The 57,671-nt window shown below is 65.7% G+C and carries 46 protein-coding genes and 1 pseudogene (2 of these 47 running past the window's edge); 24 read left to right on the top strand and 23 right to left on the bottom strand.

Going from position 1 to position 57,671, the window contains the following annotated elements; translation table 11 throughout:
* The 12 genes from ACYVGK_RS10555 to ACYVGK_RS10500 form a co-directional block, all read left to right on the top strand.
* Window positions 1–578 carry the 3' portion of a heme NO-binding domain-containing protein gene (locus tag ACYVGK_RS10555; protein ID WP_460733402.1) on the top strand. 37 nt of this gene lie to the left of the window's left edge, so 578 of the gene's 615 nt are visible here — the last part of the coding sequence; its start codon lies off the left edge, out of view; its stop codon occupies window positions 576–578.
* 258 nt (window positions 579–836) lie between these two features.
* Window positions 837–3,605, top strand: coding sequence for a leucine--tRNA ligase (gene leuS / locus ACYVGK_RS10550; RefSeq protein WP_460733400.1), 2,769 nt, complete (start codon window positions 837–839; stop codon window positions 3,603–3,605).
* A gap of 272 nt (window positions 3,606–3,877) precedes the next feature.
* Window positions 3,878–4,546, top strand: a complete 669-nt coding sequence (locus ACYVGK_RS10545) for a glutathione S-transferase family protein (protein WP_460733398.1) — start codon at window positions 3,878–3,880, stop codon at window positions 4,544–4,546.
* Between the two features lie 104 nt (window positions 4,547–4,650).
* On the top strand, window positions 4,651–5,208 hold the full coding sequence (locus ACYVGK_RS10540) for a hypothetical protein (protein ID WP_460733396.1): 558 nt from the start codon (window positions 4,651–4,653) through the stop codon (window positions 5,206–5,208).
* Between the two features lie 131 nt (window positions 5,209–5,339).
* A complete protein-coding gene (locus ACYVGK_RS10535; protein WP_460733394.1) occupies window positions 5,340–5,984 on the top strand; it encodes an LPS-assembly lipoprotein LptE in 645 nt (214 codons plus the stop codon).
* Window positions 5,985–5,988: 4 nt separating this feature from the next.
* Complete coding sequence (gene holA / locus ACYVGK_RS10530) at window positions 5,989–7,038, top strand: DNA polymerase III subunit delta (RefSeq protein ID WP_460733392.1); 1,050 nt, start codon at window positions 5,989–5,991, stop codon at window positions 7,036–7,038.
* Window positions 7,039–7,135: 97 nt separating this feature from the next.
* Window positions 7,136–7,819, top strand: a complete 684-nt coding sequence (gene nadD / locus ACYVGK_RS10525; RefSeq protein WP_460733390.1) for a nicotinate-nucleotide adenylyltransferase — start codon at window positions 7,136–7,138, stop codon at window positions 7,817–7,819.
* 30 nt (window positions 7,820–7,849) lie between these two features.
* Window positions 7,850–8,290 (top strand): ribosome silencing factor, encoded by a 441-nt coding sequence (gene rsfS, locus ACYVGK_RS10520; protein ID WP_460733389.1) that lies wholly within the window; start codon window positions 7,850–7,852, stop codon window positions 8,288–8,290.
* 196 nt (window positions 8,291–8,486) lie between these two features.
* Window positions 8,487–10,070, top strand: a complete 1,584-nt coding sequence (locus ACYVGK_RS10515) for an alkaline phosphatase (RefSeq protein WP_460733387.1) — start codon at window positions 8,487–8,489, stop codon at window positions 10,068–10,070.
* Complete coding sequence (locus ACYVGK_RS10510; protein WP_460733385.1) at window positions 10,070–10,732, top strand: hypothetical protein; 663 nt, start codon at window positions 10,070–10,072, stop codon at window positions 10,730–10,732. The genes ACYVGK_RS10515 and ACYVGK_RS10510 overlap by 1 nt, the downstream gene beginning before the upstream one ends.
* 110 nt (window positions 10,733–10,842) lie before the next feature.
* The gene (gene rlmH / locus ACYVGK_RS10505; RefSeq protein WP_460733383.1) at window positions 10,843–11,313 is read left to right on the top strand and encodes a 23S rRNA (pseudouridine(1915)-N(3))-methyltransferase RlmH; all 471 of its coding nucleotides are present in this window, start codon (window positions 10,843–10,845) and stop codon (window positions 11,311–11,313) included.
* 163 nt (window positions 11,314–11,476) lie between these two features.
* The gene (locus tag ACYVGK_RS10500; RefSeq protein WP_460733381.1) at window positions 11,477–13,765 is read left to right on the top strand and encodes a PAS domain-containing sensor histidine kinase; all 2,289 of its coding nucleotides are present in this window, start codon (window positions 11,477–11,479) and stop codon (window positions 13,763–13,765) included.
* A 57-nt stretch (window positions 13,766–13,822) separates the two neighbouring features.
* Here ACYVGK_RS10500 and ACYVGK_RS10495 read toward each other — a convergent pair whose 3' ends face one another.
* Complete coding sequence (locus tag ACYVGK_RS10495) at window positions 13,823–14,497, bottom strand: energy transducer TonB (protein ID WP_460733379.1); 675 nt, start codon at window positions 14,495–14,497, stop codon at window positions 13,823–13,825.
* A gap of 366 nt (window positions 14,498–14,863) precedes the next feature.
* Window positions 14,864–15,607 (bottom strand): SIMPL domain-containing protein, encoded by a 744-nt coding sequence (locus ACYVGK_RS10490; protein WP_460733377.1) that lies wholly within the window; start codon window positions 15,605–15,607, stop codon window positions 14,864–14,866.
* A 200-nt stretch (window positions 15,608–15,807) separates the two neighbouring features.
* Here ACYVGK_RS10490 and ACYVGK_RS10485 point away from each other — a divergent pair, with 200 nt between their 5' ends.
* The 4 genes and pseudogenes from ACYVGK_RS10485 (at window position 15,808) to tldD (ending at window position 23,479) form a co-directional block, all read left to right on the top strand.
* Window positions 15,808–16,395 carry a Maf family protein gene (locus ACYVGK_RS10485; protein ID WP_460733375.1) on the top strand — a complete coding sequence of 196 codons (588 nt, stop codon included), beginning with the start codon at window positions 15,808–15,810 and terminating at the stop codon, window positions 16,393–16,395.
* On the top strand, window positions 16,392–17,888 hold the full coding sequence (rng, locus tag ACYVGK_RS10480; protein ID WP_460733373.1) for a ribonuclease G: 1,497 nt from the start codon (window positions 16,392–16,394) through the stop codon (window positions 17,886–17,888). The genes ACYVGK_RS10485 and rng overlap by 4 nt, the downstream gene beginning before the upstream one ends.
* A 160-nt stretch (window positions 17,889–18,048) precedes the next feature.
* Window positions 18,049–21,884 (top strand): annotated as a pseudogene (locus tag ACYVGK_RS10475) (YhdP family protein).
* 137 nt (window positions 21,885–22,021) lie between these two features.
* Entirely contained in the window at window positions 22,022–23,479 is a 1,458-nt protein-coding gene (tldD, locus tag ACYVGK_RS10470) for a metalloprotease TldD (RefSeq protein WP_460733371.1), read from the top strand.
* Between the two features lie 110 nt (window positions 23,480–23,589).
* Here tldD and yjgA read toward each other — a convergent pair whose 3' ends face one another.
* Complete coding sequence (gene yjgA, locus ACYVGK_RS10465; protein ID WP_460733369.1) at window positions 23,590–24,138, bottom strand: ribosome biogenesis factor YjgA; 549 nt, start codon at window positions 24,136–24,138, stop codon at window positions 23,590–23,592.
* A 95-nt stretch (window positions 24,139–24,233) separates the two neighbouring features.
* Between yjgA and pmbA the strand changes: the two genes are divergently transcribed.
* Complete coding sequence (pmbA, locus tag ACYVGK_RS10460) at window positions 24,234–25,595, top strand: metalloprotease PmbA (RefSeq protein ID WP_460733367.1); 1,362 nt, start codon at window positions 24,234–24,236, stop codon at window positions 25,593–25,595.
* A gap of 141 nt (window positions 25,596–25,736) precedes the next feature.
* Window positions 25,737–26,048, top strand: a complete 312-nt coding sequence (locus ACYVGK_RS10455; protein ID WP_460733489.1) for a DUF4870 domain-containing protein — start codon at window positions 25,737–25,739, stop codon at window positions 26,046–26,048.
* A gap of 254 nt (window positions 26,049–26,302) precedes the next feature.
* Here the strand turns inward: ACYVGK_RS10455 and ispA are convergent, their stop codons facing one another.
* The 3 genes from ispA to tilS are packed head-to-tail and all read right to left on the bottom strand — an operon-like array spanning window position 26,303 to window position 28,770.
* Window positions 26,303–27,178, bottom strand: a complete 876-nt coding sequence (ispA, locus tag ACYVGK_RS10450; protein WP_460733365.1) for a (2E,6E)-farnesyl diphosphate synthase — start codon at window positions 27,176–27,178, stop codon at window positions 26,303–26,305.
* A complete protein-coding gene (locus ACYVGK_RS10445; protein ID WP_460733363.1) occupies window positions 27,171–27,437 on the bottom strand; it encodes an exodeoxyribonuclease VII small subunit in 267 nt (88 codons plus the stop codon). Before ACYVGK_RS10445 ends, ispA begins: the two co-directional genes overlap by 8 nt.
* Before the next feature lie 31 nt (window positions 27,438–27,468).
* Window positions 27,469–28,770, bottom strand: a complete 1,302-nt coding sequence (gene tilS / locus ACYVGK_RS10440; protein ID WP_460733361.1) for a tRNA lysidine(34) synthetase TilS — start codon at window positions 28,768–28,770, stop codon at window positions 27,469–27,471.
* Between the two features lie 131 nt (window positions 28,771–28,901).
* On the opposite strand from tilS, the gene ACYVGK_RS10435 reads away from it, so the two are divergent.
* A complete protein-coding gene (locus tag ACYVGK_RS10435; RefSeq protein WP_460733359.1) occupies window positions 28,902–30,059 on the top strand; it encodes an alpha/beta hydrolase in 1,158 nt (385 codons plus the stop codon).
* Window positions 30,060–30,128: 69 nt separating this feature from the next.
* On the opposite strand, the gene ACYVGK_RS10430 is transcribed toward ACYVGK_RS10435, so the two are convergent.
* The 4 genes from ACYVGK_RS10430 to ACYVGK_RS10415 all read right to left on the bottom strand — a co-directional run bounded on the left by ACYVGK_RS10430 (window position 30,129) and on the right by ACYVGK_RS10415 (window position 36,197).
* Complete coding sequence (locus ACYVGK_RS10430) at window positions 30,129–31,088, bottom strand: acetyl-CoA carboxylase carboxyltransferase subunit alpha (protein ID WP_460733357.1); 960 nt, start codon at window positions 31,086–31,088, stop codon at window positions 30,129–30,131.
* 326 nt (window positions 31,089–31,414) lie between these two features.
* Complete coding sequence (dnaE, locus tag ACYVGK_RS10425; RefSeq protein WP_460733355.1) at window positions 31,415–34,930, bottom strand: DNA polymerase III subunit alpha; 3,516 nt, start codon at window positions 34,928–34,930, stop codon at window positions 31,415–31,417.
* A gap of 154 nt (window positions 34,931–35,084) precedes the next feature.
* Window positions 35,085–35,744 (bottom strand): hypothetical protein, encoded by a 660-nt coding sequence (locus ACYVGK_RS10420; protein ID WP_460733353.1) that lies wholly within the window; start codon window positions 35,742–35,744, stop codon window positions 35,085–35,087.
* Window positions 35,745–35,978: 234 nt separating this feature from the next.
* On the bottom strand, window positions 35,979–36,197 hold the full coding sequence (locus tag ACYVGK_RS10415; protein WP_460733351.1) for a hypothetical protein: 219 nt from the start codon (window positions 36,195–36,197) through the stop codon (window positions 35,979–35,981).
* A 128-nt stretch (window positions 36,198–36,325) separates the two neighbouring features.
* Here ACYVGK_RS10415 and ACYVGK_RS10410 point away from each other — a divergent pair, with 128 nt between their 5' ends.
* A complete protein-coding gene (locus ACYVGK_RS10410) occupies window positions 36,326–36,739 on the top strand; it encodes a hypothetical protein (RefSeq protein ID WP_460733349.1) in 414 nt (137 codons plus the stop codon).
* Window positions 36,740–36,766: 27 nt separating this feature from the next.
* Here the strand turns inward: ACYVGK_RS10410 and ACYVGK_RS10405 are convergent, their stop codons facing one another.
* The 13 genes from ACYVGK_RS10405 to pyrH form a co-directional block, all read right to left on the bottom strand.
* Window positions 36,767–37,408, bottom strand: a complete 642-nt coding sequence (locus ACYVGK_RS10405; protein ID WP_460733347.1) for a ribonuclease HII — start codon at window positions 37,406–37,408, stop codon at window positions 36,767–36,769.
* Between the two features lie 46 nt (window positions 37,409–37,454).
* Window positions 37,455–38,624, bottom strand: a complete 1,170-nt coding sequence (gene lpxB, locus ACYVGK_RS10400; RefSeq protein ID WP_460733345.1) for a lipid-A-disaccharide synthase — start codon at window positions 38,622–38,624, stop codon at window positions 37,455–37,457.
* A 19-nt stretch (window positions 38,625–38,643) separates the two neighbouring features.
* A complete protein-coding gene (lpxA, locus tag ACYVGK_RS10395; RefSeq protein ID WP_460733343.1) occupies window positions 38,644–39,435 on the bottom strand; it encodes an acyl-ACP--UDP-N-acetylglucosamine O-acyltransferase in 792 nt (263 codons plus the stop codon).
* A gap of 1 nt (window position 39,436) precedes the next feature.
* Entirely contained in the window at window positions 39,437–39,889 is a 453-nt protein-coding gene (gene fabZ / locus ACYVGK_RS10390) for a 3-hydroxyacyl-ACP dehydratase FabZ (protein ID WP_460733341.1), read from the bottom strand.
* 98 nt (window positions 39,890–39,987) lie between these two features.
* Window positions 39,988–41,010, bottom strand: coding sequence for a UDP-3-O-(3-hydroxymyristoyl)glucosamine N-acyltransferase (gene lpxD / locus ACYVGK_RS10385; protein ID WP_460733339.1), 1,023 nt, complete (start codon window positions 41,008–41,010; stop codon window positions 39,988–39,990).
* Window positions 41,011–41,022: 12 nt separating this feature from the next.
* Window positions 41,023–43,554 (bottom strand): outer membrane protein assembly factor BamA, encoded by a 2,532-nt coding sequence (gene bamA / locus ACYVGK_RS10380; RefSeq protein WP_460733337.1) that lies wholly within the window; start codon window positions 43,552–43,554, stop codon window positions 41,023–41,025.
* Window positions 43,555–43,684: 130 nt separating this feature from the next.
* Entirely contained in the window at window positions 43,685–45,064 is a 1,380-nt protein-coding gene (rseP, locus tag ACYVGK_RS10375; RefSeq protein WP_460733335.1) for an RIP metalloprotease RseP, read from the bottom strand.
* 42 nt (window positions 45,065–45,106) lie between these two features.
* Entirely contained in the window at window positions 45,107–46,279 is a 1,173-nt protein-coding gene (locus tag ACYVGK_RS10370) for a 1-deoxy-D-xylulose-5-phosphate reductoisomerase (protein ID WP_460733333.1), read from the bottom strand.
* A 65-nt stretch (window positions 46,280–46,344) separates the two neighbouring features.
* Window positions 46,345–47,214, bottom strand: coding sequence for a phosphatidate cytidylyltransferase (locus ACYVGK_RS10365; RefSeq protein WP_460733331.1), 870 nt, complete (start codon window positions 47,212–47,214; stop codon window positions 46,345–46,347).
* Entirely contained in the window at window positions 47,211–47,966 is a 756-nt protein-coding gene (uppS, locus tag ACYVGK_RS10360; protein ID WP_460733329.1) for a polyprenyl diphosphate synthase, read from the bottom strand. The genes ACYVGK_RS10365 and uppS overlap by 4 nt, the downstream gene beginning before the upstream one ends.
* A 10-nt stretch (window positions 47,967–47,976) precedes the next feature.
* Window positions 47,977–48,534, bottom strand: a complete 558-nt coding sequence (frr, locus tag ACYVGK_RS10355; RefSeq protein WP_460733327.1) for a ribosome recycling factor — start codon at window positions 48,532–48,534, stop codon at window positions 47,977–47,979.
* Window positions 48,535–48,646: 112 nt separating this feature from the next.
* The gene (locus ACYVGK_RS10350) at window positions 48,647–49,576 is read right to left on the bottom strand and encodes a cation diffusion facilitator family transporter (RefSeq protein WP_460733325.1); all 930 of its coding nucleotides are present in this window, start codon (window positions 49,574–49,576) and stop codon (window positions 48,647–48,649) included.
* Between the two features lie 64 nt (window positions 49,577–49,640).
* Window positions 49,641–50,372: a UMP kinase gene (pyrH, locus tag ACYVGK_RS10345; protein WP_460733323.1), complete on the bottom strand. Its 732-nt coding sequence runs from the start codon at window positions 50,370–50,372 to the stop codon at window positions 49,641–49,643.
* Between the two features lie 489 nt (window positions 50,373–50,861).
* Between pyrH and ACYVGK_RS10340 the strand changes: the two genes are divergently transcribed.
* The 4 genes from ACYVGK_RS10340 to ACYVGK_RS10325 form a co-directional block, all read left to right on the top strand.
* Window positions 50,862–51,443, top strand: a complete 582-nt coding sequence (locus tag ACYVGK_RS10340; protein ID WP_460733487.1) for an RNA polymerase sigma factor — start codon at window positions 50,862–50,864, stop codon at window positions 51,441–51,443.
* Window positions 51,440–52,438: a FecR family protein gene (locus ACYVGK_RS10335; RefSeq protein ID WP_460733321.1), complete on the top strand. Its 999-nt coding sequence runs from the start codon at window positions 51,440–51,442 to the stop codon at window positions 52,436–52,438. Before ACYVGK_RS10340 ends, ACYVGK_RS10335 begins: the two co-directional genes overlap by 4 nt.
* Window positions 52,439–52,541: 103 nt before the next feature.
* A complete protein-coding gene (locus tag ACYVGK_RS10330; protein WP_460733319.1) occupies window positions 52,542–55,349 on the top strand; it encodes a TonB-dependent receptor domain-containing protein in 2,808 nt (935 codons plus the stop codon).
* A gap of 243 nt (window positions 55,350–55,592) precedes the next feature.
* A protein-coding gene (locus ACYVGK_RS10325) for an autotransporter domain-containing protein (protein WP_460733317.1) crosses the window boundary here: on the top strand, window positions 55,593–57,671 show its 5' portion. Its footprint extends 1,089 nt past the window's final position; the window shows 2,079 of its 3,168 coding nt (coding positions 1–2,079); its start codon is at window positions 55,593–55,595; its stop codon lies beyond the right edge, outside the window.

Genomic DNA, 57,671 nt, shown 5'->3' with positions numbered 1-57,671 from the left:
TGATCGAGCGTCACGGCGGCCGCGATACCTGGGATGCACTGCTCAACGAAGCGGGCATCGGCTACAAGGTCTACTTCCCGGTGGCCCAGTATCCGGACGAGGAGATCGTCAATCTCGCCACTACGGCGGCGCGCATGCTCAAGGTGCCGTTGCCCGCAGTGCTCGAGGACTTTGGCCATTACACCGGTCCGAAGCTCATTACCTACTACGACATGTTCGTGCGGCCGGAATGGCGCACGTTCGATGTGCTGGAAAACGCCAGTGCGCGCATCCACGACGCGATCCATCGCTACAACCCCAAGCGCCTGCCGCCGCGACTCGTCGCCAATCGCGTGGATGCCAATCGGATGGAGCTCACCTATCAGTCCGAGCGCAAGCTGTGCATGGTCGCCAAGGGCATCGTGCGCGGCTTGAAGGACCACTTCGGCGAAGCGATCGAGATCCGCGAGACCCAGTGCATGCACACGGGGGCGGAGTGTTGTCGCTTCGACCTCGTACGGACGGTGCCAGACGGGTTGCCGAAGCTCGAGCGCAAGGCGCAACCCGTGGAAGTGGCCGAGCTGGTGACTTGGGAATAGCGGCGATCGGCCAGCGCCGGCGAACCGGACTCTCCCGGCGCAATTCGGACCGAGGCAGCCCTGGCTGACCGCATCGGACTTGCGAAACAGTCCCCGCTCGCGGGGCCTGTCCGTACGAATTCGCCCGAAAGTTTGTAGTCGCGCCTGAAAAATGGCCGCATTTGTCGCTCCGCCCAACTTCCGGCCCACGCGGATTGGCGGGTATTTGTGCGCTGCGGTAGGCTTTCAGGTTCTTTCCCAGCCTCATCGCCGTCTACCGTGTCCAGCGAAGCCGTCCAGACCGAATCCGCCGCCATCGACCCGCGGGCCTACGACCCGCAAGCCGTCGAGGCGTCCGCCCAGCGCTTCTGGACCGATCGCAAGGCGTTCGAAGTCGACGAGAGCTCGAGCAAGCCCAAGTACTACTGCCTGTCGATGCTGCCGTACCCGTCGGGCGCGTTGCACATGGGGCACGTGCGCAACTACACCATCGGCGACGTCATCAGCCGCTACAAGCGCATGACCGGCCACAACGTGCTGCAGCCGATGGGCTGGGACGCGTTCGGCCTGCCGGCGGAAAACGCCGCGATCAAGAACAACACCGCGCCGGCCAAGTGGACCTACGCCAACATCGCGCACATGAAGGCGCAGCTGCAGCAGATGGGCTACGCGATCGACTGGTCGCGCGAGTTCGCCACCTGCCAGCCGTCGTACTACGTGCACGAGCAGCGCATGTTCGTGCGCCTGATGAAGCAGGGCCTGGCCTACCGCAAGAATTCGGTGGTGAACTGGGACCCGGTCGACCAGACGGTGCTGGCCAACGAGCAGGTAATCGACGGCCGCGGCTGGCGCACCGGTGCGCTGGTGGAAAAGCGCGAGATCCCGCAATGGTTCCTCAAGATCACAGATTACGCGCAGGAGCTGCTCGACGGTCTGGACACGCTCCCGGGCTGGCCGGATGCGGTCAAGACCATGCAGCGCAACTGGATCGGCCGCAGCGAAGGCCTGGAGATCCGCTTCGACGTGGTCGACGGCAACGGCAATGCGGTTGAGCCGCTGACCGTGTTCACCACGCGCCCGGACACGCTGATGGGCGTGACCTTCGTGTCGATTGCCGCCGAGCATCCGCTCGCGCAGCACGCCGCTTCGAGCGATGCCGACCTCGCCGCGTTCATCGCCGATCTGCGCCAGGGCGGCGTGTCCGAAGCCGAACTGGAAACCCAGGTGAAGCGCGGCCGCGACACCGGCCTGCGCGCGATCCATCCGATCACCGGCGAACAGGTGCCGGTATTCGTCGCCAACTTCGTCCTGATGAACTACGGCACCGGTGCGGTGATGGCCGTTCCGGGGCACGACGAGCGCGACTGGGAATTCGCCAAGGCCTACCAGCTGCCGATCAAGATGGTGATCGTGCCGGCCGACGTGCGCGATGCGCTCACGGAAATCGGCCGTGACGTCGCCCGCCACAACGACCCCATGCGCAGCGCGCTGGGCGAGGGCGGCGCGATCGACGCCTACGACACCGGCGCCGCCGTGCAGGTGGTGCAGGAATTCGAAGGCCGCATTGCCGAGGCCGGCGCGTATACCGAGCGCGGCTACCTGGTGAACTCCGGCGAGCTCGATGGCATGGAATACCAGCAGGCCTTCGACGCGCTGGCCGCCCGCTTCGAACAGCAGAGCCGCGGCCAGCGCCGCGTGAACTACCGCCTGCGCGACTGGGGCGTGAGCCGCCAGCGCTACTGGGGCTGCCCGATCCCGGTGATCCTGTGTGCCAAGTGCGGCGACGTGCCGGTGCCGGAAGAGCAACTGCCGGTGGTGCTGCCGGAAGACGTGGCCTTCAGCGGCGTGACCTCGCCGATCAAGGCCGATCCGGAATGGCGCAAGACCAGCTGCCCGCAGTGCGGCGGCGCGGCCGAGCGCGAGACCGACACCTTCGACACCTTCATGGAGTCGAGCTGGTACTACGCGCGTTACACCTCGCCGGGCGCCACCCAGCAGGTCGACGAACGCGCCAAGTACTGGACGCCGGTCGACCAGTACATCGGCGGCATCGAGCACGCGATCCTGCATCTGCTGTATTTCCGCTTCTATCACAAGCTGTTGCGCGACCAGGGCCTGGTCGCCAGTGATGAGCCTGCGATCAACCTGCTCTGCCAGGGCATGGTGATCGCCGATACCTTCTATCGCGAGAAGGCCGACGGTTCGAAGGACTGGTTCAATCCGGCCGATGTCGAAGTCGAGAAGGATGCTCGCGGTCATGCCATCGGCGCGAAGCTCAAGGCCGACGGCAAGCCGGTGCATATCGGCGGCACCGAGAAGATGTCGAAGTCGAAGAACAACGGCGTCGATCCGCAGCTGATGGTCGGCAAGTTCGGCGCGGATACGGTGCGCCTGTTTTCGATGTTCGCGGCGCCGCCGGAACAGTCGCTGGAATGGAACGAAGCCGGCGTGGAAGGCATGGCGCGCTTCCTGCGCCGCTTCTGGCGCGAGGTGCTGACGCACGTGTCGCAGCCGGATCATCCGGAGGTCGACGCATCGCAGCTCAATGCCGCGCAGAAGACCCTGCGTCGCCAGCTGCACGAGACCATCCAGAAGGTCGGCGACGACTACGGTCGCCGCCACAGCTTCAACACTGCGATCGCGGCGTTGATGGAGTTGCTCAATCATGTCGGCAAGTTTGACGACATGAGCGACATGGGCCGCGCGGTGCGCCACGAGGCGCTGCAGGCAATGGTGCTGCTGCTCAATCCGGTCACGCCGCACGTATGCCACGCGCTGTGGCAGGCGTTGGGTCACAACGAATCGCTGCTGGAGGATGTGGCGTTCCCGTCCGCCGATCCGGCCGCGTTGACGCGCGACAGCATCACGCTGGCAGTGCAGGTCAACGGCAAGTTGCGCGGCACTATCGAGGTGCCGGTGAATGTCGCGAAGGAAGACGCCGAACGCCTCGCACTGGCCGAGCCGGGCGTCGCCCAGTTCGTTGCCGGACAGACGGTGAAGAAGGTGATCGTGGTGCCGGGGAAGATCGTCAATATCGTGGTGGGTTGATCTCCTTCCCGTCACGTCCCTCCATCTGCTTGCCCTTCGCCCCACGCAGTGGGGAGAAGGTGCCCGAAGGGCGGATGAGGGGCGAGCGGAGTGGTGATGCATGCGCGATCGATGCGCTTGGCGCCGCCACTTCCCCTCACCCTGCGTCGCTGCGCGACGCGGTCCCTCTCCCGGCAAGCGGGGCGAGGGAGGACCTAGGCGGTGCGAGGGAGTGGATTCCGGTCGCCAATCCCGGCCTGGCAACGCCAACCGCACTGCCGCGACAATCCGGCATGCTCCCCGTCCTCTACTGCCACGCCGACTCCGGCTACAGCTACAAAGTCGCCCTCGCGCTATCGCTGCTCGGCATCGACTTCGAACAACGCCACATCGCCATCTGGAAGCCGCGCGAGGAACGCTCGCCGGAATTCCGCGACGTAGCCGCGCACGGTGAAGTGCCGGTGCTGCTGATCGATGGTCACGTGCTGTGCCAGTCGAACGCTATCCTCGATTACCTGGCGCGCCGCGAGCAGTGCCTGGACGGCAGCAACGAATCACAACGCCTGCGCGTGCGCGAATGGCTATCGTGGGAAGCCAATCGCATCAGTCTCAACTTGGCGCATTCCCGCTTCGGACGGCGCTGGGGTGATTACCACCCGGAAGTGCTGGCCTGGTACGACCGCCGCTCGCGCGATGATCTCGACCGCATGGAGCAGGCGTTCGCGCAGTCGCCATTTCTGGCCGGAGATCTGCCCACCATCGCCGACGTGGCCTGCTGCGGCTACCTGTTCTTCCTCGACGAAGGCATCGATGGCCAGGGCGGTGGCGTGCGCTGGGCCGGAGCCGCCGACATCGATCTCCTGCACTGGCCGCGGGTGCGCGAATGGCGCGAGCGCATGACGGCGTTGCCGGGTTTCGCCACGCCGCAGGCCCTGTTTGCCGGTCACGGGGAGCATTGGTAGCCGGCTTCCGCAGCGCAACACCGATCTATGATCGCTCGCGCCGGCCCGTCGCCGGTCACATGCAGAACCAGTTTTCATTCGGCCAGAAAAGGGGAGTCAGGCAGATGAGAGTGATCCTTGCCGGCATCGTCGGTGGTGTGCTGTTGTTCTTCTGGGGCTTCGTGGCGCACATGCTGCTGCCGTTCTCGGAACAGGCGTTGAAGCCGGTCCCGAACGAGGCCGCCATGCTCGATGCAGTACGCGCCAATATCACCGAGAACGGCGTCTACGCCCTTCCACACCTGAACTACAAGACCGCAAGCGAGGCCGACAAGCAGGCCTACGCGGACAAGGTCGCGAACGGACACAGCGGCCTGCTGGTCATCCGCACCGGTGGCGTGAGCATGGACATGAAAAAGGAACTCTCGATGGAGTTCCTCAGCAATGTCCTGGCCGCACTGGTGGCCGCATTGGCGGTCGCGGGTATCGGCGTGCGCGGTTATGGCGGGCGCGTCGGCACGATCTTCGCCTTCGGCGTGGTCGCCTGGCTGTCGGTTTCGGTGTCGCAATGGACCTGGTATGGCTTCAGCACCGATTTCCTGATCAGCGACCTGGTGGACCAGTGGGGCGGCTGGCTGCTGGCCGGGCTGGGCATGGCCGCGATCCTCAAGCCGCGCAGGTAAGCGGCCTGTAGTCCATGCAAGGCGCAGGCGAGTTCCTGCGCCTTGTCCTGTCGACGCGCCGCGACGGGCTTCGTGAACGACGCGGCCGGACGCGGCTTGCCGCCTGCGCCGCCCTCGTCCAGACTTCGCGCATGATCCGTCGCAGCCTGCCTCTCGTCCTCGCACTGGCCCTCTCGGCCTGCGGCTTCCACCTGCGCGATGCCCTCGTGCTGCCCGCCGACATCGGTACGGTGCGAGTCGCATCGGTCGATCGTTACAGCCCGTTGGCGGATTCGCTCACGCAATCCATCCAGCGTGCGGGGGCGCAAATGGCCAGCGTGGACGACCAGAACGCCACCGTGGTGGACCTGCTCTCCGAGCGTTGGGCCGATACGCCGATCAGCGTCGACCAGCTCGGTCGTGCGCAGGAGTACAGCCTGCGCTATGCGGTGGTGTTCGAAGTGCGCAAGGCCGACGGCACCAAGCCGGTGCCGCGCCAGGCGGTCGAACTCGCGCGCGACTACATTTCCAACCCGGTCAATGCGGTCGGCACCGAAGGCGAGCGCGAGCTGCTCGTGAAAGAACTGCGCCGCGAGATGGCCGCCTCGATCATTCGTCGCCTTGGGGCCGTCGCGCGTACGTCCGGAACAACCGTGATGCCGAAGTCGCATCTGGATGAGCCGGTGGCCGAAGAGGCCGCCAAGGCCGCACTGGAAGCCGCCGACGCGAATCCGCCGCCGGACCAGCCCACACCGACACCCGAGCCGGTTCCGGCCAATCCGCCGAAGCCGCATTGATCTGATGGAACTCAAACCGGAACAGCTGGCCACGCAGGTCAAGGCGGGTCCGCTGCGTCCTGCGTATCTGATCGCCGGCCCCGAGCCGCTGCGGGTGCTGGAAGCCGCTGATGCGGTACGCGCGGCTGCGCGTGCGCAGGGCATCAGCGAGCGCGAGGTGTTCGAGGCCGAAGGCAACCAGCGTGAACCGGACTGGGCGGCGATGGAGTCGAGTGTCCATGCGCCCAGCCTGTTCGCCAGCCGGCGTCTGTTCGAAGTGCGTCTGCCCACCGGCAAGCCCGGCACGGAAGGCGCGCGCGTCATCAGTGAGTTCTGCGCGAATCCGCCAGCCGATATCACCCTGCTGGTGACCGCCGGCGAATGGAGCAAGCAGCACGGTGGCAAATGGAGCGAATCGATTGCGCGCATCGGCCAGATCGCGGTTGCATGGCCGGTCAAACCGCATGAGCTCCCGGGTTGGATCGAGAGCCGCCTGCGTTCGCGCGGGCTGACAGCCGATCGCGATGCCGTGCAACTGCTGGCAGACCGCGTCGAGGGCAACCTGCTGGCAGCGGCGCAGGAAATAGAGAAGCTCAAACTGTTGTCCAACGGCGAGACACTCGATTTCGCGCGTATGCAGGACCTGGTCGCCGACGCCGCGCGTTTCGACGTATTCCGCCTGATCGATGCCGCCATGAACGGGCAGGGCGCGCAGGTATCGCGCATCGTTCGTGGCCTGCGCGGCGAGGGCGAGGCAGTGCCGGCCCTGCTCGGCATGGTCATCAAGGAACTGCAGACCGCTTCCGCGCTGGCGCGTGCGGGCAATCTCGCCAACGCCTTCAAGGCGCAACGCATCTGGGAGTCGAAGCAGCCGATGTACCGGCGCGCGCTGCAGCGGCACGATGCCAAGCGCTGGGAGGCATTCCTCGCGCAGGCGGGGCGTGTCGACAGCATCGCCAAGGGCCGGCCGCGCCGGGGCGAGGAGCCCGACGATGCCTGGGTGGCGCTGGAACGCCTGCTACTGGCCGTCGCCGAACCGCGCGCCGCGCGACTGCTGGCGGTGCGCTCGTTGTAGAGCGGAGCTTGCTCCGCTGCTCTTGATTTTAGAACTCCCAAGGACAAGGCAAGGGCAGCGGAGCAAGCTCCGCTCTACAAGGCGGATGCATTCCCACATGAATTTGCGAATCTGCTACGGCGGCACCTTCGATCCCGTGCATTACGGTCATCTCGCCGTGGCCCGCGCCGCGCGCGATGCCGTCGAAGCCACCGTGTACCTGTTGCCAGCGGCAGACCCGCCGCACAAGGGGCCGACCCACGCCGACGCCTCGCAACGTGCACGGATGCTCGACCTGGCTGTCGCCGGCGAAACCGGCTTGAAGGTCGATCGCCGCGAACTCGACCGCGAAGGCCCTTCCTACACCATCGATACGTTGCTGGGATTGCGCGCCGAATTCGGCGACGCGCTGCCGATCGTCTGGCTGGTGGGCGGCGATTCGCTGCACCAGCTGCATACCTGGCACCGCTGGCGCGAGCTGTTCGCGCAGGCCCACATCCTCGCGGTGCAGCGTCCCGGTGCCCACATCGACCCGGACGCCCTGGCACAGGCCGCGCCCGAGGTGGCCGCGGAAGTCGCGCAGCGCTGGTGCGCGTTGGATCAGCTGCGCGCGCGCCCATGCGGGGGGCTGGCGGTGCTGGCCTTGCAAGAACTGCGCCCGGAATCCTCGACCGAGCTGCGCCGTCGCATCGGGTCGGGCGACGCTAGCGACTGGCGCGACTGGGTACCGCCGTCCGTCGCCAGTTACATCGAACGTCACGGTTTGTACTCGACAGCCGGGCCAGACTCGGTTTCCCTATAATTCCCCGGCAATCCCAGAGAGCTCCGCCCCTTGACCAGCCAAGCCCAAGTCATCAAGACCCGCCTCCCCAACCCGCCGCCGCCGGTCGAAGTCCTGCTCAAGACAGTGCATGCAGCGGTAGAGAACCTGAAAGCCAAGGACGTGGTCGAGATCGACGTGCGCGGCAAGAGCAGCGTCACCGATTTCATGGTGATCGCTTCGGGCACCTCGACCCGACACGTGAAGTCGATCGCCGACGAAGTGGTCAAATTCGCCAAGAACCTCGACGTCCAACCGTTGGGCGTGGAAGGCGAACGCGAAGCCGAGTGGGTACTGGTCGACCTGGGCGATGTCGTCGTCCACGTGATGCTGCCGCGCGTACGTGAGTTCTATGCGTTGGAACGCTTGTGGACCGTCGGCGACCAGCCGCCGCGCTCGCGCATGGAAACCGATGATTACGAGGGCGAGACCGGCGCTGAAAGCCGGTTCTGACCTCGCAAGTAGTGCTGCGAAAGCAGTGTTGCGGAAAAGCGGCGCCTGATGGCGCCGTTTTTGTATCCGCAATCTGCAATGTGACGATCAGGCGTGTGTGCCTGTCGTAGCGACCAACCCACCGGTCGCATGCGCGCAATCTCACCGCAACATTCCGCAAGCAGGATGTCCGCCTTTTCTTGGGACGGAGATCCTCATGCGTCGACTCAACCTGATCCTGGCCTGCGCGGCTGCAACCGCGATGGTGGCTGCCCCCAGCTTCGCCGAAAGCCCCCGCCAGTGGTACGAAGACGGCGCACGCGCCGCGCACGACGGCGCTGCGCTGCGCCCGATCGATCGTTCCGCCAAGAACGTGATCCTGTTCGTCGGCGACGGCATGGGCCTGTCGACGGTCGCTGCGGCGCGCATCCTGGAAGGCCAGCTCAATGGCCATAAGGGTGAGGAAAATTCGCTGAGCTTCGAGCGCTTCCCGTACGTGAGCCTTTCCAAGACCTATTCGGTCGATGGCCAGACTTCGGACTCCGCGCCGACCATGAGCGCGATGATGACTGGCATCAAGACCAACCAGGGCGTGCTCTCGGTCACCCAGAACGTGCGCTACAACGACTGCGCGTCCGCACGCGGCCAGGGTGTGGCGACGCTGCTGGAAATGTCCGAAGCCATGGGCATGGCGACGGGCGTGGTCACCACCGCGCGCCTGACCCACGCGACCCCGGCCGCAACCTACGCGCATTCGCCCAACCGTGACTGGGAAAGCGATGCCGAACTCACCGCGGAAGCCAAGGCCAACGGCTGCAAGGACATCGCGCGCCAGCTGATCGAATTCCCGTTCGGCGACGGCATCGAAGTGGCGATGGGCGGCGGTCGCAGCTACTTCCTTCCCAACACTTCCACTGATCCGGAAGACACCGGCAGCAAGGGCCGTCGCAAGGATGGTCGCGACCTCGGCGCGGAATGGGCGAGCAAGCCGCAATCGGCGTACGTCTGGAACAAGGCGCAGTTCGATGCGATCGATCCGCGCAGCACCCGGCATGTGCTCGGCCTGTTCGAACGCTCGCACATGGAATACGAGTACGACCGTCCGCTGGATGCCGGCAAGGAGCCGAGCCTGGCCGAGATGACCAGCAAGGCCATCGACATCCTCAATGCCAGCGGCAAGAAGGGTTACTTCCTGATGGTTGAAGCTGGCCGCATCGACCACGCGCATCACGCCGGCAACGCGTTCCGCGCGCTGACTGACGCGGTGGAGCTGTCCGACGCGGTGCGCATGGCGCAGAGCAAGGCTTCGGCCGCCGACACGCTGATCATCGTCACCGCCGACCACAGCCATACCTTCACCGTCGCCGGTTATCCCGATCGCGGCAACGACATCCTCGGCAAGGTGCGCACCAACGGTCAGCTCGCGCTCGATGCGAACGGCAAGCCGTACACCACGCTCGGTTACGCCAATGGCCCCGGCTACCGCGTGCCGGGTCCGCGTCCCGATCTGACGACGACCGACACCAGCGCGCCGGCCTACCTGCAGGAAGCGACGGTTCCGCTGGAATCGGAAACCCACGCAGCCGAAGACGTCGCGATCTATGCACGTGGTCCCGGCGCGTATGCGTTCCAGGGCGTGGTCGAGCAGAACACGATCTTCCACGTGATGGCGCGGTCCGAGCAGGGCGTGAATACGTTCCTGTGCAACCTGTTCGGCAATTGCGGCCTGGTGAAGCAGAAGAAGCTCGTGCCGCCGCTGATGGTGAGCGACCTGCTTGCCGGCATGGCCAAGCGCAAGTGATGCATCGGGCGATCCTGCTGCTGTTGTGCTTGCTTGGAACCGGCCCTGCATGGGCCGGTTCCGGCGAGCCGGCGGCGCCGGCCTGGGTGGCGGAATATCGCGTCCATGATGGCCAGGGCGACCGCACGCTGGTGCTGGTGCGCACCGACAAGCGCGTCGAATACCGCTTTGCCGGTGAACCGGTGCGGGTTTGGGAAAGCGGCGCAGATGGGCTGGTCCATCGCGAAGTCTTCGTCGCCGATGACCGCGTCGTCAGCTATTCGCCCGGCGACCTGCGCGCGCTGGGGCGCAACCCCAAGTGGAGCCAGCTGAGCCATCTGGTGGATCCCGCACTGCGCACACAGCTCCGCGAGCAGGGAGCGACGAATGTGTCTGCCGCGCATGACGCACGAGCGCACCGCTACGGCGGCGACTTGCGCGGCGTGCCGGTTCGGCTGGACTGGCTGGAGGCTGCGGATCTGCCGGCGCGTTACCGCAGTGGCAAGGGCCGCGCGGCCTACGTGCTCGAACTGCGTTCGCTCGAGCAGCGTCCGGTCGGTGACGCGTTCACCGCAACGGATGGCATGCGCGAGATCGATTACGCCGACATCGGCGACATGGAGCTGGACCCCTTCGCCCGTCGCTATATCCGTGAAGGCGCGGGCGTGGCTGCCGAACATTGACCTTCGTAGGTCCCGGGCCTGCCCGGGACGCTTTTCGTCAGCGTGCCTAGTGCCGGGCAGGCCCGGCACCTACAAGGAAGGCCGCGCGTGGCGTCCGCTACCATGCGCGCATGAAAGCAAAGCTCATTGCCGTGGGAGAGCGTGCGCCGCGCTGGGTGGCCGAAGGCTTCGGCGAATATCAGAAGCGCCTCTCGCACTGGTTGCCGCTGGACCTGGTCGAAATCGAACCGGGTCTGCGCGGCAAGGGTCGCGATGCCGCGCGCGCGACCCAGGACGAAGGCGCACGCGTGCTTGCTGCGCTACCGAAGCAGGCGACGGTGGTGGCATTGGATGGGCGCGGGAAGACGTGGTCGTCCGAGCAGCTCGCGCAACGGTTGGAACACTGGCGCGGGCAGGGACGGGATCTGGCATTCCTGATCGGCGGGCCGGAAGGCCATTCGTCCGAAGTCATTGCGCGCGCTGACGAGCAATGGTCGCTGGGTCCGCTGACGCTGCCGCACATGCTGGTGCGGCTGGTGCTGGCCGAGCAGTTGTATCGCGCAGCGGCGCTGCTGGCGAACCATCCCTATCACCGCGCATAAGCGCTTTCCGAAGGCCGGCGCCCGCCTTCAGGCAGTTGCTTGCAATCGTCCCGGCCCGGTCGTAGCCTCGGCCGCAGCTTGAACGTCCCGGTGGGCACTCCCGCGGCGGCTCGGTTTGGCAACTCGCCGCTGCAAGGAAGGCCAAAGGTGAGGGGAGCTAAGGATGGGGCGCGCACTCCTTGAACGATCGGTAGCGCAACTGACGGCGATCATCGATTCCGTGCCGACCGCCATCGTGATGGTGGACGAAAACGGCGTGATCGAGCTGGTGAATGCGCACGCCGCGCGCCTTTTCGGTTATTCCGCCGTCGAACTTCAGGGCGAGACGATCGAAGTGCTCGTGCCGTTCCGGTTCCGCGGAAACCACCCGCATTACCGTGCAGGCTTTTCCAAGGCGCCCAGCGCCAGACCCATGGGGATGGGGCGCGATCTTTTCGGTCTGCGCAAGGACGGCACGGAATTCCCCATCGAGATCGGGCTCAATCCCATCACGACCGAGGAAGGAACCTTTGTCGTAAGCGCGATCGTCGACATCTCCGAGCGCAAGCGGCTGGAGTCGCGCTTCCGCGCGACGGTCGAGTCCGCGCCCACTGCGATGGTGATGATCGATCAGACCGGTACGATCGTGCTGGTCAACACCGAGCTCGAACGGCTGTTCGGCTACGAACATGACGCGCTGCTGCGCCGGAAGATCGAGGGGCTGATCCCGGAGCGTTTCCGCGCAGGTCATCCCGCGCTGCGCACACAGTACTTCGCGACCCCGGAATCGCGGAGAATGGGGCAGGGGCGCGATCTGTTCGGTCTTCGCCAGGACGGCAGCGAATTTCCCATCGAAATCGGGCTCAATCCGGTCACGACCGATGAAGGTTCGTTCGTGCTGGCCGCGATCGTCGACATCTCCGAACGCAAGCGCTTGGAGGCACGCTTCCGCGCTACCGTCGAGTCCGCCCCCAGCGCGATGGTCATGATCGATGAGAGTGGACGCATCGTGCTGGTCAATGCCGAACTCGAGCGGCTGTTCGATTACGGTCGCGATGAACTACTGAACCAGAAGGTCGAAGTGCTGATACCGGAGCGCTTCCGGTCGGGGCATTCGGGCCTGCGTTCGGTGTACTTTTTCGCCCCCGAAGCGCGCCGGATGGGCCAGGGGCGCGAGTTGTTCGGTCGCAGCAGGGATGGCAGCGAGTTCCCGGTCGAGATCGGCCTCAATCCGGTGAAGACCGACGAGGGATCGTTCGTGCTGGCCGCTATCGTCGATATCTCGGAGCGGAACCGGCAGACGGCTGCGTTGCGCGAAAGCGAGGAGCGGTTTCGGCTGCTGATCGAGAGCGTGCGCGACTACGCCATCTTCATGCTCGACCCGGAGGGGCGGGTGGTGACCTGGAACACCGGCGCCGAGCGGATCACGGGTTACGCGGCGACGGAGATCGTCGGCAAGCACTTTTCCTGTTTCTACACCGAGGAAGACGTCCGCAACGATCTACCCCTGAACGAACTGGCCGTGGCCCGCTCGCAGGAGCGTTATGAAGCGGAGGGCTGGCGCGTGCGCAAGGACGGCTCCCGTTTCCTGGCACAGGTCATCAATACGCCGCTGCTGGATGCAAGCGGTGGCCTGCGCGGCTTCACCAAGGTGATCCGTGACATCACCGAGTCCCGGCGGGCGAAGCAGGAGATCCTGCGGCTCAATGCCGACCTGGAGAATCGCGTGCGCGAGCGCACGGCGCAGCTCGAGGCGGCGAATCGGGAGCTCGAGGCGTTCTCCTTCTCGGTGTCGCACGACCTGCGTGCGCCCTTGCGACATATCGACGGCTTCGCACACATGCTCAAGGAGGACGCCACCGAGCTGGATGAAAAGACCCGTCGCCACGTCGACCTGATCGCCGAAAGTGCGCGGCGGATGGGCATGCTGATCGACGACCTGCTGGCGTTTTCCCGACTGGGACGCGATTCGTTGGTGCGGATACGGGCGGAGATGAATGCATTGGCCCAGAGCGCGCTCGATGAAGCTCGTGGCAACCAGAGCAACCAGGCACAGGTCACGATCGGTTCATTGCCACCGGCGTGCGTGGATCCCAATCTCATGCGTCAGGTTTGGGTGAACCTGCTGTCCAATGCATTCAAGTACAGCACCACCCGGGGCAGCGAAGCGCGCGTGGAAGTGAGCGGTGAAGCGCATGGCGCCGTGAACCGCTACTCCGTCCGCGACAATGGCGTAGGTTTCGACATGCGCTACGCCGGCAAGCTGTTTGGCGTGTTCCAACGCCTGCATTCCCAGCAGGAGTTCGAAGGAACCGGCGTGGGCCTGGCGATCGTGCAGCGGATCGTCCATCGCCACGGTGGTCGCGTCTGGGCCGAGTCGGAGCCAGACAAGGGCGCCGTCTTCACGATCGAGTTGCCTTCTGTCGAAGCGGACATCGCCGAAGAAGTTTCCGTGACAACGACTCAGGGCTGAGATCGCATGGACAACGAAGCGCGGCCCGGCTGGATTCCGGGTCGCGCTCGCCGACGGTCAGAGATTGAATTCGATCGGGATTAGCCCGATTGCCTGCACGCTCCGGCCGTCCTGCATCGCCGGCCTGAAGCGCCACTTCGCCAGCACCTGCCTCTTCGCCGCCGCGTCGAGCAGACGATGTCCGCTGCTGCGCTCGATCTGCACCTCGATGGCTTTGCCGTCGATGCCGACCAGCACGCGAAGCACGACGGTTCCCATAAGTCCGTCGCGGATCGCCTGGGGCGGATAGGGCGGCGGCGGAGCGGCTTCGTATTCGAGGTGTGCTCCGACCAGCGGCGCAATGATCGCGTCGCCGAGGCCGGGGTCGACTTTTGCAACCTCCACCTGATCGGCGGCGGTGTCGCCCGGCTGAGGATCGGCGACGGGAATGGGCTGTCGTTCGACCTTCTGCGGTACGGCCGTTGGCGTCGTGGGTACAACACGCTTGACCACCTCGACTTGCTTAGGTGGCGGCAGCGGATTGTCCTTCGGCTTCAACGGAATGTACTCATAGGTAACTTCATGCGGCGCAACCTGCGGCACATGCATGTTCATCGGCGCCAACAACAACAGCAGCGCTGCGCCGTGGATCGCGATCGCGCCGGCTTCGGCGGTGATCCGTGTGAAGTCCGGCTTGCCGATCTGGAAACGCGTGTGCGTGCGATCGGGGCGAAGAGCGAGGGTATGAACCATATGCCACCTCCACGGATTGTCTGTATGGATGACAACGAGCCGGAGTGGCGAACGGGGTTGATCTCGGAAAGATACCGATGAGAAATCGCGTTGCGCGTGTGAAGCCAGGCGGGACGGGAGAATCCTGTCGGTGTCCTTACCCTTCTCCCCGCTCGCGGGGAGAAGGTGCCGAAGGCGGATGAGGGGGCGAGCGAAGCGAGCAATGCCCTTGCCGCCCCTCACCCTGCGTCGCTTCGCGACGCGGTCCCTCTCCCCGCAAGCGGGGCGAGGGATCGCCAGGACGAGGAGTCGCGTCGTCGCTGCGAGACACTGCGCAGAAAAGCAAAGGCCCGCAACTGCGGGCCCTTGTTAGATCAGTCGTCGAACTCAGCGACCGAGCTCGAACACCACATCCAGATTCACACTCAACGTGTTCTCGCCGGGCGACACCGAGGTTTCGGCCCCGGCATCCTTCGCCATCATCATCCCGCGAGCCATCGGGATCGGCGGAGCGAAGCGGCCACCTTCACTGATGCTCACGATGCGACGCACCTTCATGCCCAAGGTCTTCGCATACATATCGGCGCGCGCCTGCGCGCTGGCAACGGCCTTGCGGCGCGCTTCGTCGAGCGCTTCGTCCTTCTTGTCGACGTCGAAACTGGGACCGTTGATCTGGTTGGCGCCGACCGCGGTGAGGGTGTCGAGGATCTTGCCCAGTTTGGCGATGTCGCGGACGGTGATGTTCACCGTGTTGTGCGCCTCGTAACCGGTGATCGTCGGCGGCTGGTTGTCGCGGTACTGATACGTCGGATTGAGGTTGATGCCGCTGGTCTGCACGTCCTTGTCGGCGATACCGGCGGCCTTGATCGCGGCCACGACCTTGGCCATTTGCTCGGCATTGGCGCGCATGGCCGCATTGGCGTCGGTGGCGCGGGTGACTACGCCGGTCGACATCAGGGCGATGTCGGGCACGCGCTTGGCTTCGCCCTGCGCGGAAACGTTCAGCAGGGTGCCGTCGGTGGCGACGTAGGGCGTGGTCTGGGCATGGGAGGACATCGGCGAGCAGACTCCGAAGGTGAGGAGGGCAGCCAGCGTGAGCGGGCGCAGGGCGAGGGACAGCGGCTGGGGCATGGTGGAACTCCTTGTGACGACTTCGAGGGGGATGCGCTAGGCCTGCTAAGTGCGCGGACACGGTAAACGATTCGTGAGCCCGATCAGGGTTGCGTGACCGGCTGCGGGTCGGCGGCCAGTCAGCCCGGGTTATCCTTTCGCCTGCGAATCCCGCACGGACGCGCAGTCAGCGCTTCCCGCGCCTCCCAAGCAAGGACCCGATGCTCTATCTCGCCTCCCAATCCCCGCGCCGGCGCGAACTGCTGGGTCGGCTCGGCCTGCCGTTCGGGATCATCGACCTGGACCTGCCCGAAGAACGCCAACCCGGCGAACCCGCCGAGGACTACGTGCGTCGGGTGGCCCGCGAGAAGGCGGGCGCCGGCCTGCTCAAGGTAATGAGCAATCCCAGCGCCGTGGTGTTGGGCAGCGATACCGAGGTGGTGCTGGATGACGAGGTGTTCGGGAAGCCGCGCGATGCCGAAGATGCCGCCGCGATGCTGCGCAAGCTGTCCGGCCGCACGCATCAGGTGATCTCGGCGGTGTCGCTGGTCTCGCCCGGACGCGAGCTGCAGACCGTATCGATTTCGGACGTGAGCTTCGCCGCACTGAGCGAGGCGCAGATCGCCGGCTATCTCTCCGGCGACCAGTGGCAGGGCAAGGCCGGCGCCTACGCAATCCAGGGCTTCGCCGAGACCTTCATCACCCGAATGAGTGGCAGCTACACCGGCGTGATGGGCTTGCCGATTTTTGAAACGGCGGCACTGTTGCGCCAGTTTGGCCTGGAAGCCGTATCCCCGGTGTCGGCATGACCGAAGAGATCCTGGTCAACGTCACCCCGCGCGAAACCCGCGTCGCCGTGGTCGAGAACGGCATGCTGCAGGAGCTGCATATCGAGCGCGGCTGGCGCCGTGGCGTGGTCGGCAACATCTACAAGGGCAAAGTGCAGCGGGTGATGCCCGGCATGCAGGCCGCCTTCGTCGACATCGGTCTGGACCGCGCGGCATTTCTGCACGCAGCCGACATCGTCAAACCCGCGCAGGCCGTGGTCGCGGGCGAAGGCGAGGGCGATGCCGCGCCGTTGCCGCCCGCGCCGGTTCGGCCGATCGCCGAGCTGCTGCGCGAAGGTCAAGACATCGTCGTGCAAGTGGTGAAGGATCCCATCGGCAGCAAGGGCGCACGCCTCACCACCCAGCTCAGCATTCCGTCGCGCTATCTGGTGCTGCTGCCGCGCACGCGCGTGGTCGGCGTGTCGGCGCGGATCGAGGACGAGGCCGAACGCGCGCGCCTGAAGACGCATGTCACCACGCTGTCTCCGCAAGGCGCGCATCACGGCTATATCGTTCGCACGAATGCCGAAGGCCAGCCGGAAGAAGCCCTGGCCGAAGACATCGCCTACCTCAACCGCGCCTGGGCGCTGATCGAGGAGAAGTCCGCCAGCTCCCGCGTCGGCGAACGTGTGTACGAAGACCTCAGCCTGCCGCTGCGCGCGGTGCGTGATCTGATGCGCAAGGACGTGGAGAAGGTGAAGGTCGACTCGCGTGAAACCTGCGAGCGCCTGAAGACCTTCGCCGCCCAGTACATGCCGGGCCTGGCCGAGAAGATCGAGCACTACACCGGCGCACGCCCGATCTTCGACCTGTACGGCGTCGAGGACGAGATCCAGCGCGCGCTGGACAAGCAAGTGCCGCTGAAGTCGGGTGGCTACCTCGTCATCGACCAGACCGAGGCGATGACCACGATCGATGTGAACACCGGTTCATTCCTGGGTCAGCGCAATCTCGAGGAAACCGTCTATCGCACCAATCTGGAGGCGGCGCAGTCGGTCGCCCGTCAGCTACGCCTGCGTAACCTTGGCGGCATCATCATCATCGACTTCATCGACATGACCGATGCCGAGCACAAGCGTCAGGTGCTGCGGCAGTTGGAGAAGTCGCTGACCCGCGACCACGCCAAGACCACGGTGTACGAGTTCTCGCCGCTGGGCCTGGTCGAGATGACCCGCAAGCGCACTACCGAAAGCCTGGAACGTCAGCTCAGCGAGCCCTGCCACGAATGCGGCGGCCGCGGCACTTTGAAGACACCCGAAACCGTGACCTACGAGATTTTCCGCGAGATCGTGCGCCAGGTGCGGCAGTTCGATGCCGCCCGGCTGCTGGTGATCGCCTCGCCGAAAGTCGTCGCGCGCATCACCGACGAAGAATCCGCGTCGGTGGCCGAACTGGAGGAATTCCTCGGCAAGTCGATCCGCTTCCAGGCGGACGAGCAGTATGCGCAGGAGCAGTTCGATGTCGTGTTGCTTTGACTTTTCCGCTCCCTCCCTTTCGCGCGCAGCGCGAAGGGGAGGGCTGGGGTGGGGTGCATTTGCTGTTGCCATTGAAAGAGCAACGGCAAGTGCATTCCCGCCTGCGGCGCTCATCACCCCTCCCCAACCCTCCCCTGCTTCGCAAGGGAGGGGGTAACTGATGCCCACGCCGCTGCGCCGCCGACTGCGCATGGCCCGCCGAGGCTTCGCCTATACGGCGGCCGTCGTGCTGGTGCTGGTCGCCGTATTGCTTGGCGCGGCGAGCCAGGTGCTGCCGCTGGCCGAGCGCCACCCCGAACGGATCGCCGCGTGGTTGAGTGAACGCGCGGGCCGACCAGTCGCGTTCGATCGCGTCGAAACCGCATGGACCCGCCGTGGCCCGCTGTTGAAGCTGGACAACCTGCGGATCGGCGAAGGCAGCAAGGGCTTCACGATCGGCGACACCGAAATGCTGGTGTCGGTATACGCAGGCCTATTGCCGGGACATGCCTTCTCAGAGCTGCGTTTACGTGGCCTCGACCTCACCCTGGAACGCGGTGACGACGGCCGCTGGCAGGTGCGCGGCCTGCCGGGTCAGCAGAAGCCGGGCAGCGATCCGTTCTCCGCACTGGAAGGCTTGGGCGAATTGCAGGTGATCAACGGCAAGCTCGCCGTGATCGCACCTTCGCTGGGTATCGGCGCCCAATTGCCGCGCGTGAATGTGCGACTGCGCGTCGACGGTGATCGCGTGCGCGCGGGCGTGCGCGCCTGGACGTGCAGCCCATCGATGCGGCGCTCGATTTCGATCGCAGGAAGGGCGACGGTCGCGCCTATGCAGGCGCCAAAGACGTCGATCTGGCGGTGTGGACATCGGTGCTGAAACTGCAGGGCATCGTCCTGGAGAGCGGTGCCGGCCGCGCCGAAGCCTGGGCCCAGCTACGAGACAAGCGCGTCTCCGCGGTAACCGTCGACACGGAGCTCGACAACGTCGCGCTGCGCGGCGCGCCGATCGAAGCCGGTGCACAGTCGCCGCGTAGCCGCTTCGACCATGTCGAAGGTCGCGCGCATTACCGCCTGATCCAGGGCGGCTGGCGCGTCGACGCGCCGCAATTGAGCATCGGTCGCGCCGGCGAGATGCAGAAGCTCGACGGCTTGCTGCTCGCTGGCGGAGACAATTACGCGGTGCAGGCCAAGCAGGTCGACGCCGGCCCGCTGTTTGCCGCATTGGCGTTGAGCGACAAACTCTCGCCCGGGTTGCGTCGCTGGTTGCTCGGTTCGCATCCGATGGCCTCGCTGCGCAATGTGGAAGTCGCCGGCCGGCGTGATGGTCCGCTGCGCGTGCATGCCGACATCGATGGGCTGGGTTTCGATCCATCCGGCAAGGCCCCAGGCGTGCACGGATTGAGCGGGCAGCTCGATGGCGACGGCAACGGCTTCACCATGCGCTTCGATCCGCAAGCGGACGTGGCATTCGACTGGCCGCAAGGCTTCGGTGTCGTCCATACGATGAAGCTGCGCGGTGACGCCGGTGTCTGGCGCGAAGGCGCGGGCTGGCGTCTCGGCACCACGGCATTGCGTATCGATGCGCGCACGGTTTACGGCAGCTACGGCGCCAATGCGCGTGGTGGCCTGTGGTGGCAGGGCGACGGCACGCGTCCATGGATCGATGTCGCCGCCGAGATCGACGACACCGCGGTGCCGGTCGCCAAGTCCTTCTGGCTGCGCAAAGACATGCCCGAAACGGCAGTGCATTGGCTCGATACCGCACTCGTGGCCGGCACCGTGAGCGGTGGCCGCGCCGTGGTCTCCGGCGATCTGGACGATTGGCCGTTCCGCAACAAGCACGGTGTGTTCGAAGCCACGGGTCACATCAGCAACGCGACGATCCGCTTCCAGGAAGACTGGCCGGCGGCGCAGGGGCTGGAAGCCGAAGCGCAATTCACCGGCATCGGTTTCGACGTCGATGGCACCGGGCGCCTGGGCGAGGTCGGCATCCGTCATATCCACGCCGGCATCGACGAATATCGCGGCGGCGCCCTGACGGTGAAGGCCGAAGGCAACGGCGATGCTGCGCAATTGCTGGCGGTGCTGAAGCAGAGTCCGCTGCGCAAGGAGCATGGGGACACGTTGACCAACGTGCGTGCGAGTGGCGCGGCCGATGTCGGTTTCGACCTGAGTCTGCCGTTGGAGCACGGCAAGAGCACCGCAATCAGCGGTACCGTTGCGTTGAAGAACGCCAAGCTCGCCGACCCGCGCTGGAAGCTCGCCTTCGACCAGGTCAATGGCGAAGCGGTGTATTCGCGCGGCGGCTTCAAGGCCGATGGGCTTGCAGTGCGCCATGAAGGCGAACCCGGGCGATTGTCGCTGCGTGCCGGCAGCGAGTACGTACACGATGCCGGCAATGTGTTCGAAGCCGGGCTCGATGCCAGTCTCGGCGCGGCGGAGCTGATCGATCGCGCACCGAATCTGGGGTGGTTGAAGCCGTATCTCTCCGGTCGTTCGGCCTGGACGGTGGGCATCGCGATCCCACATCCGAAGCCGGGCACGCCAACGCCGACGCTGCTGCAGCTCAACACCAGTCTCGTCGGTACCGCACTCACGCTGCCGGCGCCGATGCGCAAGGCCGCGAGTACATCATTGGCCACTACGATCGAAACGGCGTTGCCGCTGGGCAGCGGCGACATCCGGGTCGGCTTCGGCAACGTGATGGCATTGCGTGCGCGCAGTGGCAAGGATGGCAGCGGCAAGGATCAGACCGGCGTACGCGTCGTCCTCGGTGCGAGCCGGGTGGATGAAGCGCCGCCCGCGTCGGGACTGGTCGCTACCGGTCGTGCCGACGCGCTCGATGCGATCGACTGGATCGCACTGACCCGCGGTGGCGAAGGCGGCAGCCAGCTGCCCTTGCAGCGCATCGACGTCACAGCAGAACGGCTGCAGTTGCTCGGCGGCACTTTCGCGGATACACACGTGACCGTGGTGCCGGGCCCGCGCGGCGCGACCGCCATGCAGGCCGAGGGCGCGTCGCTGCAAGGCGCAATGCTGGTGCCCGCGAGTGCGAATGAGGCGATTGCCGGCCGCATGCAACGCGTTTACTGGCGTCCTGCTGCCGCGCCGACCGCAGAGACCGCCGCGCCGCCGGTCGCCGTCGTCAACGACGACATCGATCCCTCGAAGATTCCTGCGCTCACCATCGACATCGACGACCTGCACCTGAGTGATGCCAGGCTCGGCGCCGCAAAAGTCCGTACGCGACCGACCGCCGCAGGCATGCGCATCGAGCAGTTCCAGACGCGCGCAGCGAAGCAGCGCATCGATCTGAGCGGCGACTGGAGCGGCAAGGGTGCCGCGGCCAGCACGCATCTCAAGGTCGATATCGGCAGCGACGACTTCGGTGCCTTGCTCGCCGGTTTCGGCATGGGCAACCGTCTGGGCGGCGGCGAAGGTACGGTGAAATTCAATGCCGGGTGGCCGGGCAGTCCGGTGGCATTCCGGCTCGACGGTCTGGAAGGCACGTTGCAGATCGATGCGAAGGAAGGTCGGCTGCTGGAAATCGAGCCGGGCGCCGGCCGTGTCCTGGGACTGTTGAGCCTGGCGCAGCTGCCCAAGCGCCTGACACTCGACTTCCGCGACTTCTTCTCCAAGGGCTTCGCCTTCAACGAGCTCAAGGGCACGGTGCGCTTCGACAACGCACAGGCGCGCAGCGATGGCCTCGTGATCGACGGCCCGGCCGCGACGATCGATATCAGCGGTGCCGCCAATCTGCGCGCGCAAAGCTTCGACCAGACCATCGAAGTGCGGCCCAAGGCCGGCAATCTGCTCACCGCAATCGGTGCAGTGGCGGGTGGTCCGGTGGGAGCCGCGATCGGCGCGGCGGCCAACGTGGTGCTGAGCAAGCCCTTGGGTTCGATGACGTCGAAGACCTATCGCGTGACGGGGCCCTGGAAGGAGCCCAAGGTTGAAGTGATTTCACGCGAGCAGAGCCGCCTCGAGGCCTCGTTGCGGCCGTCGGCGGGCTGACCGGGCGAACTGCGGGCTCCGGGTTGGATTCGGCCCGTCGGACCTCCATCTGGTTCATGATGGCCCCGTGACGGCCTCGCCCGTACGCTCGGGACACTCCGACGGTCCCGCATCCCCCTTCCTGCTCCGGTTTCCTGATGACCCTTCCGATCCAGCTCGCCGAATCCCGTCTCCTGCTGCCTGCCGGCCTCGATACCGGCGGCCTCGAACGCACCTTCGGCACGCTGCTCGGGCCGGGCATCGATTTCGGCGACCTCTATTTTCAGCACGCGCGCCGCGAGAGCTGGTCAGTGGAAGACGGCATCGTCAAGGAAGGCGCGCATTCGATCGAGCAGGGCGTCGGCGTGCGCGCGATCAGCGGCGAGAAGACCGGCTTCGCCTATTCCGACGAGATCAACACGGCGGCACTGCTGGAAGCCTCGAAGTCCGCGCGCGCGATTTCAAAGGGAATGGCTGCGCGTGACGGTTCGATGCAAAACGCACGCGCGCTGGTGCGCGGCAATGGCCGCGCGCTGTACCCCAGCGAGGATCCGATCGATTCGCTCGGCAACGAAGAGAAGGTTGAAGCGCTGCGTCGCATCGACCGCTACGTGCGCGCTGCCGATCCGCGCGTGCAGCAGGTGGTGGTGAGCCTATCCGGCGGTGTCGACACGGTGTTGGTCGCGCGCAGCGACGGCGTGCTCGCCGCCGACGTGCGTCCGCTGGTGCGCTTCAACGTGCAGGTGATCGTCGAACAAAACGGCCGTCGCGAAACCGGTTATGCCGGCGGCGGCGGTCGCTATTCGTACGCAGAGCTCCTCGGCGGCGGACGACCGGAAGCGCTGGCGAAGGAAGCGCTGCGCCAGGCGCTGGTGAACCTGGAAGCCGTGGATGCACCTGCGGGCGTGATGCCCGTCGTGCTCGGCTCCGGCTGGCCGGGCGTGCTGCTGCATGAAGCCGTGGGTCACGGCTTGGAAGGCGACTTCAATCGCAAGGGCACCTCGACCTACGCAGGCCGCATCGGTCAACGCGTCGCGTCGCCGGGCGTCACCATCGTCGACGACGGCACGCTGCCGGGGCGTCGCGGTTCGCTCAATGTCGACGACGAAGGCACGCCGACCAATTGCACGACCCTGATCGAGGACGGCGTCCTCGTCGGCTACATGCAGGACACGCTCAACGCGCGCCTGATGGGCATGGCGCCCACCGGCAATGGCCGTCGCGAATCCTTCGCGCACCTGCCGATGCCGCGCATGACCAACACCTACATGCTCGCCGGCACGCACGATCCGGAAGAAATGATCCGCTCGGTGAAGAAGGGCCTGTACGCGGTGAATTTCGGTGGCGGCCAGGTCGACATCACTTCGGGCAAGTACGTGTTCTCGGCGACCGAGGCCTATCTGATCGAGGACGGAAAGATCACCGCGCCGGTGAAGGGCGCGACGCTGATCGGCAATGGCCCGGAAACCATGCAGCGCGTGAAGATGATCGGCCACGACCTCGCCCTCGACGAGGGCGTGGGCGTATGCGGCAAGGACGGGCAGAGCGTGCCGGTCGGCGTGGGCCAGCCGTCGCTGCTGATCGAAGCCATTACGGTGGGCGGCACGCAGGCGTGAGGGCGAAAACGCGAAGTCTGCTTCGTCGTTGTAGAGCGGAGCTTGCTCCGCTGCCTTTGACGCTTTCGTTCCCCGATGAAAAGCAGCGGAGCAAGCTCCGCTCTACAAGACTATTCGGCTTCGTCGGACTCTGTGTCGGCCTCGCCCAGCAGCAGCTCACGCAGCTCGCGATAGAGCTCACGGAACGAGCGCGGCGGCTTGTTGCGCTTGCGCTCCTCCAGCGCGTTGCGCACCAGCTGGCGCAGCGACTGGCGATCGGCGTTCGGGTATTCGTCCAGCAGTTCCGCGAGCGCGGCGTCGCCTTCGGCCAGCAGCTTCTCGCGCCAGGCTTCGACACGATGCATCGCCGCGGTTTCGCGCCGCGCGGCCTCGCCCTTTTCGTCCAGCGCATCGCGGATCGCTTCCAGCACCTCGTCGTCCTCGCGACGCATCTGCTTGGCCAGGAACTGCAGTTGCCGCTTGTGCGCGATCTGCGCGGTGATGCGCTTGCACTCGCGGATGTGCGGCAGCAGGGATTCGGGCACGGGCAGCTTCGCCAGCTGGGCCTCGGTCAGCGAGACGAGCTTCTCGCCCAAGGCCAGCACTTCCAGCGCGTTGCGCCGGTTCTCGCTGCGGCTGGGGCTGAAGAATTCGCCGGTTTCGTCGTCACGACCACGCATCGCACATCACCATTCCAGTAGGTGCCGGTCCGGCCGGCACGCTCGCAAAATACAGGCCGGGGCATGCCCGGCACGACAAAACAAAGGATAAGGCATTGAACACCACCATCGCCCCCGTCATTGACGACAGCCAGCCCCGGCTGGATCGCCTGGCCGACATCGCGCAGCGCCTGCTCGACCGCTGCCGGGCCAGTGGCGCCACCCAGGCGGAAGTGTCGTGTTCCGAGGAAACCGGGCTCAACGTCAACGTCCGCATGGGCGAAGTGGAGACGGTCGAGGCCACTCGCGACCGCGGAATTGCCGTCACCGTCTACTTTGGCAAGCGCAAGGGTAGCGCCAGCACGGCTGATCTGCGCGAGGACAGCCTCGACGCCACGGTCGGACAGGCCTGCGCGATCGCGCGCCACACCGAGGACGACGAGGCGGCGGGTTTGGCCGAGCGCGAGCTGATGGCCAGGGATCTGCGCGAATTCGACGGTTGGCATCCCTGGGCGATCGAGGCGGACCAGGCCATCGACCTGGCGCTGGCTTGCGAAGCCGCGGGCCGCGAGGTCGATCCGCGCATCGAGAATTCCGACGGCGCCTCGTTCGGCAGCGGCAGCAGCCTGAGCGTGTATGCCAATTCGCACGGCTTCCTCGGTCGGGAGCGCAGCACGAACCACAGCCTCGGATGCGCGCTGATCGCCGGGCGTGGCGATGCAATGCAGCGTGATGGCTGGTACAGCTATGCACTGGCCGCCGAGGACCTCGAATCTCCCGCTGCGATCGGACGCCGTGCGGCCGAGCGTGCGGTGTCGCGCCTCTCGCCGCGTCAGATTCCCACGGGCGAATATCCGGTGCTGTTCGCGGCGGAAGTCGCGCGCTCGCTGATCGGTCATCTCATCGGTGCCGTGTCCGGTGGTGCGTTGTATCGCCGGGCCAGCTTCCTGGTCGACAGCGTGAATACGAAGCTGTTCCCCGACTGGTTCGCCATCGACGAGCAGCCATTCCTGGCGCGCGGCCTGCGTTCGTCCGCCTTCGATGCCGAAGGTGTTGCGACGCGCGAATCGCCGCTCGTGCAGAACGGCGTGCTGCAGCGCTATGTGTTGGGCAGCTATTCGGCACGCAAGTTGGGTCTGCAGAGCACGGCCAACGCGGGCGGCGTGCACAACCTTCAGATGGCCGCCAATGCGGAAGGCCTCGATTCGATGCTGCGTGGCATGGGCCGTGGACTGCTGGTCACCGAATTGATGGGGCAGGGCGTCAACACGGTGACCGGCGACTATTCGCGCGGCGCGGCCGGGTTCTGGGTCGAGAACGGCGAATTGGCCTATGCGGTGGATGGCATCACGATTGCCGGCAATCTGCGCGGAATGTTCAGTGCCTTCGAAGCGGTGGGCCGCGATGTCGATCCGCGTTCGCATATCCGCACCGGTTCGATCCTGGTCGGACGCATGACGGTGGCCGGGGAAAGCTGAGAATCCGTCGGCTTGACAGTGGCCCGCGGGGCGCGGGACAGTGCCGGCACCATTCGTCCGACGGCCTTGGGCCGTCCAGCTAGGGGAAGGCTTGTAATGAACGAAATGAACGATATCTCTGCGGAAGAGAAGACCTGGGGCATGCTCGCCCACCTGTCGTCGCTGGCTACCTTTGTCATTCCTTTTGGCAACGTGCTTGGCCCGCTGGTGGTGTGGCTGGTCAAGAAGGACACGATGCCCTTCGTCGCCGACCAGGGTAAGGAAGCGCTGAACTTCAACATCACCATGGCACTGGCGGCGATCGTCAGCTGCATCCTGATGATTGTGGTGATCGGCTTCCTGCTGATCGCCGTGGTCGCGGTGACCTGGCTGGTCCTGACCATCATGGCCTGCATCGAAGCAAACAAGGGCGTGGCGTACCGCTATCCCTTCACGCTGCGACTGATCAGCTGATTCCAACCGCACACACAGATATGGAAACGCCGGCTTTGTGCCGGCGTTTCCATTTCTGGGTGCCACGATCTTCGAACAGCAATCTTTGTAGAGCGGAGCTTGCTCCGCTGCTCTTGCCTCGCGTAGCGCCGAGCCTGCTCGGTGCGCCTTTCGTTCAAACAAATGCGCGCCGAGCAGGCTCGGCACTACAAGGCAGCGGAGCAAGCTCCGCTCTACAAAGCCGGGATTTCAGGCGAGATTTTGACTGACGGCGATCAGCGATCGCGTTCGACGGTCATACGCGCGAGCGCCCTGAGCGCGACTGCGCGGTCGCCGAAGGGTTGCAGCGCATCGAGCATGGTCTGCGCGAGCTCGGCCAGTCGCTGGCGCGAAGCTTCCAGCCCGATCAATGCAGGGAACGTGGCCTTGTCCTGCGCGACGTCCTTGCCAGCGGTCTTGCCCAGCGTCGCGCTGTCGCCTTCGATGTCGAGGATGTCGTCGCGGACCTGGAAGGCGAGACCGAGCGCGGACGCATAGCGGTCCAGGAGCTGCGCTTCGTCGTCACTGGCATCGCCGCATAGCGCACCCATGCGCACCGAGGCGCGAATCAATGCGCCGGTCTTCATGGCATGCAGGCGCTCCAGCTGCGCAAGCGTCAGCTTCGTGCCCGTCGCATCGATGTCGAGTGCCTGGCCGCCGCACATGCCGGCCACGCCAGCGGCTTTCGTGAGCGTGCTCAGCAGGCCGACGCGAACCCTATCGGCAACCGGTGCGTCCGCGAGGATTTCGAAGGCCAGCGAGTGCACCGCATCGCCGGCCAGAATCGCCGTGGCTTCGTCGTAGGCGATGTGGACCGTGGGCTGGCCGCGACGCAGCGCGTCGTCGTCCATTGCCGGCAGGTCATCGTGGACCAGCGAATAGGCGTGGATCAGTTCAACCGCGGCGGCTGGCGCATCCAGCACGGTTTCGCTCGCGCCGAACAACGTGCCGGCGGCGTACACCAGGAGCGGGCGCATGCGTTTGCCGCCCAGCAGCACAGCGTGCTGCATGGCTGCATGCAGGCGCTGGGGCGAAGTGGATGGATCGGGCAGGGCGCGCGTCAGCGCGGCATCGACGCGGACGCGCCAATGCTTCAGCAAAACATTAGGCATCGGGAGAAGCGAACGGTTCGGCGCTGGCCGGGTCCTGCGGATCGCTGAGCAGGCGCACGCGCAGCTCTGCCTGCTCCAGCGCGGTCTGGCACTTGCGATAGAGGCCGACGCCGCGCTCGTAGGCGGACAACGATTCCTCCAGGCTCAAATCGCCGCGTTCCATCTGTTCCACCAGCTGTTCGAGCGCGTCCAGCGACTGCTCGAAGTCAGCAACCGGCGAAGCGGCGGGCGTATCTGAGGTAATTTTGGGAGCGGCCATAGGGAAAGTTTGCGGGCCGTGTGCGGGCCGGTCAATCGCGCTGCCAGGCCAGGCGCGCCGCGCGCTCGCGCAGCCAGGCGTCGAAGCCGGCGGAATAGGCGAGATCGCCCGCAGCCAGCAGTTCGCCCGCGGCGTTGGATAGCAGCGGCAGCCGCTCTCGCTCCCAGGGCGGCACACCCAGATCCTGCAGCACGTGCTTGAGCGCGTGCGAGTGGTCGCGCCCGGGCAGCGTGATGCGCTCACCGCCCTGGCGGGCATGGACCCGCAGCGGCTGGGCGAAAGCGTCTGCCTGGACCAGCTGCAACTGCGAGCCGTCGGGCAGGGCAAGCGGCTGGGCTCCGCTCCAATCGCAGGCCCAGTCCACCGGCAACGGCGGCCGAATGCGATCGGCCTGCACCAGGTCGCGCCACACCCGCACGCAGGCCTGCCGCCAGACGAACTGCGGCTCGGCATCGTCGCGGGCAGTCAACAGGTCGGTTTCCATGTGGGCGATACCTTCTTCCGGCAGCGGCGGCAGGCCGAGTTCGCCGATCCAGCGGCGCAGCACGCGCGCGCGTCGGGTGGGCGGCAACTGCAGGAGCGCGGTACGCGACAACACCTGCGCGTCGGCAGTGCGCACACGGGCGAGCGCCGCGGCGTCTTCGGCAGCCAGTAGTTCGTTCCCCTCGTCACACAGCCGTGCGGAACGGCCGAATGCGGCGCCGGCATGCGGCCAGCGCTCGCGCAGCAGCGGCAGTACCTGGTGACGCAGGAAGTTGCGATCGAAGCTCACGTCGCGATTGCTCGGGTCCTCGATCCACGCCAACCCATGTGTCTGCGCGTAGGCCTCCAGACTCGCCCGCGAATGCGCGAGCAGGGGGCGCCACAGCCAGCCACGGCCGAACTGGCGCCAAGGCCGCATCGCGGCCAAGCCATCGATGCCGGAACCCCGAAGGGCGCGCAGGAGGAACGTTTCCGCCTGATCATCGTTGTGATGGGCGAGCACGAGTACTTCGCCGTCGTCGAGTGCGTCCTCGAAGACGGCATGCCGGGCATGCCGCGCCGCCGCTTCCAGCCCCTGGCCGCGATCGCGCGCGACTTCGACCTGCGTGCAGCACAACGGCACCTGCAATGCAGCGCAGAGATTTTCGCAATGACGTTGCCAGGCATCGGCATCCGGGTGCAGCCCGTGATGGACATGCACGGCGCGCAGACCACGCGAGCGGGCCTCGGGAAGCGTGGCGAGTGCATGCAACAGCGCCACCGAATCGAGCCCGCCGCTGAGCCCGACCAGCAGCGGGGCCTGGCCCGTCTGGAGCAGATCGGCTACCGGGATGAGCGGCGGAGTAGGCATCGGCTCATCGTAGCGCGTAGTGCATCTCCTGGACGCGTTGCATGAAACGAGCGAAAGGTTGCTGTGACCGAAGGCACGCGAGCCCGCTTCGTGTAACGCGACAATACGCACAAGTCCTCTGGAGAACTCCTATGCGTATGTATGGAAGCACCGTTTCATTCATCTTGCTGGCGCTGTCGGCAGCTACGTCGGCAGCAAGCGCAGCCGATAGCGCGCCGGCGCCGAAATCCTTCAGCCAGGACGACGCTCGCGCCATAGTCGCGCAGAGCCGCAAGATCGTATCGCCTCAGGGCGTGCAGGAACTCAAGACCGTCGAGATCAATGGCATCAAGCAATGGATCTCGGTCCGCGGCAACGATCGCCGCAACCCGATCCTGCTCTACGTCCATGGCGGCCCCGGCTCCGTGGAAATGGTCGAGTCCTACGGCTATCAGCGTCCGTGGGAGGACTTCTTCACCGTGGTGCAGTGGGACCAGCGCGGCGCGGGCAAGACCTTCGCGGCGAACACGCCCGAAGCGATGGCACCAGGCATGAGCATCGACGGAATGGTCAATGATGCGGAAGAGATGATCCGCTACCTGATGAAGACCTACGGCAAGCAGAAGGTCTTCGTGCTGGGTCATTCGTGGGGCAGTATCGTCGGTGAGGAGGTCGCACGCCGCCATCCCGAATGGCTGCACGCGTACCTCGGCGCCGGTCAGATCGCCGACTCGCCGATGAGCGAGGCGATCGGTTACCAGTGGGAGCTCGACCGGGCGCGCAAGGAAGGTAACGTCACGGCGATCAAGGAGCTGGAATCGCTGGCGCCGTACCCGGGCCCCGCAGGCACGCTCACGGTGGAGCGCATCAGCCTGCAGCGCAAGTGGAACATCCATTACGGCGGCCTCGCCTGGGGCCGCAACGAATACAAGCCGTTCGACGACGCGCGCAAGCTGTCGCCCGATTACACCAACGCGGAAGTCGCGGCGATCGACCAGGGCGGGCTGTTCTCGCTGCAGTACCTGCTGACGCCGATGGCGGCGGTCGACTTCGGCAAGAACACCCGCTTCGATTGCCCGATGTTCCTCTTCAATGGCCGCCACGACTACACGACGTCGTCCGAGGTCGCCGCGCGCTGGTTCGCCACGTTGAAGGCGCCGGTCAAGAAGGTGTTCTGGTTCGAGAACTCGGCGCACATGATGATGCAGGAGCAGCCCGGCCTGTTCCTGATGCATCTGGTCAACGACGTGCGGCCGCTGGCGGTACGCGCCGGTGATGCGCCGCCGAATGAAGTTGCATCGAAGCGGTAATCGCGGAACATGAAAAAAGCCGCCGGTGACGAACCGGCGGCTTTCCTGTTTTCGCGATGTCTGCGGCGATCAGGCCGCTTCGTACGCGCCGTAGCTGCGCAGGCGCTTGTAGCGACGATCGAGCAGTTCCTGGACCGGAACATTTTCCAGCGCGTCCAGCTCGTTCATCAGCACGCCCTTCAGGCGCTTGGCCATCTGGACCGGATTGCGATGCGCGCCGCCGATGGGCTCGCGCACGATCTTGTCGATCAGGCCGTGTTCCTTCAGTCGCTTGGCGGTCATGCCCAGTTGCTCGGCGGCGTCCTTGGCCTTCTCCGCGGTCTTCCACAGGATCGAGGCGCAGCCTTCCGGAGTGATCACCGAGTAGGTGCTGTATTCGAGCATCAGCGTGCGATCGCCCACGCCGATCGCGAGTGCGCCGCCGGAGCCGCCTTCGCCGATCACGGTGCAAATGATCGGCACCTTCAGCTCCGACATCTCCAGCAGGTTGCGGGCGATGGCTTCGGACTGGCCACGCTCTTCGGCATCGATGCCCGGCCATGCGCCGGCGGTGTCGATGAAGGTGAGGATCGGCAGGCGGAAGCGTTCGGCCAGCTTCATCAGACGCAGTGCCTTGCGGTAGCCCTCGGGCTTGGGCATGCCGAAGTTGCGCCTGACCTTGGCCTTGGTGTCGCGGCCCTTCTCATGGCCGATCACGACGACGCTGCGGCCGTCGATGCGGGCCAGGCCGCCGACGATGGCGTTGTCGTTGGCGAAGGCGCGATCACCGGCGAGTTCCTGGAACTCGTCGCAGATCACGCGCAGGTAATCGAGCGTGTACGGCCGCGACGGATGACGCGACAGCTGCGAGACCTGCCACGGCGACAGGTCGCGGAAGATGTGTGCGGTGCGCAGGCGCAGCTTCTCGCGCAGCGCATGCACTTCGGCATCGACATTGACCGCCGGGCCATGGCTGGCATGCAGGACTTCCTGGATGCGGGCTTCCAGGTCGGCGATGGGTTGTTCGAAGTCGAGGTAGTTCGGGTTCATGCGTGGGCCGATGGCCGGTGAGGGGCGAAAGTGTAGCCGAGGTAAGTGAAAGGGGCCGTACGGGGGTGTTTGTTGGGGGGTGATGGGCGGAAAAGTGAGACGGGGTGCTGCGTGTGACGGCGCCATGCGGTGGGAATCAAAGCTTTTTGCGATCTCCGTGCGCGCATCGACCGCGGCTCCGCTCGCCCCTCATCCGCCCGTTGGGCACCTTCTCCCCGCCGGGCGGGGAGAAGGGCAAGTCAATACCTCGCCCCGCTTGCTGATCTCCCTCGCCCCGCTTGCGGGGAGAGGGACCGCTTCGCGTAGCGAAGCAGGGTGAGGGGCCGTCACCAGGGCCGCGAGAACGCCAGCTTCACCGTCCGCACTCCCGGCTGCGAACGCAGCGTCCCCGCCAGATCCGCATCCACCCGGATCGAATGGGAGCCGTTGAGATCGAGCATCCCCGCCGCACCTTCACGCAACAGATCCAGACGCAGCGGCGTGGAGCCAGGCCGATGCTTGGCCAGCAACGCATCCACACGCGACCAGGTGCCAGGCACGCGCAGGTCCAAACGTAGCGACAAGCGCTGCACGTGTTTCGCGCACAGCTGCGAGTAATCCCAGCAGCGCTGTGCCTTCAACGCGAAGCCGCCGCTGAACGCGTCCTCACGCAGCCCGCCCTGCACGATCAGCAGGCGGTCGCGTGCGATCAGCTGCGCGAATTCGTTGTAGGTCTCGGCGAAGAAGGCGCATTCGAGGCGGCCGCGACCGTCCTCGATCTGCACGAACATCTGGCTGTCGCCCTTCTTGCGCAAACCGACGACCTGCCCGGCGACAGTGGTTTCCAGTTCCGGACGCCAGCCACTGCGCGCGCTCTCGGGGCGCGATTCCCAGATCTTCTCGATGTCGCCGAGGTCGTGGCCGACCAGCGTGTACATCTCTTCGCGATAGGGGTCGAAAGGGTGACCGCTGAGGTAGTGGCCAAGCGTGTCGCGTTCGCCGCTGAGCAGCTGCACCAGCGGCCACTCGTCGGTCTCCCTGAGTTCGATCCGCAGCGCCGGTGCGGCGGTTTCAGAACCGCCGAACAGCGAGTTCTGCCCGGCCTCGCGTTCGCGTGCCAGCTGCTCGGTCGCCTTGACCACTTCCGGCAACTGCAGCATCAGGCTCGCGCGGTTCTTGCCCAGGGCGTCGAGCGCGCCGGCCTGGATCAGCGCTTCCAGTGTGCGCCGGTTGAGCTTGCCGCTATCGATGCGTTTGCAGAAGGCGAGCAGATCCGTGAACTCACCGGCACGGCGCGCTTCCACGATCGCCTCGCAGGCGCCGCGGCCGACGCCCTTCACCGCGCCGATGCCGTAGCGGATCGTGTCAGGAGTCACCGCTTCGAACATGTACGCCGAAGCGTTCACATCCGGCGGCAGCACGGTCAGACCCATCACGCGTGCTTCGTCGAGGAAGCCCACCACCTTGTCGGTGTTGTCCATGTCCGAAGACATCACCGCAGCCATGAATTCGGCCGGGTAGTGCACCTTCAGCCACGCGGTCTGGTAGGCGACCAGCGCGTACGCGGCCGAGTGCGACTTGTTGAAGCCGTACTCGGCGAACTTCTCCATCAGGTCGAAGATCGGGCTCGCTTGTTTCGCCGGGATGCCGCGTGCAAGGCAGCCTTCCTCGAACTTGGCGCGCTCCTTCGCCATCTCCTCGGGCTTCTTCTTGCCCATCGCGCGGCGCAGCATGTCGGCGCCGCCGAGCGTATAGCCCGCCAGCACCTGCGCGATCTGCATCACCTGTTCCTGGTACACGATGACGCCGTAGGTCGGCGACAGCACCGGTTCCAGCGATTCGTGCGGATAGGTGACTTCGGTATTGCCGTGCTTGCGGTCGACCCATTCGCGATCCATCCCCGAGCCCAGCGGGCCGGGACGGAACAGCGCGGCGAGCGCGATGATGTCTTCGAAGGTGTCGGGCTTGGCGCGCTTGAGCAGCTCGCGCATGCCGCGGGATTCGAACTGGAACACCGCGACGGTGTCGCCGCGTGCGAACAGCTCGTAGGACAGCTTGTCGGTGAGCTCCAGCGCGGTGATGTCGAGCGGCTCGACGCCTTCGCGCTGGCGACGCACGTTGATCGCCTTCACCGCCCAGTCGATGATCGTCAGCGTGCGCAGGCCGAGGAAGTCGAACTTCACCAGGCCGACCGCTTCGACGTCGTCCTTGTCGAACTGGGTGACCGGATTCTTGCCGCGCCCTTCGCCGTCGTGTTCGGCGAACAGCGGACAGAAGTCGCTGAGCGGCGAGGGCGCGATCACCACGCCACCTGCGTGCTTGCCGGCGTTTCGCGTCAGGTCTTCCAGGCTGCGCGCGAGGTCGAGCAGGTCGCGGACGTCGTCTTCGGCGTGGTAGCGCTGGATCAGGTCGGCCGAGGCGAGGTTGCCGTCCTTCTTCGCGGCTTCCGATTCGCCCAGCGCGTCGTCGAGGCAGATGCCCAGCGTGTTCGGGATCAGCTTGGCGATGCCGTCGACCATGCCGTAGGGATGGCCCAGCACGCGGCCGGAGTCGCGCACCACGGCCTTCGCCGCCATGGTGCCGTAGGTGATGATCTGCGAGACGCGGTCGCGGCCGTATTTGCGCGCGACGTAGTCGATCACCTCGTCGCGGCGATCCATGCAGAAGTCGATGTCGAAGTCGGGCATCGACACGCGTTCGGGATTGAGGAATCGCTCGAACAGCAGGTCGTACGGCAACGGATCGAGATCGGTGATGCCCAGCGCCCAGGCGACGAGCGAACCCGCACCCGAACCGCGGCCCGGGCCCACCGGAATGCCCTGCGACTTACCCCAGTTGATGAAGTCCGCCACGATCAGGAAGTAGCCGGGGAACCCCATCTTGATGATGACGTCCAGCTCGATTTCCAGGCGCGCGTCGTAGTCCTCGCGGGTCTTGCCGGGCGCGATCGGATTCTTTTCCAGACGCGCGATCAGGCCGTCGCGCGCGGTGTTGCGCAGCCACGATTCGATCGTGTGTTCGCTCGGCACCGGGAACGCGGGCAGGGCGTATTCGCCCAGCTTCATCGTGACGTTGCAGCGCGTGGCGAGCGCGACCGCGTTGTCGATCGCGTCAGGGATGTCGGCGAAGAGATCTGCCATCTCTTCCGACGTCTTCAAGTATTGCTCGGCGCTGTATTCCTTCGGCCGCTTGGGATCGTCGAGCACGCGGCCCGAGGCGATGCACACGCGTGCTTCGTGCGCCTCGAACCCTTCGCCGTCGAGGAAGCGCACGTCGTTGCTGGCGACGACCGGAAGACCGCGACGCGTGGCGGCGTGCAGCGCGAACGCGTTGAACGCTTCCTCGCCCTCGCGGCCGGAACGCGTGAGTTCAAGGTGCAAACGATCGCCGAAGACTTCGCGCCAGTCGGCGAGCGAGGCTTCGGCGAGTTCATGGCGATGCGTCGCGACCAGTTGTCCGGCCAAGCTCTTGCGGCCGGCGAGCGCGAACAGACCGGCGTTGTCTTCGCGCAACCATTCCGGTCGGATCGCCACGCCATCGATGCGATGGCCTTCCATCCAGGCGCGCGTCAGCAGACGCGAGAGCGTGAGGTAGCCAGTGCGATCGCGGCACAGCAGGGTCATGCGGCCCGGCGCTTCATTGCCGTCGGCCACGCCGATGTCGGCGCCGATGATCGGCTTGATGCCCGCACCTTCTGCGGCCTTGTAGAACTTGACCGCGGCGAACAGGTTGTCGAGATCGGTGACGGCGACGGCCGGCTGTCCGAGCTTCGCGCAGCGTTTCACCAGCTCGCCGATGCGGATCGTCGAGTCGGCGAGCGAATACTCGCTGTGCAGGTGGAGGTGGACGAAACGTGCGGACATGCGGGCCTGCGAGGCTGGAGTCGCAGGTTAGCAGTCGGGGCGAGGACGGACGAGATTGACTTTCGGCGCGGGCGACGTAGGGCGGGTCTCGACCCGCCACACGTCAAAGCCCCAGCCCCTGCTGGCGGGCCAAAGGCCCGCCTCAAGATTCACGTCACGGCAGCGGCGAACCTGTCACCCGCAGCGGCCCCTGCGGCGTGCGCCCATTGGCGAAGTGCTCGTCCTCCATGCGCGTACGCGTGCGCAGGAGCTCGATCTCGGCAAGACGGTCGCGCAGCCACGCATCGCGTTGCTGCTCAGGCGTGCCGGAAGGACGCTCCTTCTTCCGGTAATCGCAGAAGTCGAGGTATTCGTTGACCTCTTCGGCAAAGGCCGGCCAGGCCAGCTCGATCAGCAGGACGTCGTCCAGAAAGCCCAGCAGCGGCAGGCTGTCCGGGATCAGATCGTCGGTGCGATCGACGTAGGCGAGCAGCTTGTTGATCCGCATCCGGGTTGCATCCTCGCAATCCCAGGCCTCGTCGACGAGCATGGCGCGCAGATCGTCCATGCGCTGCAGGCGCGAATCGAGCTCGTGCTGCGCCTCTTCTTCGGGTAGCGACAGCAGCCAGGCGGCCAGTTGCTGCAGGCGTTCCGGATCGACCCGCGCGGCGTCCGCATACAGGTCATGAACCAGTTCGTCGAAGCGCGCGACGGCGGGCCCTGACAGGGCGATTTCCGGGAACCCCGCGGGGGCGCCCAGAGCGTCCACCAGTCCGCCACGGTACTGCTCGAACGGCAACGGGCGGTCGGTGGGAGTGGGATGAGGCGTGCGCATGGGGCACCTCGCTTCCGGCCTGTCCGGTTGAGGGATGTCCCGGTGGTGCCGCGCGGCGGCCGGTGTGCTGCGCGGGCCGGTCCGGGATGCGATTTCATGATGCGCCGATGACCCCCAACCGGACCGGTCTCCCGACCGGCGGTTCAGCCTGCCGACGCATACCTGACTCACTAAGGTCTACGAAAAAAGAGGCCGCCTCCCGGCGGCCTCCCGCACCGTCCCTGGCGGCCCACATCAGTGGACGACGAAGCGCGATTCCCGCTGCGGGACGTAACTGTTCTCGCGGATGCAGCGACGCTGCTTCTCCAGGCAGTACTCGGCCTGCCGGGCGGACTCCCAGTCCCCGCGCGTGAAGCCGAAATCGCCGATTTCCTCGCCGCGCAGGGCGGCTTCCAGAGAGCGGATCCGGCAGAAGTCGAGGAAGTCGAAACGAGCCCTTGAGGGAGGGGTCAACCGTCAGCGGATCGAGGCGTCGCCAACGCTCAGCCCGCTGCTGGCGACGACCGCACAACAGCCGACGGTTGGATCCGTTCGCTGAATCCCCCTAGCCCAGCGGACGGGCGCTAGCGAGGAGTGTTGCCATGAATGTGATGCCGCTGGTCGTGTTGGGAATGGTGCCTGGTGCGGAGGGCAAGTCGGAAGGTGAAAAAGGCGGCGCACCCGCGACGCCGGCCTTCGTGGACATCCTGATCGAGTACGCGCTCGATGGCTCGCCCAGTGCACATCCGGATCCCGCATACGTCCGCAAGGGCGGCACGATCACGTGGCACACGCAATCTGGCGTCGACGCGCCGTTCGAGATCCTTCCCAAGGTTGCCTGGATCGACGATCGAGGGCCGTCGCTGGATGTGCTGGCCCTGCAGTCGCATTTGAATCATGCCGAGAACTGGCAGGAAGTGAAGATTGGCGCATCGTCCATCGCTGGCACGTATCCCTACGGCATCCGTGCGAATGGCATCACCGTCGATCCGGACGTGGTGATCAAACCGAGATAGCGTGCTGCGCGTTGCTCTTGCCTGGACTCAGGCGTCCGCGCTGAACAGATCCCGCTGTGCCAGCCGCACCGGCATGAAGCTGCGGCGATGGTGCGGGCAGGGGCCGTGCGCGTTCAACGCGGCCAGGTGCGCAGGTGTCGAATAGCCCTTGTGCACGGCGAAGCCGTATTGCGGCCACTGCGTGTGCAGTTCGCGCATGTAGCGGTCGCGCGAGACCTTGGCCAGGATCGAGGCGGCCATGATCGATCGATCGCGCGCGTCGCCGCCGATCCACGCTTCGCCGGGCAGGCACAGGCCCGGCGGCACGATGTTGCCGTCGATGCGGGCGGCGTCGGCGCTGTGCGCGACACCTTCGAGCGCGCGGCGCATACCGGTCAGCGTCGCCTGCAGGATGTTGATGCGATCGATTTCCTCGACGTCAACGAATTCGATCCGGTAGGCGAGCGCGCGTTCCACGATCCGGTCGAACAGCACTTCGCGACGTTCGGGATCGAGCTGCTTGGAATCATCTAGCCCGTTTACCGGCGTGCGCCCCGGTGCGAATACCACCGCGGCGACCACCACCGGTCCCGCCAACGGACCGCGTCCGGCTTCGTCGATGCCGGCGATGCGCAGCGCTCGCGCATCAGGCGTGGGATCGGAGGACGAAGTGAGCGGTTCGATCAGCATGGCGGCGAGTCGGTCGGCACGGCGAGCGTGCGCGCCGGGCACTCATTCACGCAAGCGACGCCGGCGGTGCGGGCAACAGTTCCGCGACCGCATCGGCCGCGCGGGCGGAGGCGTCCTGGCGCAACTGCAGATGCAGTTCGCGGAAGCGTGGCGCGATCCGTTCCATCGCCTCCTCGTCGCGCAGCATCGCCAGCGTCGCGGCCGCGAGCTTCTCCGGCGTGCAGTCGCGCTGCATCAGCTCGGGTACCACGCGTTCGCCGGCCAGCACGTTGGGCAGCGCGAAATTCTTCACCTTCAGCATCCCCAGGCCCTTCACCAGCGCGTAGGTCGTCGCCGCGATCCGGTAGGCCACGACCATCGGTCGCTTGGCGAGCATCGCTTCCAGCGTGGCCGTACCCGAGGCGAGCAGCACCACGTCGCTGGCGATCATCAGCCGGCGGGCATTGCCTACAAGCATGCGCAGCGACGGGCGCAACGCATCCGCATCGGGATGAGCCACCAACACGCGCTTGAAGGCCGCGTTCGCGGCGGTGTTGGGGATCGGAACCACGATATGCAGGTTCGGGACATCCTCCAGCACGCGCTTTGCGGCCGCGAGGAAGATGGCCCCCAGGCGTTCGATTTCGCCCACGCGCGAACCCGGCAGCAAGGCCAGCACGGGGCGATCCGGATCCAGCCCCAGTTGCTGGCGCATTGCCTGGCGATCGGGGTCGAGCGGCATTTCATCGGCAAGCGGGTGCCCGACGAAGCGCGCGTCGACGCGGTGCCGGGCATAGATCGCCGGCTCCATCGGAAACAGGCACAGCACGCGATTGGCGCTCTGCCCGATCTTCGCCGCACGCTTCTCGCGCCAGGCCCAGACCGAGGGGCTGACGTAATGCACGGTGCGAACGCCGCGCTTCTTCAGCCATTTCTCGACACCGAGATTGAAGTCCGGTGCATCGATGCCGATGAACACGTCCGGCTTCCACGCCAGCACCTGGTCGCGCAGCGAACGGCGCAGGCGCAGCAGGCGTGGCAGGTGCTTGAGCACTTCCGCCAAGCCCATCACCGCGAGTTCGGACGCGTCGAACCAGGTATCCATGCCTTCCGCGCGCATGGCGTCACCGCCGATGCCGGCGAACCGGGCGTTGGGGTAGCGCTTGCGCAGCTCGGCGATCAGGCCGGCGCCGAGCAGGTCGCCGGAGGCTTCGCCTGCGACGAGGGCGATCCGCATACGGGAGTCCTTTCCGTCCTTAGCGCAGCAGCGGCCGGTCGCCGCTTTCGATGAAGTCGAGGAAGGCGCGAACGTCGGCGCTGTCGACGGCGATTTCTGCGAGGCGCGTACGGGCTTCATCCAGCGAGGCCCCGGCCATGTACAGCGCGCGGTAAGCGCGCTTGATCGCACCGATACGCTCGCTGTCGAAACCGCGGCGCTTGAGGCCTTCGCTGTTGATGCCGCGCGGCTTGCCGTAGCCTTCCTGCGCGACCATCAGGAACGGCGGCACATCACCGTTGACGAATGCGCCCATGCCGATGAAAGCATGCGCGCCGATGCGGCAGAACTGATGGATGCCGGCAAAGCCGCTGAGGATCACGTGGTCGCCCACGGTGACATGGCCGGCCAACGTGGCGTTGTTGGAGAACACGCAGTGGTTCCCGACGTGGCAGTCGTGCGCGACATGCGTGTAGGCCAGGAACCAGTTGTCGTTGCCCACGCTGGTGATACCGCCGCCGCTGCCGGTGCCGCGGTTCACGGTGCAGAACTCGCGGAAGATGTTGCGGTCGCCGATCGCCAGCTCGACGCGTTCGCCGGCGTACTTCTTGTCCTGCGGTTCGCCACCGATGGCGCAGTGGCCATGGAAGTGGTTGTCGCGGCCGATCCGCGTTGGCCCCTGCACGCTGCAGTGCGGACCGAAGCGGGTGTTGTCGCCGATTTCGACGTCGGCGCCGATGTAGCAGAACGGCCCCACCTGCACGCCCGTGCCGAGCTTCGCGCCGGCTTCGACGACGGCAGTGGGATGAATGGCAGGCGCTGCAGCGGTCATGTCAGTCCTTGACCTCGGCGCAGAGAATCTCGGCGCTGGCGACTTCATGACCATCGACGCGCGCGGTGCCCACATACAGCGCCATGTTGCGGATCGTGCGCTTGAGGGTCACGTCGAGCTCGAGCTTGTCGCCCGGCACGACCATGCGGTTGAAGCGCGCGTTGTCCACCTTCACCAGATAGAACAGGCTGCCCTGGCCATGGTGACCCGACAGCTGGGTGAGCAGGCCGCCGGCCTGCGCCAGCGCCTCGATCACCAGCACGCCCGGCATCACCGGGTGTCCCGGGAAGTGGCCATTGAAGAAGGGCTCGTTGACCGAGACGTTCTTGTAGGCGAGCACGCGCTTGTGCGGTTCCAGCTCGACTACGCGGTCGACCAGCAGGAACGGATAGCGGTGCGGAAGCAGCTTCTGGATGCCGGCCACATCGACCGGGAGTTGCACGGGCTGGGTCATTCTTCTTGATTCCTGGCGCACGAAAGGCGCGAAGCGATCGGTAATTATCCGGCTTCACTGCCACATGCGCGTCCGTATGGCGCACAGATTACCGCGTATTACGGCTCGCGGTCTTCCTGCGGGCGGGGGATACGACGGGCGAGGGCGTCGAGTTGCTTGAAGCGGGCGGCGTTCTTGCGCCAGCTGCGGTTGTCCATCAGCGGGGTGCCGGAGGAATATTCGCCCGGTTCGCGGATGGAGTGCGTGACCAGGCTCATGGCGGTGACCATGACCTTGTCACAAATCTCGAGATGGCCAACAACGCCGGCCCCACCACCGATCAGGCAGTAGCGACCGATCTTCGCGCTGCCGGCCACCGCCGCACAGCCGGCTATCGCGGTATGCGCGCCGATGTGGACGTTATGGCCGATCTGGATCTGGTTATCGAGGCGGACGTCTTCCTCGAGCACGGTGTCCTCGATCGCGCCACGATCGATGGTGGTATTGGCGCCGATCTCGCAGTCGTCGCCGATGACCACGCCGCCCAGCTGCGGCACGTTCAGCCACTTGCCGGCTTCCATCGCCAGGCCGAAACCGGCGGCACCGAGCACTGCGCCCGGATGCACGCGCACGCGCTGGCCCAGGCGCACGCGTGCGACCAGCGTGACGCGGGCGATCAGTTCGCTGCCGGCGCCGACCACGCAGTCTTCGCCGATCACGCAGCCAGGACCGACAACCGCGCCGGCTTCGATGCGGCTGCGCGCACCGATGCTGACGAAAGCGCCGATATGCGCGCCCGGATCGACATGTGCGTCGGCGGCGATTTCGGTGGCGGCGTGGATGCCTGCGGTGTACGCCGGCAGGGGTTCGAACAGCGCTGACATCTTTGCGAACGCCGCGTAAGGATCACGCGCGATCAGCGTAGTTCCGGCGTGACCGGCCGCGTCTTCGGCACGCAGTGTGATCACACTGGCCTGCGATTCGGCCAGCTGGCTGCGGTATTTGCTGTTGGCGAGGAAGGCGAGTTGCCCCGCCTGCGCGCGTGCCAGCGTACCGACGCCGTGCACGCGCACGGCGCCGTCGCCTTGCAGTTGCAGGCCGAAGCGTTCGGCCAGTTCCGCGGCGCTGTAGGACTGGCCCATGGCCGCCTCGACTTAGAACGTTCCGCCGAAGGTGAACTGCAGGCGCTCCACTTCGTCGCCCGGAATATGGTTGACCTTGTCGCCGTCTTCCTTGCGCAGCGGGATCGCGTAGCTGATCGAGATCGGACCCATCGGCGAGCGCCACATCAGCGAAACACCGGTGGAGGCGCGCAGTTCACCCGCATCCCAGCTGTCGATGTCCTTGTAGACGTTGCCGAAATCGACGAAGGCCGAGGCGCGCGCTGCCGGCGTATCGAGCAGGGTCGGGAAGTACATTTCCAGCGAACCGGTGGTTTTCAACGCGCCACCGACCGGCTGCAGGTACGTGCTGTTGGCGAACGGCGCCTGGCGCGGACCCAGGGTGTTGTCGCGGAAGCCGCGCACCGAGCGCACGCCGCCGGCGTAGAAGTTCTCGAAGAACGGCAGGCCGTCGGCAGTGACCGTCTTGCGGAAATCCGGCGAGGTGGTCAGGCACGGATCGGTCGGCGGGGTGACGATGACCTCTCCGTCATCGATGTGTTGGTTGTTGTTGGCATCAACCCAGCGGTCCGCGGTGAAGCAGACATTGCGCGAGGTCGGATTGCCATAGCTGTCGCCGTAGCCCAGGTCGGCGCGCGTGTTGAGCACGAGATGACGCGACAGCGGCCAGAACTTGGAGATGTTGTACTGCAGCTTGTAGTACTCGACGGTCGAGCCGGGCAGCGTGGTTTCCAGCCACACGCGCTGCTGCATGCCGCGCGTCGGCGTCAGCAGGTTGTCGAGCGAGTTGCGCGACCAGCCAAGTTCGGCGCGCCAGGCGTGGAAGGTGCGCGCATTGAGCGCGTTCAGGTAATCGCGGATCGGTTCCGGCGTGCTGCCGCTGTCTACGATCTGGTTGGTGTCGATGCCGAACATGCCCGAGACCGTGTCGGTCTCGGTGATCGGCAGGCCTAGCATGACCTGCGCGGCGCCACTGCTGCTGTTGTACTGCGCGGTGCCGAAGTCGGAGTAGTCGAGTTCGCGCCACCACACGTTGTAGCCGAGCGACAGGCCGTTATCGAGGAAGTACGGGTTCAGGAACGAGAAGTCATAGCGCGACTGGTACTTGCTGCGCTGCGCCTGCACCGACATCCGGTTGCCGGTGCCGAGGAAGTTCTCCTGCGTGACCTGGACCTGCGTGGTCAGGCCGCTGAGTTGCGAATAGCCCAGGCCGAAAACGAAGCTGCCCGACGAGGTTTCCTTGACGTTGACGACGACGTCGACCTGGTCGTTGGTGCCTTCGACCGGCTTGCTCTCGACGTCGACGCTTTCGAAGTAGCCCAGGCCCTGCAGGCGGATCTTGGAGCGGTCGATCGCGGCCTGCGAATACCAGCTGCCTTCGAACTGGCGCATTTCGCGGCGCAGCACTTCATCGCTGGTGCGCATGTTGCCCTTGAAGACGACGTTGCGCACGTTCACGCGAGGACCGGGCACGACCTGCAGGCTGATGCCCACGGTCTTGGACGCGCGGTCGATGTCCGGAACCGGGTTCACCTGGGCAAACGCGTAGCCGATGTTGCCGAGGGTGGCGACGATGGCGTCCGACGTCATTTCCAGCAGGCGGCGGGAGAAGATCTGGCCTTCCTTCACCAGCACCATCTTCTGCAGGTCTTCCTTCGGCAGGACCGTGTCGCCGGTCAGCTGCACCGAGGAAATCTTGTACTGGTCGCCCTCGGTCAAGCCGGCGCTGATGAACATGTCGCGGCGATCGGGGCTGATCGAGACCTGGGTCGAGTCGATGTTGAAGTCGACGTAGCCGCGGTCGAGGTAATAGTTGTTGAGCTTTTCCAGATCGCCGGAAAGCTTCTCGCGCGAGTACTGGTCGTCGCGGCGGTACCAGCTGAGCCAGTTGTGCTCGGACGACTCCCAGCTATCCCGGATGTCCTTTTCGGCGAACTTCTCGTTGCCGATCAGGTTGATGTGCTGGATGCGAGCCGCCTTGCCTTCCTTGATCGTGATGGTCACGTCGACGCGGTTGCGGTCCAGGCGCGACACCGTCGGGGTGATCTCGACGTTGTACTTGCCGCGGTTCTGGTACTGGCGCATGAGCTCCTGGTTCATCTTGTCCAGGACCAGGCGATTGAAGGTGTCGCCCTCGGCCATCCCGTTTTCCTTGAGGCCCTTGAGCAGGTCTTCGGATTGGATGTCCTTGTTGCCGGTCACCGTCAGCTTGTTGATCGCTGGGCGCTCCTGGACGGTGATCACGAGGATGTCGCCCTGGCGACCCACCTGCACGTCCTCGAAGAAACCGGTCTTGTAGAGAGCGCGGATCGCCGCTGCGACCTTGGTCGAATCGACGGTATCGCCGCGCTCGATCGGGAGGTAGGTGAAAACCGTACCGGCTGAAATGCGCTGCAGCCCGTCAACGCGGATGTCGCTGACGGTGAACGACTCCGCCGAGGCCGGTGCGCTCTGCGCGCCGGCAGGCATGAACGGGTCGGCCGACTGTGCCAGCACGGGAAGGGCCGGCGCCAACGCTGCAGTCAGGGCAAGGGCGAGCAGGCGGCGATTGGGAAGTCGCGTCATCATCAAATCCGGTTGGGGATGCGGGTGCCGTCAGAGGACGCCGCGGGTATATCGATGGTCGGGCTGGTCCTTCCTGGACAAATTCCTTGCGAACGGGTTCCCGGTGGGGCGAAAAATCCTGCGGATTCCATCACCGCACCAGGTTGTTCACGATGTCGTTGTAGAACGCCAGGCCCATCAGGCCGACGATCAGGGCGAGGCCGACGAAATTGCCGGCGGCCATCACCCGCTCGCTGACCGGGCTGCCTTTGACCAGCTCGATAAGGTAGTACAAGAGGTGACCGCCGTCCAAGATCGGGATCGGCAGCAGGTTCAGGATCCCGAGGCTAAGCGACAGCAGGGCGAGCAGCATCAGGTAATACGCCAATCCCTGCTGGGCGAAATAATTGCTGGCGCGGGCGATGGTGATCGGGCCGGCCACGGTGTTGCGTGCCGATACCGTGCCGCGGAAGGCCCGGGTGAACGTCGCGAACAGTTCGTGGGTCTGGCGGCTCGCTTCCGAGAAGGCGGCGGGAATCGCGGCGACCGGGCCGTAGCGCAGGATGGCGTCCTTCTTCGGCTCGGTCGCTATCAGAGTCAGCCCCAGCCCCAAGTAGTCTTTGCCTTCCGGGGACTTCAACATGCGCGGCACCAGCGGCAGTGCCAGGCGATCCTGGTCGCGCAGGACTTCGACCATTGCCTCCCGGTGTTCCTTGCCGAGCTGCACAACCAGCGGGCCGACTTCGTCTGCGGAAAACACTGGCTGGCCGTCGATCGCCGTGATCTGATCCCCTTCGGCCAGTACGCCCCAGGCCGGGGTGCCGGGTTCGATCTTTCCAATCACCGGCGCGGCGGATTCATGCCTGCCGCGCAAGCCCAGCTGCTGCATGGCCCGGGTTTCATCGAAACCGGAGGGGAGGCGGGAAAGCGGAAGGGTGCGTTCGCGTTCGACGCCATCGGCACTGCGAACATGGACGACGGTGTCCTTGCGATCCAGCGAAGCCGCGAGCAGCCCCATGCTCACCTCGCTCCAGGTTGGCGTGGGATGGCCGTCGACGGACAGCACCTCATCGCCGCGTTGCAGGCCAGCGGCCGCGGCCACGCCGCGCGTCTGCCCCACCACCGGCGCGAAGTCCGGTCGGCCGATCACGAACATGCCCCAGAGCAACACCACGCACAGGATCAGGTTGGCCAGCGGACCGGCGAAGGAAATCGCCATGCGTTTCCACACCGGCTGCCGGTCGTGCGACTGCGCGAGTTCTTCAGGCGGGATCGGCTGTTCGAGGTCCTGGCCTTCGAGGGAATGCTCGCCGAGCATCTTCACGTAGCCACCGAGCGGAATCGCGGCGATGACGTACTCGGTGCCGTCCTTGCCACGACGCATCCACAACGGTCTGCCGAAACCGATCGAGAAGCGCAGCACCTTGACGCCGCAACGGCGTGCCACCCAGTAGTGGCCGAATTCGTGGAACGTGACGAGCACGCCCAGGCTCACCAGCAACCAGAAGATCGAGCCCAGAATCTCATTCATGACCCGATCCTAGCGCAGTGAAGTTGTGGAACGGGTGTGCCATCAGGCCACTGCTGCCAGCGCGTGCCGGCGCGCAGCCGAGTCTGCTTCGCGCAGGACTTCCAGCGAGACGGCGGCGGTGGCGGGCAGGGCATCGAGGGTGGCTTCCACCAGCGCGGGAATCGACAGGAAAGCGATCTGCCGCTGAAGAAAGGCTGAAACAGCGACTTCATTGGCTGCGTTGAGGATGGCCGGTGCGGTGCCGCCGGCCTGCAACGCTTCGAACGCGAGCCGCAGGCAGGGGAACGCTTCGAGGTCGGGCGCCTCGAAGTCCAGGCGACCGTGCTGCAACAGGTCCAGTCCCCCCACACCCGATGCGATGCGTTGCGGCCAGCCGAAGCCGACCGCGAGCGCGGTGCGCATGTCGGGCAGTCCCAGCTGCGCCAGCATCGAGCCGTCGACGAATTCGACGAGCGAATGCACCAGGCTCTGCGGATGCACGAGCACATCGATGCGTTCGCGCGGCATGTTGAAGAGGTGGTGCGCCTCGATCACTTCGAGGCCCTTGTTCATCAGCGTGGCCGAATCCACGGAGATCTTCGGGCCCATCGACCATTTGGGGTGCGCGACCGCCTGTTCTGGCGTGACGTCCGCGAGCTGATCGCGCCGACGACCGCGGAAGGGTCCGCCCGACGCCGTCAGCACGATGCGCTTGAGCCCGGCGTGTGCGTGCGCGTCCGGGAGGCACTGGAAGATCGCGTTGTGCTCGCTGTCGATCGGCACGATCACCGCGCCGCTGTCGTGCGCGGCCTGCATCAGGAGTTCGCCGGCGAGCACCAGCGATTCCTTGTTGGCCAGCAGCAGGCGCTTGCCGGCCCTGGCTGCGGCCAGCGTCGACGTCAGCCCGGCGGCCCCCACTATTGCGGCGACCACGGTGTCGCAATGCTCGCTGGCTGCGAGCGCTTCGAGCGCGGCGTCGCCGGCATGGGCCTGGGTATCGAGTCCCGCGGCGCGCAGCCCGTCGCGCAGTGCATCGAACTGGGCGGGGTCGGCGATAACCGCGTGCAGCGGGCGATGGGTCCTGCACAGCGCCAGCAGCGCATCGACCTTGCTGCCGGCGGCCAGGATCGTGGCGCGCAGGCGATCGGGATGGCGCGCGATCACATCGAGCGCGGACGCACCGATCGAGCCGGTGGCGCCGAAGACGGCGATGTTGCGGGCAGGAAGCTGGGACATTGGATCACTTCAATTTGGCGTCGTTCGCGGTAACTACCACCGCCGGCGCCGCGCGCGGAACTAACTCAGAAACCGAACATCGCCTTGCCCATCGCGAACACGGGCAGGGCGGCGAGCACGCCGTCGATGCGGTCGAGGATGCCACCGTGGCCCGGGATCAGGTGTCCGGAATCCTTCACGCCGGCATGGCGCTTGAGCAGGCTTTCGTAGAGATCACCGACGACCGATGCGAGCGTCGCGAGCACTGCAACCAGCGCGATCTTGGGCAACTGTGCGGGAGCGGCTCCGGCCCAGAGAGAGCCGGCAATACCCACCAGCACACCGGCGACGACGCCACCGATCAGGCCCTCGTAGGTCTTGTTGGGACTCACGCGGGGAGCGAGCTTGCCCTTGAACACGGTCCCGCCGAAATGACGGCCGGCGAAATACGCGGCGCTGTCGGCCGCCCACACGATCGCCAGCGCGGTGAACAGCCAGATATGGCCGCGATAGCCACTGCCCGGTGCATTGGGTTCACCGGAATGGATCCAGGCCAGCGCACACCAGGCGGGAATCACCGCCAGCGCGCCTGCGGCGAGCTTGAAGAACCGTGCCCAGGTCTCGTGGTTTCTCGCGAAGTCGTAATTGCGCAGCCACAGCAGTGCAAGCAGCCACCACAGCACGCCGATCACGCTCGCCAGTTGGAACAGGACGTAGCTGTAACCCGAGGCCGAACGCGAGGCCCATACGATCGCCACCATCAGCGCCAAATGCGCCACCAGCAGCACCGTGCGGGCGAGGGTGTCCTCGATCTCGGCGAGTTCGAACCATTCCCACAGCCCGGCGAGGAACACCACGGCCGTCAGCGCCACGACCCACGGCGTCGACAGCAGCAGGATCGCGGCGATCGCGATCGGAGCCATGATCAGGGCAGCCAGCAGGCGGGTTTTCGTCATTCGTTGTTCTCTCGTGGCGGCAGACCCGCTACCTGATCGCCGGTCAGGCCAAAGCGGCGCTCGCGGCTGGCGTAATCGTCCAGGGCGCGCCGCAGTGTCGCCGTATCGAGCTCCGGCCACAATGTTTCCGTGAACCACAATTCCGTGTAGGCGAGCTGCCACAGCAGGAAGTTGCTGATCCTCATGTCTCCGCCGGTACGGATGAACAGGTCCGGCGCAGGCAGCTCGGCCAGCGCGACATGCGCGCTCAGCAGGGTCTCGTCGATGGCCTCCGGATCGAGCCGCCCGGCGGCCACTTCCCGGGCCAGCGTGCGCGCGGCCTGGGCGATGTCCCAGCGCCCGCCGTAACTGGCGGCGATGGTCAGCTGCAGGCGCATGTTGTCGGCCGTCTGCGCTTCCGCGGCGGCCATGCGCGCGCGGATGGCTTCAGCGAAGCGATCGCGTTCACCGATGAAACGGATGCGTACGCCGCGTCGGTGGAGTTCGTCGACTTCGCGTTCCAGCGCGCCGAGGAACAGCTTCATCAGCGCGCCGACTTCCTCTTCCGGGCGTCCCCAGTTCTCGCTGGAAAACGCGAACAGAGTCAGCGCTTCGATGCCGGTTTCCAGGCAGAAGTCGATGCAGACGTTGACCGCGCGCGCGCCAGCGCGGTGACCGATCATGCGCGGCCGGCGGCGTCGCTGCGCCCAGCGCCCGTTGCCGTCCATGATGACGGCGAGGTGGCGCGGGATCTTGGCAGGAGGCGTGGACATCGAGCCGTCCTCAGACGGCCATCAGTTCCTGTTCCTTGGCCTTGACCACTTCGTCGACGTCCTTGATCGCGCTGTCGGTGATCTTCTGGATCTCCGTTTCGGTGCGCGTGGATTCGTCCTCGGTGATCTTCTTTTCCTTCAGCAGTTCCTTGACCTGGCTGTTGGCATCGCGACGGATGTTGCGGATCGCTACCTTGGCATCCTCGCCCTCGCCGTGCACGACCTTGGTCAGCTCCTTGCGGCGCTCCTCGGTCAGCGCAGGCAGGTTCAGGCGGATCACGGTGCCAGCGGTATTCGGCGTCAGGCCGAGATCGGAAGCGAGAATCGCCTTCTCGACGGCGGCGACCATCTGCTTCTCCCACGGCGTGATCGTGAGCGAGCGCGCATCGGCCACGGCCACGCTGGCGACCTGGCTCAGCGGCATGTCGGAACCGTAGTAATTGACCTTGATGGTGTCGACCAGCGCGGTCGAGGCGCGGCCGGTGCGAACCTTGACGAGGTCGTGGCGCAGGGTCTCGACGCTCTTGGCCATGCGGGTCTGGGCGTCTTTCTTGATCTCGTTGAGCATCGCCGGCTCGTCCTCTTCTTGAATTTGTGGGCGCGCGCGCCATCGGCGCGTTCGACAGGCGCGGGATTATAGCGGCGCCGGGCGGAAGGGCCGAGTGGCCCGCCAAATCCGGCTAATGGCCGTGCGGAGCCCGGTCGTGGCGGTCGTGCTCGCAGCCGCTGCCGCGCTCGACCTGCAGCGTCGGATGGTTGATGCCGAAGCGGTGGTCGAGTTCGTGGTTGATGCGGTCGATGAAGGCGTCATGGTCGCGATCGTCGGGACGGACCAGGTGCGCGGTCATCGCGATTTCGCCGGCACCGAGCGACCAGATGTGCATGTGGTGGACCGCCTGAACGCCCGGCTGGCCGGCAAGAAAGGCGTGGACTTCGCCCTGGTCGATGCTCCGCGGTACCGCGTCCATCGCCGCGTTGAAGCTCTCGCGCAGCAGGCCGAAGGCGCCGATCGCGATGACTGCGCCGATCAGCAGGGCGGTTATCGGGTCCAGCCATTCCCAGCCCAGCCACAGCATGCCCGCGCCGGCGAGCACGGCCGCCAGCGAAACCGCGGCGTCAGCCATCAGGTGCAGGAAGGCGCCGCGACGGTTCAGGTCATGGTCGTGGCCGTCGCGGACGAACCAGGCCGCGCCCAGATTTACCGCGATGCCGACCGCAGCGACCAGGATGACCGGGAGCGCCGGGATTTGCGGCGGGGCGGAGAAGCGACGGATCGCCTCCCAGCCCAGGGCGCCCGAAAAGCCCACCAGCAGCAACGCGTTGGCCAGCGGCGAGAGCAGGGTGGCGCGACGCCAGCCGTAAGTGTGGCGCGCCGTGGGTGCCCGTTTTGCGATTACCGCCGCGCCCCATGCCAGCCCGAGGCCCAGCACATCGCCGAGGTTGTGCAGCGCATCCGAGAGCAGCGCCAGAGAATTGGTCGCGAAGCCATACCCGGCTTCCAGCACCGTATATGCCAGGTTGATCAGGGTGACGACGGCGAAGGCGCGCGTACTGCTGCCATGACCGTGGTGGCCATGTCCTTCATGGTCGTGGTGGTGTCCGAGGCCCATCGGCGGATCCTGTCATGCGGAGGGGCCGCAACACTATTGCGCGCCCGGAAGCGCCGAAGCGCGCTCAGAGCCCTGGATTGCGCCCCTGAACCAGCGTGCCGATGGTCTCGCCGCGCAGGATCCGCAGCAGTACGCCGGGCTGGCTCATGTCGAAGATGCGCAACGGCAGATCGCTGTCGCGGCACAGAGCGAAGGCCGCCGTGTCCATCACCTGCAGGTTGCGGGCGATGACTTCGTCATAGGTGAGCTTGTCGAAGCGCACGGCGTTGGTGTGCTTCTTCGGGTCCTTGTCGTAGACACCGTCGACCTTGGTGGCCTTGAGCAGCAGGTCCGCGCCGATCTCGATCGCGCGCAGCGCGGCACCCGAATCGGTGGTGAAGAAGGGATTGCCGGTGCCGGCCGCGAAAATGGTGAGACGGCCCTTTTCCAGGTGACGCACGGCGCGGCGACGGATGTAGTCCTCGCACACGTCGTTGATCTTCAGCGCGCTCATCACCCGGCACTTGGCGCCGAGCTTCTCCAGCGCGTCCTGCATGGCCAGCGCGTTGATGACCGTCGCCAGCATGCCCATCTGGTCGCCGGTCACCCGGTCCATGCCGCCGGCGGCCAGGCCCGCACCACGGAAGATGTTGCCGCCACCGATCACCAGGGCCACTTCCGCTCCGGCCTGCTGCGCTTCGATGACCTCGTGCGCCAGCCGGTTCAGGATCACCGGGTCGATGCCGTAGTCCTCATTCCCCATCAGCGCCTCGCCGGAAAGTTTCAACAGGACACGGCGATAGGCGAGCTGGGACATGGACGACCTCGGGCAGTGGAGCGGCGCTGCCGCAAACAGCGGAATTGTAGCCGAAGCCGGTGCCCTCCCGATCGGACGATGCTTAATCCGGACGCCTCGTCTCCTATGATCTGATCCACGCGAGGTGGGGCCGCGATCACCGGGAATCAGCTGGTTTTCAAAAGTCGAAGCACGTTGAACCGGACTTCGTCACGGACATTTCGCTCGGCACGCTGCTGTTCGACCTGACTAGGTCGGTTGTGCGGCCGTGCGAAGAGGTGTACTTCCAGCAGACGCGCTGATCCAAGCGATGAACGCGATGCCAGGTAGGGAGGTGGCGCTGCTTTCGCGTCTACCAATGCGGGACTGGCACTTGTGCTCGTCCCGCGGAACTCCCGGCCGTTCGCCCGGGATGCACGAAGCGCGGATGCGTGGCAGTGCGCGTCGGAGATCCGGAAGCACGCCGTGTTGGACTTTGAGCCATCAGCAAGAATTGGAGCATTGAACAGCGTGCAGAGCCATTTCCCGCCGGATTCCGCCGCCGCCGATGTGCCGGACGGAAGCGCACGAGGCGACGACGGCTTCGACAGCTTTGTGCGCGAGCAGTTTCTCGTGCTTGTCCGCTTCCTCGCCCGTCGCACGGATGAGGAGGAAGCCAAGGACGTTGCGCAGGAAAGCATGATCCGGCTGATGCGCTATCGCGCGCTTCCGCACGAGAAGTTGAAGTTGTTGATGTACCGGATCGCGCTCAACGCCCTGAACGATGTCGGCCGGCGTTCGCAGACCCGGCAGGCGTCGGCGCACGTCACGCTGGACGACAGTTTCGAGCACCTGCAGTCGCCGGAGCTCGATCACGAAAGCCGGCTGGACAATCAACAGGAGCTCGAGCGCGTGCGCGCCGCCATCCTGCAGTTGCCCGCGCGATGCCGCGAGGTTTACCTGCTCAACCGTATCGACGGGATGAGCTATTCCGAGATAGCCCGGCATTGTGGCGTTTCGGTGAAAGCAGTGGAAAAACATATCGGCCGGGCGCTGCAGTCACTGCGCCTCAAGTTGCACCTGGCCCCAGCCCCAACCACGGATCGGACATGACCGCTTTCTCCCCCAATTCGTCCTTTTCCGCAGACGGCCGTGCCGAAGCATGGCTGGCGCGACTGACTTCACCCGAGTGCACTCGCCAGGATCGCGCAGCATTCGAGGATTGGCTGGCCGAATCGCCCGCGAATGTCGACGCTTACCTGGAAGTCGAAGCCATCCATGCGCGGGCCCGCCAGCTGGCTTCCGACGACCTGCTGCGCGCGGCCGCCCGTCGGGCGCGGCGCACGGCCGGCGGTGATCGCAAGCAATGGTGGCCGCGCCTCGCGACCGCAGCCGCTATGGCGGCGTCGCTGGTGCTGGCCATCGGCATCTATCACCGGCCCAAGAAGCCGCCGACGGTGCCGATCCTGCGCTTCGTCACTGAAGTGGGCGAGCAGCGTTCGATCACCCTGGCCGATGGCACCGCGATGCGGCTGGACACCGATTCCCTGGTGAATGTGCGGTTCGCCGACGACCAGCGCGTGGTGGAAGTCGATCACGGCCGCGTGCAGTTCAAGGTCGGAACCGATCCGCAGCGTCCATTCCTGGTGAAGGCCGGTTCCGGCACGGTGCGCGATATCGGCACCACGTTCCAGGTGAGTCGTCTCGATAAGGAAGTCAGTGTCGGCCTGATCGAGGGCGCGGTGATGGTGTCCGCCCAGGATGACGGCAAGCAGGAGGCGACGCTGGCTCCCGGCGAGCAGATCCGTATCGACCCGCAAGGACACCTGCATTCCAGGCAATCGCTCGACCTCGCGGTGGCGCAGGCCTGGACGAAGGGCGAGCTGATCTTTAAGGAGCGTCGTCTGGATCAGTTGCTGGATGAAATGAATCGCTATTCAAGCATTCGCCTGCGCCTCGCCGATCCGGCCTTGGGCGCGGTGACTGTCAGCGGCGTCTTCCATATCGACGATCAGGCGGCGCTGGTCGCGGCGCTGGAGCAGGGTTGGGGCATCCGGGCCGAGCGCGTTGGCGCGGACGAGATCGTACTGAGCAAGGCGCGGCGTTGAGTCCGGCGCGGGCGGGAGGTCCCGCCTGCGTTATGCGATTGGGTGCGTTGCAGCGGCAAGCGGCGTTCCGTATGGTGACCCAACTGCGTCACCTGCCGGGCCCATGGCCAAACCCCGCTGCCACCTGCTCGCCCTTTGGGGCGCGCTGTCGCTTTGTCTTGCGACACCTGCGTATGCGGGAGGGGATAGCGCGCCCGCGCAACCCGCGCTGCTTATTCCCGCAGGTTCGTTGGATGACGCGCTCAAGGCGCTGGCGGTGCAGAGTCATATCCAGATTCTCTACGCCCCCGAACTCGTTGCCGAACGTCGCGTATTCGGCCTGCACGCACGACTGGAACCATCGAAGGCGTTGACGCGTTTGCTGCGCGGTTCGGGATTGCGTGTTGTCGCGGTCAACGCCAATACCTTCCTGTTGCAACGGATCAAGCCGGCGCTGCGGACGCCATCGGACACCGCCAGACATGTCCCGACCGAAATGGCCTCGGTGCGCGTCACCGGATCGCGCATTCCACGCAGCGATCTCGACCTGGTCACGCCCGCACCGCTGACCATCATCACCCGCGAGGAAATCGAGGTCAGCGGGCACCAGACGCTGTTCGAACTGCTGCGGATGCAGCCGGGAATGCAGGGGCATCATCCCGTCGACGTCGCGAGCGAAGGCGGGCAGGGCGATCAGCAGCCGTTCGCGGCGGCGGCGACGACCAGCCTCAACGGGCTAGGGCCGCGTGCGACGCTGTTCCTCATCGATGGGCGTCGCGTCGCAAACTACGGCCTGATTTCGGTCGATCTGGGTGGACTCACCGATCTCGATGCGATCCCGCTGAGCATCGTTGATCGCGTCGAGATCATTCGTGGCGGCGCGTCGGCGATTTACGGCGCCGACGCGATGGCCGGCGTGGTCAACATCATCCTGATGAAACAGCGCGACGGCGGAGAGGTGGTTGCCCGCTATGGCCGCTCGCAACAGGGCGATGCAGGCGAACGGCGCGTGTCCTTCAGCCAAGGCGTGAATACCGCCAATGGCAGCAGTCTCTTCCTGGGCGTGGATTACCTGGAGCGCGATGCGCTCATCGGGGAGCAACGCAACTGGCGCACCCTCGACTATCGGCGCTACGGGCTAGGTGATTGGCGGATCCAGTTGGGCTATCGCGATTCGGACAACAACGTCGTCCAGCCGTTCTGCCCGTCCGGGGTCGCGCATGTCGATGCGCAATGTCTTTTCGACCGCGTGCGCTGGAGCTCGCTGCAGCCGCGCAGCGAGCGTCGTTCGCTATACACGCACTGGCAGCACGAGCTTGCCAATGGTCTGCAGGTCAATACCGATCTGCGGGTCAGCGATGCCACGCAGCAGCTGCAGAATCCGCCCTTCCACGCATTGGTGGATGTGCCGGATGCCCATCCTGACGCGATCCCGGACACCGAGCTGGCTTACGCTTTTTTCGACGTAGGACCGATCCGCAACGACAACCACACCCGCAATCTGGACCTGGCCACGTCACTGCAGGGGACCGCCGGGAACTGGGATTGGAACGTCGTGCTTTCCCATGACGAAAACAAGGTTCGCAACCAGGGCAATGGTCTGGTGCGCGAAACCGTTTTCATCGACGCCTTGATCGCAAACCAGTACCGCTTCGGTGTCTGGGACAACCCGCCCGCGCTGCTGGCTGCGATATCGCCTCCCGTGGTGGCCAAGGGCAAGGCGGCTCTCGATCAGGTGTCGGCGGGGATCGATGGGCGCTGGTTCAGCCTGCCGGCCGGCGACGTACGGCTCGCCGCAGGCATCGAATTCAATCGCGACTCGCTTCTACATCGTCCCGATCCGATCATGAAGGAGAACGATGTCGCGCTCGGTGCACAGAAGATCCCGATCGATGCACATCGCTACGGCTCCGCCCTGTATGCAGAGGTGAACCTCCCGCTGCTGCGTCGCCTGCAGGCCGATGTGGCGGCACGGCTCGACCATCGCCAGGGATATGGAAGCAAGGCGTCGCCCAAGCTGGGATTCAAGTGGCGAGCGCTGGATTCGCTGACGCTTCGCGGCACGGCCGCCACCGGTTATCGCGCTCCCTCGTTGTTCGAGCTGCGGCGTCCGACCGTGTTCGACAACTACGATGTCGTGCCGGAAACACCGGGCCTGAGCCCGTGTCGATACCCTATCCTCGGCTATTGCGTCGTGCTGCGTGGCGCGCTCGAAAACCCGCGGCTGGAGCCGGAAACCTCGCGCAGCCATACCTTGGGCGTCGTATGGGCGCCCACGTCGGCGTTGAGTTTCAGCGTCGATCAATTCCGCATCGAGCGGCGCAATGAAATCCTGCCTGGCAGCGCCATCGATGATCCTGAGGCCTTCCCGCTGTCGCTGCAGCGCGACGAGAACGGCCTGCTGATCGGCATCAACGACTACTTCGCCAACGTGGGACGCACCGATGTGCGTGGCTGGGAGTGGGAAGGTCGATACCAGAAAGACACCGAGCGCGCGGGACGCTGGACGTTTCACGCGGCCGGCCAGTACCTGGCGAAACTGGTGCGCCAGGCCCGTAGCGGAGTGCCGGCGCTGGACTACGCCGGTTCCGGAACGCCGGACAGGCGGGCCACGGCTTCGGTGCAATGGGGCACGACGGACTGGAACTCCACGTTGAGCCTGCACTATCGCGGCGACGTGCGTGTGGCACGGCCGGGACAGGAGTGTCCGTCCTACAACAAGGAAGCGAAGAGGTGTCGAACGCCTTCTTCGAAAACACTGGATCTCAATGTCGCCTACCTTGGTTTCGACGACTGGCAGTTCGCGCTCAACGTAAACAACCTGCGCGATCAGGATCCGGTGAATTACGACGTCGATAAAGGCGGTTACGACATCGCCTACGACGATCCGCGCGGGCGCTATTTCCTCTTCAGCGCTACCTGGCGATTCTGAGTCGCGAAGCGCGACACGCCGCTGCGATAACGCGATACGACACTCGAGTGCCTCGGGTAGGGAGGCGTTGCTTGCCGCGCGTTAATTCCGCTGGTGCCTTGCGATCGTCTTGCGGTCGTCGCCTCTGACGGGGACGACTCTGACGAGGAGCGGCGCCGTCCGCTAATCCACTCACAAGGTATCGCTCACATGCAAGGTAGGGGAAACTCTTCGCGCGTGCGTTCGGCGCGAGGAACGTCGCACGTGCGCTCTGTGCTGTCCAAGTCCATCGCGGGCGCGCTGTTGCTCGGCGTCATGACGCCGGCGCTCGCGCAACAAGCGCCTGGATATCAGGAGCAGGGCCAGATCGGTAACCCCGAGAGCTGGCGCACCGAAGAATTCAAGGCGGATTGGGGCCTGGGTGCCATCGGTGCCGAATACGCTTATGCGCGTGGACTGACCGGACGCGGTATTCGCGTGGGCCTCTTCGACAGCGGTGTGGATCTGAATCACAGCGAGTTCGCCGGCAAGGATCATCGCAGCATCCGCATCGCCGACATGCTCGAAGACGGCACGCCGTGCGCGAATACCACGGCCCTCGTCGGCCCCGATAGTTGCTTCATGTCGGACGGCGATACAGCTGCGATCGAATACTTCCACTACACCGACGAAGACCGCGCGTTCGTGCAGTACCTCGTCGAGATCGGCTACCTCTACGACTGGGTGCCGGATTACCTCGAATCCATCGCGGGCTTCCAGTACGGTTCGCATGGCACGCACGTGGCGGGCTCCATGGCCGCCAACCGCGATGGCGTCGGCAGCCATGGCGTGGCCTTTGGCGCCAACATCACCACGTCGCGTTTGTTCTCGAACAGCTATACCGACCTGATGTCGCTGCTGGGTGCCGAAGGCGAGTCCTACTCGATCGGTCCGGGTAGCGAAGCCGTGGCCAGCATGTACGAACAGATGGCGGCGCAGAACGTGCGCGCGATCAATCACAGCTGGGGCCTGAGCCAGGAGCCGACGACGATCGAGGAGATGGACGCGCTGTACAACTCGGAAGGCGGGGCCGAGTACTTCGCGACCTATACCGATGCTTCGATCGATCACGGCATGTTGCAGGTCTTCGCCGCCGGCAACGGCGACGGCGCGATCGCCGGCGTCTACGCGACCCTGCCGCGCTGGGTGCGCGAAGCCGAGAAGTACTGGCTGAGCGTGGTGAACGTCAACAACACCGGTTCCATCGACGGCAGTTCGAGCATCTGCGGACAGACCAGGGACTGGTGCCTTGCGGCGCCCGGCACCGACATCACGTCGTCCGTCGTTGGCGGCGCGATCGAAGGCGAGGAAATCCGCGACGAAGAAGGCAACTTCATCGGCCTGGACGTGACCGCCGAACATCCGGAATACGGCTACGCGGACTACACCGGTACCTCGATGGCCGCGCCCCACGTCACCGGCGCGCTGGCGCTGCTGATGGAGCGCTTCCCGTACCTCGACAACCCGCAGATTCGCGACGTCCTGCTGACCACCGCCACGGATCTGGGCGAAGCCGGCGTCGACGACATCTACGGCTGGGGCCTGATGGACCTGCGCAAGGCCATCGAAGGCCCGGGCCAGATCCGTGTCGACACCGACGTGGCGATGAACCAGCACGCCGGTGGCACCAAGGTCTGGGAAGGCCTGGCCTGGGACGATTGGACCAACGACATCGGTGGTGATGGTCGTCTGACCAAGTCGGGCATCGGCTGGCTGCGCCTGAGCGGCGACAACAGCTTCGGTGGCCTGACCGTGCGCCAGGGCGTGCTCGAGCTGGACGGCGCCAATGCGCTGAAGGGCGACGTGCAGGTAGACGATGGTTTCCTGCTGCTCGACGGATCGCTCGACAACAAGCTGCACGTCAATGGCGGGCGGGCGGTTATCAATGGCGTGCAGACCGGCTCCAGCTGGATTCATGCGCGCGGCCGACTCAGCGGCAGCGGTACCTTGGCCGATACCACGGTCGAAGGCGTCGTCGCGCCGGGCAACTCGATCGGCACGCTGACGATCAACGGCGACTACACGCAAGCCGCGGGATCGGTGTACGAGGCGGAAGTGTCGGTGAATGGCGCGTCCGACCATCTCCAGGTCAGCGGCCAGGCCAACCTGCTGGGCGGCACGGTGAAATTCCTCACGACCGGCCAAACGATGCTGCTGGGCGAGCACTACAACCTGCTGTCGGCCGGCAGCCTCAGTGGTACGTTCGCGGGCGTCGACGATACGGCGTTTTCGCCGTTCCTTGATTTCGTTCTGAGCTACAACGGCAACGACGCGCTGGTCGATGTGCAGCGTGGCCAGGCGCTG

The organism is Lysobacter tyrosinilyticus (assembly GCF_054779815.1).
The sequence above is the reverse complement of the archived record's forward strand: the minus strand, read 5'-3'. Positions and strand labels throughout refer to the sequence as shown.

Bases quoted from the DNA above. Each gene is read 5' to 3' on its own strand.
- ACYVGK_RS10510 (WP_460733385.1), top strand. From the start codon at position 10,070: ATGCATCGGGCGATCCTGCTGCTGTTGTGCTTGCTTGGAACCGGCCCT.
- tilS (WP_460733361.1), bottom strand. From the start codon at position 28,770: ATGCCTACTCCGCCGCTCATCCCGGTAGCCGATCTGCTCCAGACGGGC.
- ACYVGK_RS10485 (WP_460733375.1), top strand. From the start codon at position 15,808: ATGCTCTATCTCGCCTCCCAATCCCCGCGCCGGCGCGAACTGCTGGGT.
- ispA (WP_460733365.1), bottom strand. From the start codon at position 27,178: ATGCCTAATGTTTTGCTGAAGCATTGGCGCGTCCGCGTCGATGCCGCG.
- ACYVGK_RS10420 (WP_460733353.1), bottom strand. From the start codon at position 35,744: ATGCGCACGCCTCATCCCACTCCCACCGACCGCCCGTTGCCGTTCGAG.
- ACYVGK_RS10405 (WP_460733347.1), bottom strand. From the start codon at position 37,408: ATGCTGATCGAACCGCTCACTTCGTCCTCCGATCCCACGCCTGATGCG.
- rlmH (WP_460733383.1), top strand. From the start codon at position 10,843: ATGAAAGCAAAGCTCATTGCCGTGGGAGAGCGTGCGCCGCGCTGGGTG.
- ACYVGK_RS10515 (WP_460733387.1), top strand. From the start codon at position 8,487: ATGCGTCGACTCAACCTGATCCTGGCCTGCGCGGCTGCAACCGCGATG.
- ACYVGK_RS10430 (WP_460733357.1), bottom strand. From the start codon at position 31,088: ATGAACCCGAACTACCTCGACTTCGAACAACCCATCGCCGACCTGGAA.
- ACYVGK_RS10330 (WP_460733319.1), top strand. From the start codon at position 52,542: ATGGCCAAACCCCGCTGCCACCTGCTCGCCCTTTGGGGCGCGCTGTCG.
- ACYVGK_RS10445 (WP_460733363.1), bottom strand. From the start codon at position 27,437: ATGGCCGCTCCCAAAATTACCTCAGATACGCCCGCCGCTTCGCCGGTT.
- rseP (WP_460733335.1), bottom strand. From the start codon at position 45,064: ATGAATGAGATTCTGGGCTCGATCTTCTGGTTGCTGGTGAGCCTGGGC.
- ACYVGK_RS10410 (WP_460733349.1), top strand. From the start codon at position 36,326: ATGAATGTGATGCCGCTGGTCGTGTTGGGAATGGTGCCTGGTGCGGAG.
- holA (WP_460733392.1), top strand. From the start codon at position 5,989: ATGGAACTCAAACCGGAACAGCTGGCCACGCAGGTCAAGGCGGGTCCG.
- yjgA (WP_460733369.1), bottom strand. From the start codon at position 24,138: ATGCGTGGTCGTGACGACGAAACCGGCGAATTCTTCAGCCCCAGCCGC.
- ACYVGK_RS10350 (WP_460733325.1), bottom strand. From the start codon at position 49,576: ATGGGCCTCGGACACCACCACGACCATGAAGGACATGGCCACCACGGT.
- frr (WP_460733327.1), bottom strand. From the start codon at position 48,534: ATGCTCAACGAGATCAAGAAAGACGCCCAGACCCGCATGGCCAAGAGC.
- ACYVGK_RS10490 (WP_460733377.1), bottom strand. From the start codon at position 15,607: ATGCCCCAGCCGCTGTCCCTCGCCCTGCGCCCGCTCACGCTGGCTGCC.
- ACYVGK_RS10540 (WP_460733396.1), top strand. From the start codon at position 4,651: ATGAGAGTGATCCTTGCCGGCATCGTCGGTGGTGTGCTGTTGTTCTTC.
- nadD (WP_460733390.1), top strand. From the start codon at position 7,136: ATGAATTTGCGAATCTGCTACGGCGGCACCTTCGATCCCGTGCATTAC.
- dnaE (WP_460733355.1), bottom strand. From the start codon at position 34,930: ATGTCCGCACGTTTCGTCCACCTCCACCTGCACAGCGAGTATTCGCTC.
- ACYVGK_RS10535 (WP_460733394.1), top strand. From the start codon at position 5,340: ATGATCCGTCGCAGCCTGCCTCTCGTCCTCGCACTGGCCCTCTCGGCC.
- rng (WP_460733373.1), top strand. From the start codon at position 16,392: ATGACCGAAGAGATCCTGGTCAACGTCACCCCGCGCGAAACCCGCGTC.
- ACYVGK_RS10365 (WP_460733331.1), bottom strand. From the start codon at position 47,214: ATGACGAAAACCCGCCTGCTGGCTGCCCTGATCATGGCTCCGATCGCG.
- uppS (WP_460733329.1), bottom strand. From the start codon at position 47,966: ATGTCCACGCCTCCTGCCAAGATCCCGCGCCACCTCGCCGTCATCATG.
- pyrH (WP_460733323.1), bottom strand. From the start codon at position 50,372: ATGTCCCAGCTCGCCTATCGCCGTGTCCTGTTGAAACTTTCCGGCGAG.
- lpxD (WP_460733339.1), bottom strand. From the start codon at position 41,010: ATGGGCCAGTCCTACAGCGCCGCGGAACTGGCCGAACGCTTCGGCCTG.
- ACYVGK_RS10335 (WP_460733321.1), top strand. From the start codon at position 51,440: ATGACCGCTTTCTCCCCCAATTCGTCCTTTTCCGCAGACGGCCGTGCC.
- tldD (WP_460733371.1), top strand. From the start codon at position 22,022: ATGACCCTTCCGATCCAGCTCGCCGAATCCCGTCTCCTGCTGCCTGCC.
- ACYVGK_RS10370 (WP_460733333.1), bottom strand. From the start codon at position 46,279: ATGTCCCAGCTTCCTGCCCGCAACATCGCCGTCTTCGGCGCCACCGGC.
- lpxA (WP_460733343.1), bottom strand. From the start codon at position 39,435: ATGACCGCTGCAGCGCCTGCCATTCATCCCACTGCCGTCGTCGAAGCC.
- fabZ (WP_460733341.1), bottom strand. From the start codon at position 39,889: ATGACCCAGCCCGTGCAACTCCCGGTCGATGTGGCCGGCATCCAGAAG.
- lpxB (WP_460733345.1), bottom strand. From the start codon at position 38,624: ATGCGGATCGCCCTCGTCGCAGGCGAAGCCTCCGGCGACCTGCTCGGC.
- ACYVGK_RS10500 (WP_460733381.1), top strand. From the start codon at position 11,477: ATGGGGCGCGCACTCCTTGAACGATCGGTAGCGCAACTGACGGCGATC.
- ACYVGK_RS10455 (WP_460733489.1), top strand. From the start codon at position 25,737: ATGCTCGCCCACCTGTCGTCGCTGGCTACCTTTGTCATTCCTTTTGGC.
- bamA (WP_460733337.1), bottom strand. From the start codon at position 43,554: ATGACGCGACTTCCCAATCGCCGCCTGCTCGCCCTTGCCCTGACTGCA.
- ACYVGK_RS10545 (WP_460733398.1), top strand. From the start codon at position 3,878: ATGCTCCCCGTCCTCTACTGCCACGCCGACTCCGGCTACAGCTACAAA.
- ACYVGK_RS10435 (WP_460733359.1), top strand. From the start codon at position 28,902: ATGCGTATGTATGGAAGCACCGTTTCATTCATCTTGCTGGCGCTGTCG.
- ACYVGK_RS10495 (WP_460733379.1), bottom strand. From the start codon at position 14,497: ATGGTTCATACCCTCGCTCTTCGCCCCGATCGCACGCACACGCGTTTC.